61 protein-coding genes and 1 pseudogene (1 of these 62 only partly in view) are annotated in these 54,963 nt (G+C 61.7%); 49 read left to right on the forward strand and 13 right to left on the reverse strand.

The window, feature by feature from the left end; genetic code table 11:
* The 36 genes from NKI73_RS25475 to NKI73_RS25650 form a co-directional block, all read left to right on the forward strand.
* The coding region (locus tag NKI73_RS25475) for an EF-Tu C-terminal domain-related protein (RefSeq protein ID WP_023785181.1) at nucleotides 1–92 on the forward strand (92 nt) is incomplete at its 5' end.
* A 63-nt stretch (nucleotides 93–155) separates the two neighbouring features.
* Nucleotides 156–464, forward strand: a complete 309-nt coding sequence (gene rpsJ / locus NKI73_RS25480; RefSeq protein WP_010909272.1) for a 30S ribosomal protein S10 — start codon at nucleotides 156–158, stop codon at nucleotides 462–464.
* A gap of 61 nt (nucleotides 465–525) precedes the next feature.
* Nucleotides 526–1,248 carry a 50S ribosomal protein L3 gene (gene rplC, locus NKI73_RS25485; protein ID WP_352633691.1) on the forward strand — a complete coding sequence of 241 codons (723 nt, stop codon included), beginning with the start codon at nucleotides 526–528 and terminating at the stop codon, nucleotides 1,246–1,248.
* Nucleotides 1,248–1,868 (forward strand): 50S ribosomal protein L4, encoded by a 621-nt coding sequence (rplD, locus tag NKI73_RS25490; protein WP_352633693.1) that lies wholly within the window; start codon nucleotides 1,248–1,250, stop codon nucleotides 1,866–1,868. Before rplC ends, rplD begins: the two co-directional genes overlap by 1 nt.
* Complete coding sequence (locus NKI73_RS25495) at nucleotides 1,865–2,158, forward strand: 50S ribosomal protein L23 (protein WP_027028839.1); 294 nt, start codon at nucleotides 1,865–1,867, stop codon at nucleotides 2,156–2,158. Before rplD ends, NKI73_RS25495 begins: the two co-directional genes overlap by 4 nt.
* A 22-nt stretch (nucleotides 2,159–2,180) precedes the next feature.
* Nucleotides 2,181–3,014: a 50S ribosomal protein L2 gene (rplB, locus tag NKI73_RS25500; RefSeq protein ID WP_027026960.1), complete on the forward strand. Its 834-nt coding sequence runs from the start codon at nucleotides 2,181–2,183 to the stop codon at nucleotides 3,012–3,014.
* Nucleotides 3,015–3,030: 16 nt separating this feature from the next.
* On the forward strand, nucleotides 3,031–3,309 hold the full coding sequence (rpsS, locus tag NKI73_RS25505) for a 30S ribosomal protein S19 (protein WP_006205463.1): 279 nt from the start codon (nucleotides 3,031–3,033) through the stop codon (nucleotides 3,307–3,309).
* A gap of 2 nt (nucleotides 3,310–3,311) precedes the next feature.
* Nucleotides 3,312–3,701 (forward strand): 50S ribosomal protein L22, encoded by a 390-nt coding sequence (gene rplV / locus NKI73_RS25510; protein ID WP_352633695.1) that lies wholly within the window; start codon nucleotides 3,312–3,314, stop codon nucleotides 3,699–3,701.
* Complete coding sequence (gene rpsC, locus NKI73_RS25515) at nucleotides 3,701–4,426, forward strand: 30S ribosomal protein S3 (protein ID WP_013531426.1); 726 nt, start codon at nucleotides 3,701–3,703, stop codon at nucleotides 4,424–4,426. The genes rplV and rpsC overlap by 1 nt, the downstream gene beginning before the upstream one ends.
* Nucleotides 4,427–4,453: 27 nt before the next feature.
* The gene (gene rplP, locus NKI73_RS25520) at nucleotides 4,454–4,867 is read left to right on the forward strand and encodes a 50S ribosomal protein L16 (protein WP_013531427.1); all 414 of its coding nucleotides are present in this window, start codon (nucleotides 4,454–4,456) and stop codon (nucleotides 4,865–4,867) included.
* A 13-nt stretch (nucleotides 4,868–4,880) separates the two neighbouring features.
* Nucleotides 4,881–5,081: a 50S ribosomal protein L29 gene (gene rpmC / locus NKI73_RS25525; protein WP_006205459.1), complete on the forward strand. Its 201-nt coding sequence runs from the start codon at nucleotides 4,881–4,883 to the stop codon at nucleotides 5,079–5,081.
* A gap of 11 nt (nucleotides 5,082–5,092) precedes the next feature.
* Entirely contained in the window at nucleotides 5,093–5,332 is a 240-nt protein-coding gene (gene rpsQ / locus NKI73_RS25530; RefSeq protein ID WP_010909280.1) for a 30S ribosomal protein S17, read from the forward strand.
* Nucleotides 5,333–5,415: 83 nt separating this feature from the next.
* Complete coding sequence (gene rplN / locus NKI73_RS25535) at nucleotides 5,416–5,784, forward strand: 50S ribosomal protein L14 (protein WP_006205457.1); 369 nt, start codon at nucleotides 5,416–5,418, stop codon at nucleotides 5,782–5,784.
* A gap of 12 nt (nucleotides 5,785–5,796) precedes the next feature.
* Complete coding sequence (gene rplX, locus NKI73_RS25540; RefSeq protein WP_013531428.1) at nucleotides 5,797–6,111, forward strand: 50S ribosomal protein L24; 315 nt, start codon at nucleotides 5,797–5,799, stop codon at nucleotides 6,109–6,111.
* Nucleotides 6,104–6,703, forward strand: a complete 600-nt coding sequence (gene rplE, locus NKI73_RS25545; protein WP_013531429.1) for a 50S ribosomal protein L5 — start codon at nucleotides 6,104–6,106, stop codon at nucleotides 6,701–6,703. Before rplX ends, rplE begins: the two co-directional genes overlap by 8 nt.
* 27 nt (nucleotides 6,704–6,730) lie before the next feature.
* Nucleotides 6,731–7,036: a 30S ribosomal protein S14 gene (rpsN, locus tag NKI73_RS25550; RefSeq protein ID WP_010909282.1), complete on the forward strand. Its 306-nt coding sequence runs from the start codon at nucleotides 6,731–6,733 to the stop codon at nucleotides 7,034–7,036.
* A 12-nt stretch (nucleotides 7,037–7,048) separates the two neighbouring features.
* Nucleotides 7,049–7,447 carry a 30S ribosomal protein S8 gene (rpsH, locus tag NKI73_RS25555; RefSeq protein WP_013531431.1) on the forward strand — a complete coding sequence of 133 codons (399 nt, stop codon included), beginning with the start codon at nucleotides 7,049–7,051 and terminating at the stop codon, nucleotides 7,445–7,447.
* Nucleotides 7,448–7,539: 92 nt separating this feature from the next.
* A complete protein-coding gene (gene rplF / locus NKI73_RS25560) occupies nucleotides 7,540–8,073 on the forward strand; it encodes a 50S ribosomal protein L6 (protein ID WP_352633698.1) in 534 nt (177 codons plus the stop codon).
* A 193-nt stretch (nucleotides 8,074–8,266) separates the two neighbouring features.
* Nucleotides 8,267–8,626 carry a 50S ribosomal protein L18 gene (gene rplR / locus NKI73_RS25565; protein WP_352633700.1) on the forward strand — a complete coding sequence of 120 codons (360 nt, stop codon included), beginning with the start codon at nucleotides 8,267–8,269 and terminating at the stop codon, nucleotides 8,624–8,626.
* 131 nt (nucleotides 8,627–8,757) lie between these two features.
* Entirely contained in the window at nucleotides 8,758–9,321 is a 564-nt protein-coding gene (gene rpsE / locus NKI73_RS25570; protein ID WP_006333394.1) for a 30S ribosomal protein S5, read from the forward strand.
* Nucleotides 9,322–9,345: 24 nt separating this feature from the next.
* Nucleotides 9,346–9,543 (forward strand): 50S ribosomal protein L30, encoded by a 198-nt coding sequence (gene rpmD / locus NKI73_RS25575; protein ID WP_006205449.1) that lies wholly within the window; start codon nucleotides 9,346–9,348, stop codon nucleotides 9,541–9,543.
* Between the two features lie 22 nt (nucleotides 9,544–9,565).
* Nucleotides 9,566–10,039, forward strand: coding sequence for a 50S ribosomal protein L15 (rplO, locus tag NKI73_RS25580; protein ID WP_352633702.1), 474 nt, complete (start codon nucleotides 9,566–9,568; stop codon nucleotides 10,037–10,039).
* A 194-nt stretch (nucleotides 10,040–10,233) separates the two neighbouring features.
* Complete coding sequence (secY, locus tag NKI73_RS25585) at nucleotides 10,234–11,574, forward strand: preprotein translocase subunit SecY (protein WP_056588610.1); 1,341 nt, start codon at nucleotides 10,234–10,236, stop codon at nucleotides 11,572–11,574.
* Nucleotides 11,571–12,167, forward strand: a complete 597-nt coding sequence (locus NKI73_RS25590; RefSeq protein ID WP_352633703.1) for an adenylate kinase — start codon at nucleotides 11,571–11,573, stop codon at nucleotides 12,165–12,167. Before secY ends, NKI73_RS25590 begins: the two co-directional genes overlap by 4 nt.
* Nucleotides 12,168–12,370: 203 nt before the next feature.
* Entirely contained in the window at nucleotides 12,371–12,739 is a 369-nt protein-coding gene (gene rpsM / locus NKI73_RS25595; RefSeq protein ID WP_023757968.1) for a 30S ribosomal protein S13, read from the forward strand.
* Between the two features lie 161 nt (nucleotides 12,740–12,900).
* Entirely contained in the window at nucleotides 12,901–13,290 is a 390-nt protein-coding gene (gene rpsK / locus NKI73_RS25600; protein WP_006205444.1) for a 30S ribosomal protein S11, read from the forward strand.
* 104 nt (nucleotides 13,291–13,394) lie between these two features.
* Nucleotides 13,395–14,405 carry a DNA-directed RNA polymerase subunit alpha gene (locus NKI73_RS25605; protein ID WP_352487615.1) on the forward strand — a complete coding sequence of 337 codons (1,011 nt, stop codon included), beginning with the start codon at nucleotides 13,395–13,397 and terminating at the stop codon, nucleotides 14,403–14,405.
* A 104-nt stretch (nucleotides 14,406–14,509) separates the two neighbouring features.
* Nucleotides 14,510–14,941, forward strand: a complete 432-nt coding sequence (rplQ, locus tag NKI73_RS25610; RefSeq protein ID WP_352633706.1) for a 50S ribosomal protein L17 — start codon at nucleotides 14,510–14,512, stop codon at nucleotides 14,939–14,941.
* Nucleotides 14,942–15,142: 201 nt separating this feature from the next.
* A complete protein-coding gene (locus NKI73_RS25615; protein WP_352633707.1) occupies nucleotides 15,143–16,630 on the forward strand; it encodes a Do family serine endopeptidase in 1,488 nt (495 codons plus the stop codon).
* Between the two features lie 42 nt (nucleotides 16,631–16,672).
* On the forward strand, nucleotides 16,673–17,980 hold the full coding sequence (locus NKI73_RS25620) for a replication-associated recombination protein A (protein WP_352633709.1): 1,308 nt from the start codon (nucleotides 16,673–16,675) through the stop codon (nucleotides 17,978–17,980).
* 275 nt (nucleotides 17,981–18,255) lie between these two features.
* Entirely contained in the window at nucleotides 18,256–19,086 is an 831-nt protein-coding gene (locus NKI73_RS25625) for an aspartyl/asparaginyl beta-hydroxylase domain-containing protein (RefSeq protein ID WP_352633710.1), read from the forward strand.
* A 68-nt stretch (nucleotides 19,087–19,154) separates the two neighbouring features.
* Nucleotides 19,155–19,529 carry a fluoride efflux transporter CrcB gene (gene crcB / locus NKI73_RS25630; protein WP_352633712.1) on the forward strand — a complete coding sequence of 125 codons (375 nt, stop codon included), beginning with the start codon at nucleotides 19,155–19,157 and terminating at the stop codon, nucleotides 19,527–19,529.
* A gap of 60 nt (nucleotides 19,530–19,589) precedes the next feature.
* Nucleotides 19,590–20,570 (forward strand): RluA family pseudouridine synthase, encoded by a 981-nt coding sequence (locus NKI73_RS25635; RefSeq protein ID WP_352633714.1) that lies wholly within the window; start codon nucleotides 19,590–19,592, stop codon nucleotides 20,568–20,570.
* Between the two features lie 47 nt (nucleotides 20,571–20,617).
* On the forward strand, nucleotides 20,618–21,490 hold the full coding sequence (locus NKI73_RS25640) for a DMT family transporter (protein ID WP_352633775.1): 873 nt from the start codon (nucleotides 20,618–20,620) through the stop codon (nucleotides 21,488–21,490).
* Nucleotides 21,491–21,502: 12 nt separating this feature from the next.
* Nucleotides 21,503–22,294: an ATP12 family chaperone protein gene (locus NKI73_RS25645; RefSeq protein ID WP_352633716.1), complete on the forward strand. Its 792-nt coding sequence runs from the start codon at nucleotides 21,503–21,505 to the stop codon at nucleotides 22,292–22,294.
* Between the two features lie 194 nt (nucleotides 22,295–22,488).
* Nucleotides 22,489–24,378: an MFS transporter gene (locus NKI73_RS25650; RefSeq protein ID WP_352633717.1), complete on the forward strand. Its 1,890-nt coding sequence runs from the start codon at nucleotides 22,489–22,491 to the stop codon at nucleotides 24,376–24,378.
* 76 nt (nucleotides 24,379–24,454) lie between these two features.
* Here NKI73_RS25650 and NKI73_RS25655 read toward each other — a convergent pair whose 3' ends face one another.
* Nucleotides 24,455–24,652, reverse strand: coding sequence for a DUF2735 domain-containing protein (locus NKI73_RS25655; RefSeq protein ID WP_352633719.1), 198 nt, complete (start codon nucleotides 24,650–24,652; stop codon nucleotides 24,455–24,457).
* A 315-nt stretch (nucleotides 24,653–24,967) separates the two neighbouring features.
* Here NKI73_RS25655 and NKI73_RS25660 point away from each other — a divergent pair, with 315 nt between their 5' ends.
* Nucleotides 24,968–26,008: a glutamine synthetase beta-grasp domain-containing protein gene (locus NKI73_RS25660; RefSeq protein ID WP_352633721.1), complete on the forward strand. Its 1,041-nt coding sequence runs from the start codon at nucleotides 24,968–24,970 to the stop codon at nucleotides 26,006–26,008.
* Between the two features lie 159 nt (nucleotides 26,009–26,167).
* Here the strand turns inward: NKI73_RS25660 and NKI73_RS25665 are convergent, their stop codons facing one another.
* From NKI73_RS25665 to NKI73_RS25675, 3 genes are all read right to left on the reverse strand, one after another.
* Complete coding sequence (locus NKI73_RS25665) at nucleotides 26,168–26,503, reverse strand: TfoX/Sxy family protein (protein ID WP_352633723.1); 336 nt, start codon at nucleotides 26,501–26,503, stop codon at nucleotides 26,168–26,170.
* 174 nt (nucleotides 26,504–26,677) lie between these two features.
* Entirely contained in the window at nucleotides 26,678–27,646 is a 969-nt protein-coding gene (locus NKI73_RS25670) for an NADP-dependent oxidoreductase (protein ID WP_352633725.1), read from the reverse strand.
* Nucleotides 27,647–27,763: 117 nt separating this feature from the next.
* Nucleotides 27,764–28,825 (reverse strand): alkene reductase, encoded by a 1,062-nt coding sequence (locus NKI73_RS25675; protein WP_352633727.1) that lies wholly within the window; start codon nucleotides 28,823–28,825, stop codon nucleotides 27,764–27,766.
* A gap of 97 nt (nucleotides 28,826–28,922) precedes the next feature.
* On the opposite strand from NKI73_RS25675, the gene NKI73_RS25680 reads away from it, so the two are divergent.
* A complete protein-coding gene (locus NKI73_RS25680; RefSeq protein ID WP_352633777.1) occupies nucleotides 28,923–29,792 on the forward strand; it encodes a LysR family transcriptional regulator in 870 nt (289 codons plus the stop codon).
* 738 nt (nucleotides 29,793–30,530) lie between these two features.
* Here the strand turns inward: NKI73_RS25680 and glnA are convergent.
* Complete coding sequence (gene glnA / locus NKI73_RS25685; RefSeq protein ID WP_352633728.1) at nucleotides 30,531–31,940, reverse strand: type I glutamate--ammonia ligase; 1,410 nt, start codon at nucleotides 31,938–31,940, stop codon at nucleotides 30,531–30,533.
* 64 nt (nucleotides 31,941–32,004) lie between these two features.
* The gene (locus tag NKI73_RS25690) at nucleotides 32,005–32,343 is read right to left on the reverse strand and encodes a P-II family nitrogen regulator (protein WP_006205430.1); all 339 of its coding nucleotides are present in this window, start codon (nucleotides 32,341–32,343) and stop codon (nucleotides 32,005–32,007) included.
* Between the two features lie 359 nt (nucleotides 32,344–32,702).
* Between NKI73_RS25690 and NKI73_RS25695 the strand changes: the two genes are divergently transcribed.
* Together NKI73_RS25695 and NKI73_RS25700 are read left to right on the forward strand one after the other, a co-directional pair.
* Nucleotides 32,703–34,247 carry an NAD(P)H-hydrate dehydratase gene (locus NKI73_RS25695; RefSeq protein WP_352633730.1) on the forward strand — a complete coding sequence of 515 codons (1,545 nt, stop codon included), beginning with the start codon at nucleotides 32,703–32,705 and terminating at the stop codon, nucleotides 34,245–34,247.
* Nucleotides 34,244–36,247: a hypothetical protein gene (locus NKI73_RS25700; protein WP_352633732.1), complete on the forward strand. Its 2,004-nt coding sequence runs from the start codon at nucleotides 34,244–34,246 to the stop codon at nucleotides 36,245–36,247. Before NKI73_RS25695 ends, NKI73_RS25700 begins: the two co-directional genes overlap by 4 nt.
* Nucleotides 36,248–36,259: 12 nt before the next feature.
* On the opposite strand, the gene NKI73_RS25705 is transcribed toward NKI73_RS25700, so the two are convergent.
* Nucleotides 36,260–37,792, reverse strand: coding sequence for an acyl-CoA carboxylase subunit beta (locus tag NKI73_RS25705; RefSeq protein ID WP_013531455.1), 1,533 nt, complete (start codon nucleotides 37,790–37,792; stop codon nucleotides 36,260–36,262).
* A gap of 409 nt (nucleotides 37,793–38,201) precedes the next feature.
* Between NKI73_RS25705 and NKI73_RS25710 the strand changes: the two genes are divergently transcribed.
* Nucleotides 38,202–39,626 (forward strand): DEAD/DEAH box helicase, encoded by a 1,425-nt coding sequence (locus NKI73_RS25710; protein WP_352633733.1) that lies wholly within the window; start codon nucleotides 38,202–38,204, stop codon nucleotides 39,624–39,626.
* Nucleotides 39,627–39,730: 104 nt separating this feature from the next.
* On the opposite strand, the gene NKI73_RS25715 is transcribed toward NKI73_RS25710, so the two are convergent.
* Both NKI73_RS25715 and NKI73_RS25720 read right to left on the reverse strand, forming a co-directional pair.
* Nucleotides 39,731–40,705 carry an alpha/beta hydrolase gene (locus NKI73_RS25715; RefSeq protein ID WP_352633735.1) on the reverse strand — a complete coding sequence of 325 codons (975 nt, stop codon included), beginning with the start codon at nucleotides 40,703–40,705 and terminating at the stop codon, nucleotides 39,731–39,733.
* 426 nt (nucleotides 40,706–41,131) lie between these two features.
* Nucleotides 41,132–41,968: an SDR family oxidoreductase gene (locus NKI73_RS25720; protein WP_352633737.1), complete on the reverse strand. Its 837-nt coding sequence runs from the start codon at nucleotides 41,966–41,968 to the stop codon at nucleotides 41,132–41,134.
* Between the two features lie 353 nt (nucleotides 41,969–42,321).
* Here NKI73_RS25720 and NKI73_RS25725 point away from each other — a divergent pair, with 353 nt between their 5' ends.
* From NKI73_RS25725 to NKI73_RS25745, 5 genes are all read left to right on the forward strand, one after another.
* Complete coding sequence (locus NKI73_RS25725) at nucleotides 42,322–43,356, forward strand: cysteine synthase A (protein WP_352633739.1); 1,035 nt, start codon at nucleotides 42,322–42,324, stop codon at nucleotides 43,354–43,356.
* Nucleotides 43,356–44,099, forward strand: coding sequence for an alanyl-tRNA editing protein (locus NKI73_RS25730; RefSeq protein ID WP_352633740.1), 744 nt, complete (start codon nucleotides 43,356–43,358; stop codon nucleotides 44,097–44,099). The genes NKI73_RS25725 and NKI73_RS25730 overlap by 1 nt, the downstream gene beginning before the upstream one ends.
* Nucleotides 44,100–44,138: 39 nt before the next feature.
* The gene (sseA, locus tag NKI73_RS25735) at nucleotides 44,139–44,990 is read left to right on the forward strand and encodes a 3-mercaptopyruvate sulfurtransferase (RefSeq protein ID WP_352633742.1); all 852 of its coding nucleotides are present in this window, start codon (nucleotides 44,139–44,141) and stop codon (nucleotides 44,988–44,990) included.
* Nucleotides 44,991–44,995: 5 nt separating this feature from the next.
* Nucleotides 44,996–45,559, forward strand: a complete 564-nt coding sequence (locus NKI73_RS25740; RefSeq protein WP_109672357.1) for a GNAT family N-acetyltransferase — start codon at nucleotides 44,996–44,998, stop codon at nucleotides 45,557–45,559.
* Between the two features lie 177 nt (nucleotides 45,560–45,736).
* Nucleotides 45,737–46,204, forward strand: coding sequence for a DUF1203 domain-containing protein (locus tag NKI73_RS25745; RefSeq protein WP_352633744.1), 468 nt, complete (start codon nucleotides 45,737–45,739; stop codon nucleotides 46,202–46,204).
* 229 nt (nucleotides 46,205–46,433) lie between these two features.
* Here the strand turns inward: NKI73_RS25745 and ald are convergent, their stop codons facing one another.
* Nucleotides 46,434–47,549: an alanine dehydrogenase gene (gene ald, locus NKI73_RS25750; RefSeq protein WP_352633746.1), complete on the reverse strand. Its 1,116-nt coding sequence runs from the start codon at nucleotides 47,547–47,549 to the stop codon at nucleotides 46,434–46,436.
* Between the two features lie 157 nt (nucleotides 47,550–47,706).
* Between ald and NKI73_RS25755 the strand changes: the two genes are divergently transcribed.
* Nucleotides 47,707–48,180, forward strand: a complete 474-nt coding sequence (locus NKI73_RS25755) for an Lrp/AsnC family transcriptional regulator (RefSeq protein ID WP_010909317.1) — start codon at nucleotides 47,707–47,709, stop codon at nucleotides 48,178–48,180.
* Nucleotides 48,181–48,339: 159 nt separating this feature from the next.
* Here NKI73_RS25755 and NKI73_RS25760 read toward each other — a convergent pair whose 3' ends face one another.
* Nucleotides 48,340–49,002, reverse strand: a complete 663-nt coding sequence (locus NKI73_RS25760; protein WP_352633749.1) for a 5-formyltetrahydrofolate cyclo-ligase — start codon at nucleotides 49,000–49,002, stop codon at nucleotides 48,340–48,342.
* 166 nt (nucleotides 49,003–49,168) lie between these two features.
* Here NKI73_RS25760 and NKI73_RS25765 point away from each other — a divergent pair, with 166 nt between their 5' ends.
* Both NKI73_RS25765 and NKI73_RS25770 read left to right on the forward strand, forming a co-directional pair.
* Nucleotides 49,169–50,434, forward strand: a complete 1,266-nt coding sequence (locus tag NKI73_RS25765; RefSeq protein ID WP_352633750.1) for an NAD(P)/FAD-dependent oxidoreductase — start codon at nucleotides 49,169–49,171, stop codon at nucleotides 50,432–50,434.
* 210 nt (nucleotides 50,435–50,644) lie between these two features.
* Nucleotides 50,645–52,578 (forward strand): annotated as a pseudogene (locus NKI73_RS25770) (bifunctional 2',3'-cyclic-nucleotide 2'-phosphodiesterase/3'-nucleotidase).
* 34 nt (nucleotides 52,579–52,612) lie between these two features.
* On the opposite strand, the gene NKI73_RS25775 reads toward NKI73_RS25770, so the two are convergent.
* Both NKI73_RS25775 and NKI73_RS25780 read right to left on the reverse strand, forming a co-directional pair.
* A complete protein-coding gene (locus NKI73_RS25775) occupies nucleotides 52,613–53,614 on the reverse strand; it encodes a glycerophosphodiester phosphodiesterase family protein (protein WP_352633752.1) in 1,002 nt (333 codons plus the stop codon).
* Between the two features lie 137 nt (nucleotides 53,615–53,751).
* Nucleotides 53,752–54,963, reverse strand: the 3' portion of a protein-coding gene (locus NKI73_RS25780; RefSeq protein WP_352633754.1) for a class I SAM-dependent methyltransferase. Its footprint extends 45 nt past the window's final position; only the last 1,212 of its 1,257 coding nucleotides appear in the window; its start codon lies off the right edge, out of view — the gene reads right to left on this strand; it ends in the stop codon at nucleotides 53,752–53,754.

A 54,963-nucleotide genomic window follows, 5' to 3' on the forward strand; every position in this document is an offset into this window, starting at 1 on the left:
TGCCGATCGCCATGGAAGAGAAGCTGCGCTTCGCTATCCGTGAAGGCGGCCGCACCGTCGGTGCCGGCATCGTCGTCACCATCAAAGAGTAATTTGGACTTAAACCGATCTGTCGCGGGCGCTGCCCGCGCCGCGCCAGAACAAGGAAGTGACGCATGAACGGACAGAATATCCGCATCCGCCTGAAGGCGTTTGACCACCGCGTGCTCGACGCCTCGACGAAGGAAATCGTGTCGACGGCCAAGCGCACCGGTGCCAACGTCCGCGGCCCCATTCCGCTGCCGACGCGGATCGAAAAGTTCACGGTCAACCGGTCGCCTCACGTCGACAAGAAGAGCCGCGAGCAGTTCGAGATGCGCACGCACAAGCGTCTGCTCGACATCGTCGATCCGACCCCGCAGACGGTCGATGCTTTGATGAAGCTCGATCTGGCCGCCGGCGTCGACGTCGAGATCAAGCTCTAAGGGAATGAGAGCGCGGTAAGGGGCGGTGCCCCTGGCCCGGAACTCTAAAGGAATTGAACCGATGCGTTCAGGTGTGATTGCAAAGAAGGTGGGAATGACCCGCATCTACAACGATGCCGGGGAACATGTTCCCGTCACCGTTCTCCTGATGGAGAACTGCCAGGTCGTGGCCCAACGTACGCAAGAGAAGAATGGCTACACCGCCGTTCAGCTCGGCGTTGGCCTGGCCAAGGTGAAGAACACGTCGAAGGCGTTGCGCGGTCATTTCGCGACCGCTTCCGTCGAGCCGAAGGCGAAGGTCGCCGAGTTTCGCGTCTCCGCCGACAACATGATCGATGTCGGCGCCGAGATCACCGTCGAGCATTTCGTCCCCGGCCAGAAGGTCGATGTGACGGGCACGACGATCGGCAAGGGTTTTCAGGGCGTCATCAAGCGTCACCACATGGGCGGTGGCCGCGCCACGCACGGTAACTCGGTTTCGCACCGTTCGCACGGTTCGACCGGCCAGCGCCAGGACCCGGGTAAGGTGTTCAAGGGCAAGAATATGGCTGGCCACATGGGCGACACCCGCGTCACCACGCAGAATGTCGAGATCGTCTCTACCGACGCCGACCGTGGCCTGATCCTGATCCGCGGTGCGGTTCCCGGATCGAAGGGCGCCTGGATCCTGGTCCGCGATGCGGCCAAGGTGGCACTGCCGGCCAATGCGCCGAAGCCCGCCGCGATCCGCGCCGTTGCGGCAGCTGCTAAGAACGAGGCTCCGGCCACAGAGGGAGCGGAATAATGGATCTCAAGATCACAACGCTTGGCGGCAAGGACGCCGGCAAGGTGAAACTCTCCGAGGAGATTTTCGGCCTTGATCCGCGCGAAGACATCCTGCAGCGCGTCGTGCGCTGGCAGCTTGCCAAGAAGCAGCAGGGCACGCACAAGACCAAGGGCCGCGCCGAGATCGCGCGCACCGGCGCCAAGATGTACAAGCAGAAGGGTACGGGCCGCGCCCGTCACCATTCGGCACGCGCTCCGCAGTTCCGCGGCGGCGGCAAGGCTCACGGCCCGGTCGTTCGCAGCCACGAGCACGAATTGCCGAAGAAGGTTCGTGCGCTTGGCCTCAAGCATGCTCTCTCGGCCAAAGCCAAGAGCGCGTCGATCATCATCATCGACGAGCTGAAGCTGACCGAGGCCAAGACGAAGGCGCTGATCGCGAATTTCGCGACGCTGGGCCTGACCAATGCCCTGTTGATCGGCGGTGCCGAGCTTGACAAGAATTTCAAGCTCGCGGCGACGAACATCCCGAACATCGACGTACTGCCCATCCAGGGCATCAACGTCTACGACATTCTACGCCGCGGCACGCTGGTCCTTTCGAAGGCCGCCGTCGAGGCTCTCGAGGAGCGCTTTAAATGACCGACCTTCGTCACTACGACGTGATCGTCTCGCCGGCGATCACCGAAAAGTCGACCATGGCCTCCGAGAACAACCAGGTCGTCTTCAACGTCGCCAAGAAGGCGTCGAAGCCGGAAATCAAGGCCGCCGTCGAAGCGCTGTTCGGCGTCAAGGTGATGGCCGTGAACACGCTTGTCCGCAAGGGCAAGATCAAGCGCTTCCGTGGCACGGTTGGCCGCCAGAGCGACGTCAAGAAGGCGATTGTGACGCTGGCCGATGGCCAGTCGATCGACGTCGCGACGGGTCTCTGAGCAAGGCCGCGAGGACAGAAACATGGCACTGAAAAAATTCAACCCGGTAACGCCCAGCACCCGTCAGCTGGTCATCGTCGACCGCTCGGGCCTCTACAAGGGCAAGCCCGTCAAGGGTCTGACCGAAGGCCTGACCAAGTCGGGCGGTCGCAACAACCATGGCCGCATCACCGCCCGCTTCATCGGCGGTGGTCATAAGCGTTCGTACCGCATCATCGACTTCAAGCGCCGCAAGTTCGACGTCGTTGGCACGGTCGAGCGCATTGAATACGATCCGAACCGCACCGCCTTCATCGCGCTGATCAAGTATGACGATGGCGAGCTGTCCTACATCATCGCTCCGCAGCGTCTGGCTCCCGGCGACAAGATCGTGTCCGGCGAAGCGGTCGACGTGAAGCCGGGCAATGCGATGCCGCTGGCTTCGATGCCGGTCGGCACCATCGTCCACAACATCGAGCTGAAGCCGGGCAAGGGCGCTCAGGTCGCCCGTTCGGCAGGTGGCTATGGCCAGCTGGTCGGTCGTGACCAGGGCATGGCGATCCTGCGCCTCAACTCGGGCGAGCAGCGTGTCGTTCACGGCTCCTGCATGGCCACTGTCGGCGCCGTGTCCAATCCGGACCACGGCAACATCAATGACGGCAAGGCCGGTCGCACGGTCTGGCGTGGCAAGCGTCCGCACAATCGCGGCGTGACCATGAACCCGGTCGACCATCCGCACGGCGGCGGCGAAGGCCGCACCTCGGGTGGCCGCCATCCGGTTTCGCCTTGGGGCAAGCCGACCAAGGGCAAGAAGACGCGGTCCAACAAGGCGACCGACAAGTTCATCCTGCGCTCGCGCCATCAGCGCAAGAGCTAAGAAGAGGTAACGCCAAGTGACTCGTTCGATTTGGAAAGGCCCCTTCATTGACGGCTACCTTCTCAAGAAGGTGGACAAGGTTCGTGAAGGTGGTCGCAATGAGGTGATCAAGATGTGGAGCCGTCGCTCCACCATCCTGCCGCAGTTTGTCGGCTTCACCTTCGGTGTCTACAACGGCCAGAAGCATGTTCCCGTCTCGGTGAACGAGGACATGGTCGGTCACAAGTTCGGTGAATTCGCTCCGACCCGGACCTATTACGGTCACGGCGCGGATAAGAAGGCGAAGAGGAAATAATCATGGGCAAGGCCAAAGCTCCGCGCAGGCTTGCTGATAACGAAGCGCGCGCCGTGTTGCGCACGATCCGTATCAGCCCGCAGAAGCTGAACCTGGTTGCCGCGCTGATCCGCGGCAAGAAGGTCGCGACAGCGCTTTCCGATCTCGAATTCTCGGCCAAGCGGATTTCCGGCACGGTCAAGAAGACGCTGGAATCGGCAATCGCCAACGCGGAAAACAACCACGACCTGGACGTCGATGCACTGATCGTGGCGGAAGCCTATGTCGGCAAGTCGGTCGTCATGAAGCGGTTCCATGCCCGTGGCCGTGGTCGCGCCAGCCGTATCGAGAAGCCGTTCTCGCACCTCACGATCGTCGTTCGTGAAGTCGAAGAAAAAGGGGAGGCCGCATAATGGGCCAGAAAGTCAATCCGATCGGTCTTCGCCTCGGCATCAACCGCACCTGGGATTCGCGCTGGTTCGCGAACACCGGCGAGTACGGCAAGCTGCTGCATGAGGACATCAAGATCCGCAAGTATCTTGAGAAGGAGCTCAAGCAGGCTGCCATCTCGAAGGTCGTCATCGAGCGTCCGCACAAGAAGTGCCGCGTCACCATCCATGCCGCGCGCCCGGGTCTGATTATCGGCAAGAAGGGCGCCGACATCGAGAAGCTTCGCAAGAAGCTGATGGAGATGACGAAGTCCGAGACGCACCTCAACATCGTTGAAGTGCGCAAGCCGGAAATCGACGCGACCCTGGTCGCCCAGTCGATCGCCCAGCAGCTCGAGCGTCGTATCGCCTTCCGCCGCGCCATGAAGCGTGCCGTTCAGTCGGCGATGCGCCTCGGTGCCGAAGGCATCCGCATCAACTGCGCCGGCCGTCTCGGCGGTGCCGAGATCGCGCGTATGGAATGGTATCGCGAAGGTCGCGTGCCGCTGCATACGCTGCGTGCGGACGTCGACTACGGCACGGCCGAAGCGCACACCGCTTATGGCATCTGCGGCGTCAAGGTCTGGGTGTTCAAGGGCGAGATCCTTGAGCATGACCCGATGGCTTCGGAGCGTCGGGCCAGCGAAAGCGATGCAGCGCATGGCGGTGGTGGTGATCGCGAACGCGGTCGTCGTCGCGAAAACGCCTGAGACATTTAGGAATTTGGAGTTAGAACGATGCTGCAGCCAAAGCGCACAAAGTTCCGCAAGCAGTTCAAGGGCCGTATCCATGGTACCGCAAAGGGCGGCACCAATCTGGATTTCGGTGGTTTCGGGCTGAAGGCGCTTGAGCCGAACCGCGTCACCGCGCGTGAGATCGAGGCGGCCCGCCGCGCGATCACACGTGAAATGAAGCGCGCCGGTCGCGTCTGGATCCGTATTTTCCCGGACGTGCCGGTCACTTCGAAGCCGACCGAAGTCCGCATGGGTAAGGGCAAGGGTGCGGTCGATTACTGGGCGGCGCGCGTCAAGCCGGGCCGCATCATGTTCGAGATCGACGGCGTCAACGAAGAAACCGCCCGTGAGGCACTGCGTCTCGGCGCGGCCAAGCTCTCGGTCAAGACGCGCTTCGTGCAGCGCATCGCAGAATAAGGACGGGCTGATCATGAAAGCCGAAGACATCCGGACCAAGACCCAGGACCAGCTGACCGACGACCTGGCCAGCCTGAAGAAGGAGCAGTTCAACCTGCGCTTCCAGAAGGCCACCGGCCAGCTCGAGAAGACCGCGCGCGTGAGACAGGTCCGTAAGGATATTGCGCGTATCAAGACCATCGCTGCGGAAAAGTCCGCGGCTAAGAAGGCTTAAGGACGAAAACCATGCCAAAGCGCATTCTGCAGGGCACCGTCGTCAGCGACAAGAACGAGAAGACGGTTGTCGTCAAGGTCGAACGGCGCTTCACGCATCCCGTGATGAAGAAGACCGTGCGCATGACCAAGAAGTACAAGGCGCACGACGAGAACAACGCCCACAAGGTAGGCGATCAGGTGTTCATCCAGGAATCGAAGCCGATTTCCAAGGATAAGCGCTGGATCGTCGTGTCTTCGGACCAAGCCTGACCTCGGGCGTAAACAACGAATTTTGGACAGACCGGGGAGGGGCTTTGAGCCTGTCCCGTTAGAAAAGAAGAAGGCGGCCAGTCATGATTCAGATGCAAACAAACCTCGACGTCGCGGATAATTCCGGCGCCCGTCGTGTCATGTGCATCAAGGTGCTGGGCGGCTCGAAGCGGAAATACGCTTCCGTGGGCGACATCATCGTGGTGTCGATCAAGGAAGCCATCCCGCGCGGCCGCGTGAAGAAGGGCGATGTGATGAAGGCGGTCGTGGTTCGCACGGCCAAGGACATCCGCCGCCCGGACGGCAGCGTGATCCGTTTCGACAAGAACGCGGCCGTTCTCGTCGACAACAAGAAAGAGCCGATCGGCACGCGTATCTTCGGACCGGTTCCGCGCGAACTCCGCGCCAAGAACCACATGAAGATCATCTCGCTCGCGCCTGAAGTGCTGTAAGGAGCCGGACCAATGCAAAAGATTAGAAAAGGCGACAAGGTCGTCGTGCTGGCCGGCAAGGACAAGGGCCGTTCGGGCGAAGTCCTCTCGGTACAGCCGAAGGAAGACACCGCGCTGGTGCGCGGCGTCAACATGATCCGTCGTCACCAGAAGCAGTCCCAGTCCCAAGAGGGCGGGATCATCACCAAGGAAGCGCCGATCCAGCTGTCGAACATCGCGCTGGCCGACCCCAAGGATGGCAAGCCGACCCGCGTCGGTTTCATCTTCCAGAAGGACGGCAAGAAGGTGCGCGTCGCCAAGCGCTCGGGAGAAGTCATCAATGGCTAAGGCTCAAACCACGAAGCCCAAGGCTGAAAGCAAACAGTCCAAGGCCCAGAACACGCCGCGCCTCAAGCAGGTCTACAACGAGACCATCCGCAAGGCGCTGCAGGAACAGTTCGGCTACGACAACGAGATGCAGGTTCCGCGCATCGACAAGATCGTGCTGAACATGGGCGTTGGCGAAGCGACCGCCGATTCGAAGAAGCCTTCGATCGCGGCCGAAGACCTGGCGATGATCGCCGGCCAGAAGGCCGTCGTCACCCGCGCCCGCAACTCGATCGCCGGCTTCAAGGTCCGCGAGAAGATGCCGATCGGCGCCAAGGTCACGCTGCGCAAGGAACGCATGTACGAGTTCCTCGACCGCCTCGTGAACATCGCACTGCCGCGCGTCCGCGACTTCCGCGGACTGAATCCGAAGAGCTTCGATGGCCGTGGCAACTACGCCATGGGCATCAAGGAACACATCGTGTTCCCGGAGATCAACTACGACAAGGTTGATCAGATCTGGGGCATGGACGTCATCGTTTGTACGACTGCGAAGACGGACGACGAAGCCAGGGCATTGCTCAAGGCCTTCAACTTCCCCTTCCGCCAGTAACGGCAGCGAGAAAAGGAAAAATCTGAAATGGCAAAGACCAGCTCAGTCGAGAAGAACAACAGGCGCCGCAAGCTTGCCGACCAGTACGGTCCCAAGCGGGCTGCCCTCAAGGCGATCATCATGGATCAGTCCAAGCCGATGGAAGAGCGCTTCCGCGCTCAGCTGAAGCTTGCTGCCCTGCCGCGCAACTCGGCCAAGATCCGCATCCGCAACCGCTGCGAAGTCACCGGCCGTCCGCGCGCCTACTATCGCAAGCTCAAAGTATCGCGCATCGCGCTTCGTGATCTCGGCAACAACGGCCAGATCCCGGGCCTGGTCAAGTCGAGCTGGTAAGGAGGACATAACATGTCATTGAGCGATCCTCTCGGCGATATGCTGACCCGCATCCGCAACGCGTATGGCCGCAAGAAGTCGAGCGTTTCGACGCCGGCCTCGCGTCTGCGCACCCGCGTCCTCGACGTGCTGAAGGCTGAAGGCTATATCCGCGATTACAGCCAGACCGACTTCGACAACGGCAAGTCCGAAATCGAGATCGAGCTGAAGTATTTCGACGGCGCGCCGGTCGTGCGCGAAATCGCCCGCGTCTCGAAGCCAGGCCGTCGCGTCTATGTTTCGGCCAAGTCGATTCCGCAGGTCGCCAACGGCCTCGGCATCGCCATCCTTTCGACACCGAAGGGCGTGATGGCCGACCATGAAGCACGTGAACAGAACGTCGGCGGTGAAATCCTCTGCCAGATCTTCTGATCTGGCGTGTGACCGGGAAAATCGGAATCCGGTCTTCGGGATCATGCCCGAAGACAGAGACCTGAAACAAGAGAAGTGACGAGGACAACAAAATGTCTCGTATTGGAAAGAAACCCGTTTCGCTGCCGCAGGGCGTGACCGCGACCGTCAACGGCCAGACCGTGACGGCGAAGGGCCCCAAGGGTGAGCTGAAGTTCGTGGTGAACGACGAAGTGCTGGTCAAGATGGAAGGCAGCGAGATCGCTGTCCAGCCGCGCGACCAGACCAAGGCCGCCCGCTCCAAGTGGGGCATGTCGCGCACGCAGATCGTCAACATCCTGCAGGGCGTCAAGGACGGTTTCGAGAAGAAGCTCGAGATCACCGGCGTCGGCTATCGCGCGGCACTTCAGGGCAAGAACCTTCAGCTGGCACTTGGCTTCAGCCATGACGTCGTCTACGAGACGCCGCAGGGCATCACCATCACGGTGCCGAAGCCGACTGAAATCACCGTGGCCGGCATCGACAAGCAGCAGGTCGGCCAGGTTGCGGCCGAGATCCGCGAATATCGCGGCCCCGAGCCTTACAAGGGCAAGGGCGTCCGTTACGCTGGCGAGAAGATCGTCCGCAAGGAAGGCAAGAAGAAGTAGTCGTGAATGGTGAATGGTGAATGATGAAATGGCAGTAGGATAGAGCAGGGGCCGGGTGGCACTCCGCTTCTACCGTTCACCATTTTTCCATTCACCATTCACTGCAAATCAACGCCGCGGGGAGCGGTCGCGGGAGGCGCTTTCGCCTACCGCATATGGCGGCCCCCGTTTTTTGAAGGCAAGGAAGACCATCATGGGTACCAAGGAATCCACGCAGCGCCGCGCGCAGCGCGTCCGCCGTCAGATCAAGAAGGTCGCCGGCGAGCGTCCGCGTCTGTCGGTCCACCGCACGTCGAAGAATATCTACGTGCAGGTCATCGACGACGCCAAGGGCCATACCATCGCTGCGGCTTCGACGCTTGAGAAGGACTTCAAGGGTTCGCTCAAGACCGGCGCCGATACCGCAGCCGCCGCTGCGATCGGCAAGCTGATCGCCGAACGCGCCACCAAGGCTGGTGTCAAGGAAGTCGTCTTCGACCGCGGCGCCTACATCTATCACGGCCGCGTCAAGGCGCTCGCCGAGGCTGCCCGTGAAGGTGGCTTGAGCTTCTAAGCATGATCCCGAAAAGTTGCAGACTTTTCGGATAAAGATTATGCGAAGGGAATGACTTTCGCCCCGGTGACCCACAGAGGCACCGGATCTTATCAGCAACCGTGCTTCCGGAAAAAAACAAGGAACAGGATATGGCACAGGAACGTAGGGATGGCGGCCGCGGCCGCGATCGTGAAGAACGCGATGACGGCATGGTGGACAAGCTCGTCCACATCAACCGCGTCGCCAAGGTCGTCAAGGGCGGCCGTCGCTTCGGTTTTGCAGCACTCGTCGTCGTCGGCGACCAGAAGGGCCGCGTCGGCTTTGGTCACGGCAAGGCGCGCGAAGTTCCGGAAGCCATCCGCAAGGCAACTGAATCGGCCAAGCGCGACATGATCTTCGTGCCGCTGCGCTCGGGCCGTACGCTGCATCACGACGTCGAAGGACGCTGGGGCGCCGGACGCGTGCTGCTGCGCGCTGCCAAGCAAGGTACCGGCATCATCGCCGGTGGCCCGATGCGCGCTGTCTTCGAGACGCTCGGCATGCATGACGTGGTCGCCAAGTCGATGGGTTCGTCGAACCCCTACAACATGGTTCGCGCCACCTTCGACGCGCTGAAGAGCCAGATGCATCCCAAGGATGTGGCTGCTGCTCGCGGCATCAAGTATTCGACCCTTCAGGCCCGCCGCGGCACCGCCGTTGCGGCTGAAGAATAGTCGATCTGACCAGGGATTTTGACCATGGCCAAGAAAGCAACCAAGACCATCACCGTTGAGCAGATCGGTTCGCCGATCCGCCGTCCGAAGGAACAGCGCGCGACGCTGGTCGGCCTCGGCCTCAACAAGATGCACAAGCAGCGCACGCTGGAAGATACGCCCTCCGTGCGCGGCATGATCGCTGCCGTCCAGCATCTCGTCCGCGTCGTGGACGAGGGCTGAGCCAGAGCGCAGGAGAACTCAGATGAAACTCAACGATCTGCGTGACAATGACGGCGCGACGCACTCCAAGAAGCGTCTCGGCCGTGGTATCGGCTCAGGCTCCGGCAAGACCGGCGGTCGCGGCGTCAAGGGCCAGAAGGCGCGCTCCGGCGTTGCCATCAACGGCTTCGAGGGTGGCCAGATGCCGCTCTACCGGCGCCTGCCGAAGCGTGGCTTCAACAACATCTTCGCCAAGAGCTTCACCGTCGTGTCGCTGGCCCGCATCCAGGTGGCCATCGACGCCAAGAAGCTCGACGCCAAGGCAACCGTGACGGCTGAATCGCTGGTTGCCGCCGGCGTTATCCGCCGCGTCAAGGACGGCGTGCGCATCCTCTCGGACGGCGAGATCAAGGCGAAGCTCGCCTTTGACGTTGCCGGTGCCTCCAAGGCCGCGATCGAGAAGATCGAAAAGGCCGGCGGCTCGGTCAAACTGCCGGAAAAGGCAGCTGCCGAGTAACGGCGATTTGAAGCGCGATCGGCAAGAGTGGGATCCATTTTTTGCTCACGATTGCGCTTTGATCTGCGCAATTTAGGCGGCCGCGTCGACGCGGCCGCTTGCATGTTTAGAGCCCGGAGCTTATCTCGTGAGCTTCGGTGAAACGCACCGCCTGACCTCAGGGCCATCAAGCGTTACCAAGCGGAGAATCAGGCATGGCTTCGGCTGCTGAACAATTAGCCTCGAATCTGAATTTCTCGGCCTTCGCCAAAGCGGAGGATCTGAAGAAACGCATCTGGTTCACGATCGGCGCGCTGCTCGTCTATCGCCTCGGCACCTATATTCCGCTTCCCGGCATCAATCCCGACGCCTTCGCCCAGGCCTTCTCCTCGCAGAGCAAGGGCGTGCTGGGCATGTTCAACATGTTCGCCGGTGGCGCCGTACAGCGCATGGCGATCTTTGCGCTCGGCATCATGCCTTACATCTCCGCCTCCATCATCATGCAGCTGATGACTTCGGTCATCCCGTCGCTGGAAGCGCTGAAGAAGGAAGGCGAACAGGGCCGCAAGGTCATCAACCAATACACGCGCTACGGCACCGTGCTGCTTGCGCTGGTTCAGGCCTATGGCATTTCGGTCGGTCTGGAAGGCGGCAACGGCATCGTCAGCGATCCCGGCATGTTCTTCCGTATCTCGACCGTCGTGACGCTGGTCGGCGGCACGATGTTCCTGATGTGGCTCGGCGAGCAGATCACCGCCCGCGGCATCGGCAACGGCATTTCGCTGATCATCTTCTCCGGCATCGTCGCCGGCCTGCCGCACGCCATCTCCGGCACGCTGGAGCTTGGCCGCACCGGCGCGCTGTCGACCGGCCTGATCCTGGCGATCATCGTGCTCGCCATCGTCGTCATCGCCTTGATCGTGTTCTTCGAGCGCGCCCAGCGCCGCTTGCTGATCCAGTATCCGAAGCGCCAGGTCGGCAACCGCATGTTCCAGGGCGATACCTCGCATCTGCCGCTGAAGCTCAACACGTCGGGCGTCATTCCGCCGATCTTCGCCTCGTCGCTGCTGCTGCTGCCGGCCACCGTCGCCGGCTTCTCGCAGACGACCAACATGCCGGCCTGGGCTAGCACCGTGCTCGCCTCGCTCGGCCATGGCCAGCCGCTCTACATGCTGTTCTATGCGGCGATGATCGTGTTCTTCGCCTTCTTCTACACTGCGATTGTCTTCAACCCGAAGGACACAGCCGACCAGCTCAAGAAGCATTCGGGCTTCATCCCGGGCTATCGTCCGGGCGAGCGCACAGCCGATTATATCGATTACGTTCTCACCCGCATCACCGTCGTCGGCGCCATCTATCTGGTGCTGGTGTGCCTGCTGCCGGAGTTCCTGATCTCGGCGACTGGCGTGCCATTCTACCTTGGTGGCACATCGCTTCTGATCGTGGTCAGTGTCACGCTCGATACGGTTGCGCAGATTCAGGGTCACCTGATTGCGCACCAGTATGAAGGCCTGATCAAGAAGTCGAAGCTGCGCGGGGGGAAGAAAGCCAGATGAGGTTGATATTGCTTGGGCCGCCAGGAGCGGGCAAGGGGACACAAGCACAAAGACTGGTAGAAAAACACGGCATACCCCAGCTTTCGACGGGCGACATGTTGCGTGCTGCCGTCCAGGCTGGCACCGAAGTCGGCAAGCGGGCCAAGGCGGTGATGGATGCCGGTGAGCTGGTGTCCGACGCCATCGTCAACGCGATCGTCGCCGAGCGTATCGATCAGGCCGACTGTGCCAACGGGTTCATCCTCGACGGATATCCGCGGACCCTGGTGCAGGCGGACGCGGTTGAGCAGATGCTTTCGGATCGCTCCCAGGGCCTCGACGCCGTCGTCGAACTTGTCGTCGACGACAAGGCGCTTGTCGGCCGGATAGTCAAGCGCGCTGACGAGGCGCAGGCCGCCGGTCTGCCCGTTCGCAAGGACGACAATCCGGCCGTGTTCGAGGAGCGTCTGCGAGAGTACTACAAGAAGACGTCGCCGCTGATTGGCTACTACTACGCCAAGGGCAAGCTCCGGAGTGTCGACGGCATGGCCGATATCGATGCCGTGACGGAGCAGATCGAAGCGGTGCTCAAGGACGCAGCGCGGGGAAATTAACGATTGCACTTGACGGAAGCGGTTCGCTGCGGTATGGCGGCCCGTCTTCCTATCAGGTATTGGCTTTGCTTGTCCGCAAGGGCAAGGCAGCCGCTTTGAACTGGAAACTCCCGCATGGGCCGGCCTCCACCGGACGCGGGGCAACTTAGCGCCGGGCCTGCCTTTTTAGAAGGTTGGCCGGCCCACATGGAGAAGAGAAGAATATGGCTCGTATAGCCGGCGTCAACATTCCGACCAACAAGCGCGTCGTCATTGCGCTTCAGTACATTCACGGCATTGGCAAGAAGTTCGCCCAGGAGATCGTCGACAAGGTCGGCATCCCGGCCGAGCGTCGCGTCAACCAGCTCACCGACGCGGAAGTGCTGCAGATCCGCGAGGCGATCGATCGCGATTATCAGGTCGAGGGTGACCTGCGCCGCGAAGTCTCGATGAACATCAAGCGGCTCATGGACCTCGGCTGCTACCGCGGCCTGCGTCACCGCCGCTCGCTGCCGGTCCGCGGCCAGCGCACGCATACCAATGCGCGCACCCGCAAGGGCCCGGCCAAGTCGATCGCCGGCAAAAAGAAGTAATTTTTTAGGGGAATAGGGGAGTAGGGGAGTAAGGCAGTAGGGAATGCCCGCAATCGGGTCGCACTTTTCCCCTACTCCCTTACTGCCCTATTTCCCTACTCCCTTACGAAGGTGGAGCCGCTGGCATTACGGCGGTGTAGAGATCAACTGAAAGGACTATCATGGCCAAGGAAGCCGCTCGTGTTCGCCGTCGCGAACGCAAGAACATCTCGTCGGGCGTTGCCCACGTCAATTCGACCTTCAACAACACGATGATCACCATCACCGACGCGCAGGGCAATTCGATTGCCTGGTCGTCGGCCGGTGCCCAGGGCTTCAAGGGTTCGCGCAAGTCGACCCCGTTCGCTGCCCAGATGGCTGCCGAAGACGTTGCCAAGAAGGCCCAGGAACACGGCATGCGCATGCTCGAAGTCGAGGTCTGCGGACCCGGCTCCGGTCGTGAATCGGCACTGCGCGCCCTGCAGGCGGCCGGCTTCACCATCACCTCGATCCGTGATGTGACGCCGATCCCGCACAATGGCTGCCGCCCGCGCAAGAAGCGTCGCGTCTAAGCAATTTACCGAACGTCGCGCGAGCGCCCTTGGGGCGCTCCTCCACGGCATTCCAGGTCGCCCGCCACGATTGGATGGTGGCGGGTCAACGGAAGGAAAGCATCATGATCCAGAAAAATTGGCAGGAACTGATCAAGCCGAACAAGATCGAGTTCTCGTCGAAGAAGAAGACGCTGACCACGCTGGTCGCCGAGCCGCTCGAGCGTGGCTTTGGCCTGACGCTGGGCAACGCGCTGCGTCGCGTGCTTTTGTCTTCGCTGCGCGGTGCGGCTGTTACCGCCGTGCAGATCGACGGTGTTCTGCATGAATTCTCGTCCATCGCCGGTGTGCGCGAGGACGTGACCGACATCGTCTTGAACATCAAGGAAATCGCCATCCGCATGGAAGGCGACGGCCCCAAGCGCATGGTCGTTCGCAAGCAGGGACCTGGTGCGGTTCTCGCCGGCGACATCCAGACGGTTGGCGACGTCGAGATCCTCAACCCCGACCACGTCATCTGCACGCTGGACGAGGGCGCTGAAATCCGCATGGAATTCACCGTCGACACCGGCAAGGGTTACGTGCCGGCCGACCGCAACCGCGCCGAAGACGCGCCGATCGGCCTCATCCCGGTCGACAGCCTCTATTCGCCGGTCAAGAAGGTTTCGTACAAGGTCGAGAACACCCGCGAGGGCCAGGTTCTCGACTATGACAAGCTGACCATGACCATCGAGACCGACGGTTCGATCACCGGCGAGGACGCGGTGGCTTTCGCCGCCCGCATCCTGCAGGACCAGCTTGGCCTGTTCGTCAACTTCGACGAGCCGCAGAAGGAAGTCGCCACCGAGGCCGTCACCGAGCTCGCCTTCAACCCGGCGCTGCTCAAGAAGGTCGACGAGCTCGAGCTTTCGGTGCGTTCGGCCAACTGCCTGAAGAACGACAACATCGTCTATATCGGCGACCTGATCCAGAAGACGGAAGCCGAGATGCTGCGCACTCCGAACTTCGGCCGCAAGTCGCTGAACGAGATCAAGGAAGTCCTGGCGGCGATGGGCCTGCACCTCGGCATGGAAGTGCCGGATTGGCCGCCGGAAAACATCGAAGACCTCGCCAAGCGTTACGAAGATCAATATTGAGCATGAATTCCAAGGATCGGCGGCGTGGGCCGCTCGATCCGACGGTCATGCGGAAAACCATCAGGGGCCTCGGCCTCCTGAACAACTGAAGAAGGAAAAGAGCCATGCGCCACGGTTTCAAAGGCCGTCGCTTCGCCCGAAGCATTAGCCATCGCAAGTCGATGTTCGCCAACCTCGCCGTGTCGCTGCTCGAGCATGAGCAGATCGTCACCACCCTGCCGAAGGCGAAGGATTTGCGTCCGATCGTCGAGAAGCTGGTGACGCTCGGCAAGCGCGGCGACCTGCACGCCCGCCGCCAGGTGATCGCGCAGATCGGCAATGAGGGCGTCGTCAAGCGCCTGTTCGACACCATCGCCCCGCGCTACGCCACCCGCAATGGCGGCTATCTGCGCATCATGAAGGCGGGCTTCCGCCACGGTGACAATGCCGCCATGGCCGTCATCGAGTTCGTCGATCGCGACATTTCGGCCAAGGGCGCCGGCGACCGCGCCCGCATCGAAGCCGAAGGCACCGAAGCGGACGCCGCAGCCGCATAAGGCTCGGTTTTTCCAAATGATTTCAAAGGGGCCTTCGGGCCCCTTTTTGGTTTTCTGGGAAGCAATAGCGGGCGCTCAAAGCCGATCTCGCGGCCGAAACCGGGGGTCTCTGCCCAAAATAATCGGATTTCGGCGGCTTAGCCTTTCATTTTGCACAATCGTCGGGACAATGCCCCCGAACTCGCCTTGGAGGATTCGTGAATGCGCGCCAACCGACTGTCCCTTGTTCTGCTCTTCGCCATGATGGCGTTTGCGGCCGCACCGGTGGTCAGGCAGGCATTGGCCGAGGAGACCAAGACCGATCCCGGCCTGTCCGACGTGCTGACCGACCTGTTGCACGGGGTCGAAGGCGAGAACGCCACCTCCGGTCCCGACAAGCGCGTGCCGTTCGGCCGCGAGGAAGTACAACTGTCGTTTGCGCCGCTGGTCAAGCAGACGGCGCCGGCCGTGGTCAATGTCTATGCCTCGCAGACCGCCAAGGTGACGTCGCCTTTCGACGGCGATCCGTTCTTCGAGGAATTCTTCGGCCGCTCGCAGCCACGTGCGCAGTCGTCGCTCGGCTCCGGCGTGCTGGTCGATCCGACCGGCGTCGTGGTCACCAATTACCACGTCATCAAGGATGCCGATCAGGTCAAGGTGGCGACCGCGGACGGGCGTGAATTCGACAGCAAGGTGCTGCTGAAGGACGAGACGTTCGATCTTGCCGTGCTCAAGATCACCTCGGACAAGCCGTTTCCGGTGATTGCCATTGGCGATTCCGACGCGCTCGAGGTCGGCGATCTGCTGCTGGCCATCGGCAATCCCTTCGGCGTCGGCCAGACTACCACCAGCGGCATCGTCTCGGCGCTTGCCCGCAGCCATATCGGCGTGTCGGATTCCAGTTTCTTCATCCAGACCGACGCTGCCATCAACCCCGGCAATTCCGGCGGCGCGCTGATCAACATGGGCGGCCAGCTGGTCGGCATCAACACGGCCATCTACAGCCGCGGTGGTGGTTCGATCGGCATTGGCTTCGCCATTCCCTCGAACATGGTTCGCGCCTTTGCCGACGCCGCCAAGGCCGGGCTCGACTTCTTCGAGCGGCCCTATGTCGGCGCCGAGTTCGAAGCGGTGACGCCGCAGATTGCCGAATCGCTCGGCATGGAGAAGCCGACCGGTGCACTGGTCTCGTCCGTCGAGGCGACCGGACCGGCCGCCAAGGCGGGGCTCAAGCCCGGCGACGTCGTGCTGCAGCTCAACGGTAAACCGGTCGAGAGCATCGAGGCGCTGGACTACCGGATGGCGACGCTGTCGATCGGCACCACCGCCAATTTCGCGGTTCTGACCAAGGGTCAGCAGGCGGCGATGGACATCGCGCTGGAGCGCGCTCCGGAAGGCATGAAGGCTGCCGAAGTGACCCTGCATGGCCGCAGCCCGTTCTCAGGCGCCAAGGTCGCGGAACTGTCGCCCCGGCTCGCCCAGCGGCTTGGCCTGCGCACAGATATGAAGGGCGTCACCGTGGTCGACATCAACCGCGATTCGCCGGCCGCCGATTTCGGTTTCCAGCCGGGCGACATCGTGCGCGAAGTGAACGGCACCACCATCGATACCGCGGCTACCTTGGAGCTGGCGGCCAAGACGGATACGCGCTGGTGGCGCTTTACCGTCGAGCGCGGCGGGCAGATACTGCGTCAGGTGTTGCGTTATTAGAGCAGGTCCCTTCGGGCTCATGCTCCAGCGAAAAAGAAGTGCATGGCCGATCTGTTCAGCGTCGATGAACCGGAAAAGGCGTCGCCCGGGCGGCCGCTGGCCGACAGGCTGCGGCCGAGAAACCTTGGCGAAGTCGTCGGCCAGGAACATCTGACCGGCCCCGACGGCGCGCTGACCCGGCTGATCGGGTCCGGCTCGCTCGGCTCGATGATCTTCTGGGGGCCGCCGGGCACCGGCAAGACCACGGTGGCGCGATTGCTGGCCGGCGAGACCAGCTTGGCCTTCGAGCAGATATCGGCGGTCTTTTCCGGCGTCGCCGATCTGAAAAAGGTGTTCGAAGCAGCCAAGCTGCGCCGTGCCAACGGCCGCCAGACCTTGCTGTTCGTCGACGAGATCCATCGCTTCAACCGCGCCCAGCAGGACAGTTTCCTCCCTGTCATGGAGGACGGCACGGTCGTGCTCGTCGGAGCCACAACCGAAAACCCGTCCTTCGAGCTGAATGCCGCTCTGCTGTCGCGCGCGCGCGTTCTGGTCTTCCATTCATTGGGCGAGGAGAGCATCGCCAAGCTGATGGCGCGGGCCGAGGAAACCGAGGGCAGGGCGCTGCCGCTCGACGACGAAGCACGAACGATGCTCATCCGCATGAGCGATGGCGACGGCCGCGCGTCGCTGACGCTCGCCGAAGAGGTCTGGCGGGCGGCAAAGCCCGGCGAGGTCTTCGATCCCGAGGGCTTGCAACGCATCGTCCAGCGCCGTGCGCCGATTTACGACAAGGGCCAGGACGGCCATTACAATCTGATCTCGGCGCTGCACAAATCGGTGCGTGGCTCGGACCCCGATGCAGCTCTCTATTATCTTGCGCGCATGTTCGATGCCGGCGAGGATCCGCTCTATCTCGGCCGGCGGCTAGTGCGCATGGCCATGGAAGACATCGGCCTTGCCGATCCGCAGGCGCTGGTCGTCGCCAATGCCGCCAAGGACGCTTACGACTATCTGGGCTCGCCCGAGGGCGAGCTCGCCTTTGCCGAGGCCACGGTCTATCTCGCCACCGCGCCCAAATCCAACGCCGTCTACACCGCATTCAAGGCTGCCACGCGGGCCGCGAAAGAACACGGCTCGCTGCTGCCGCCCAAGCACATCCTCAATGCGCCGACCAAGCTGATGAAAGAGGAGGACTACGGCGCCGGCTATCGTTACGACCATGACGAGCCGGATGCCTTTTCGGGGCAGGACTATTTTCCGGAGAAGATGGGCCGCCAGACCTTCTATGATCCGCCCGAGCGCGGCTTCGAGCGCGATATCAGGAAGCGGCTCGATTATTGGGCGAAGCTGCGCAAAGAGCGGGAATAGCAGGCTTGCGTGACCCGGTCGTCGTCACGCTCCGAAACGAGGCTTTGCCCTGGGGCATTTCCGCCTGGTTCCCAGGGAAAAATGGGACGAGCTTGGCCTGCCGGCAGTGCATTGACCTGATACCGGCAGGCTTCATCAGGCAGCCAGCCGGCCGCGATACCACGGCCGTTGTGTGGTGACCCAAAAAACCTTATCAAGGCGCACGACCGGGCGGTGGTCGTTGCCGTGATTTGGGCACCTCATTCGCAACAGGATTGCGCTTCGCGCGTGGAAAAATGACAAAAACCCTTCGCAAATCCCTTCGCAAATTCGCTATTGCCATCCCGCTTCTCGCCCTTGGCTTTTATTTCATTCCCATCCTGACAACGATCTTCATCGTTTGCGGCCTCATCGACGTGCTGCGCAACGACCGCAAGGATTTATCGCTGTTCAGCGGTTACTTCCTCGGCAACGGCCTGTTCACCTGGCTGCTTTCGCCGTTCAATCTGCTGGTCGACCTGCTGTGCTACAGAAATCCGGGCGTCTGGAAGCTGGAGCAGTTTCCCGCCGACTATCAGCGCGAGGTCAATGAGGTCCTGGACATCTTCAAGGCGCGCAAGGACGAGATCATCGCCGACATCGACGCCAATTTCGGCGCCGGCCGGCGCGGCATGTATGTCTACCAGTGGTACGGCAAGCACAAAATCGACAACGTCGCCGAGTTCAACAAGGATTTCAAATACATCAAGACCATCGCCGTTTCCGTCTTCAGCAAGCGCGAATCGACCTCCTGGCACTTCGGCCCACTGCGGCTCAGCCTGCGCATTCTCTACAATCTGATCCCGGTGAAATCGGAGATTTTCGTCGAGTGCGGCAACGTCAAGAATTACTGGTACGACAATCCACTGTTCATCTTCGACGACACGCTGCTGCATCGCTCGGTCAACGAGTATGACGGCCGCCGCTACTGCGTGTTCATGGACATCATCCGTCCGTCCCCTGTTCCCGGCCTGATCGCGGCCATGCTCGCCATCGTCTCGGTGAGCGTCGAGCGCATCAATTCCATGTTCTACAAGAACTGGAAGATGATCGGTTCGACCAAGGCGAAGAAGACCGAGACGACCTGAGCAGGGCAACTGCTCAATGCAGCTGGCGGCACCGGCTGCATTTAAATAGCCCGGGGACAGTACCGATCATGTTGAATCTGCTTCTCGTTATGGTCGGTGGCGGCATCGGCGCCGGTATTCGTCACCTCACCAACACAGGCGCGCTGCGCCTTGTCGGCCCCAACTATCCCTGGGGCACAATGGCCATCAACATCGTCGGCTCCTTCGCCATGGGGCTGTTCATCGCCATCCTGGCGCGCCGCGGCGGATCGAACGAACTTAGGCTGTTCGTCGCCACCGGTATTCTGGGCGGCTTCACCACTTTCTCCGCGTTCTCGCTCGATTTCGCGACGCTGTGGGAGCGAGGAGCCACGCTGCCGGCGTTTGGTTACGCGCTTGCCAGCGTCATTGGCGCCATTATCGCCCTGTTTCTGGGACTTTGGCTCGCAAGAACCGTTTCATAATGCTATTGCCGCGCCGAGAGCAGGGCCGAGCCCTGCCGGGAAACGGATAAGCGAAAAGATATGGCAGGCGTTGAACAGATCACGGTGGAGGCCGGCGAGGCGGGCATGCGGCTCGATCGCTGGTTCAAGACCCATTTCCCGGGCCTTGGTTTCGGCCATCTGCAGAAGCTGCTGCGCTCCGGCCAGATCCGCGTCGATGGCGGCCGGGTCAAGGCCGATACGCGTGTCGAGCCCGGCCAGATGGTGCGCGTCCCGCCGCTCGAGGTGGACAGGAAGGGCGAGAGCGCGCTGACCGGTCACTCGATCCGCAACCAGGGCGATGCCGATGTCCTGGCGAAAATGCTGATCCATGAGGACCCCAAGGTCTTCGTCTTCAACAAGCCGGCAGGCCTTGCCGTGCAGGGTGGCTCCGGCGTCACCCGCAATGTCGACGACATGCTGGAAGCCTGGCGCAACCAGAAGGGCGAGAAGCCGCGCCTGGTGCATCGGCTCGACCGCGACACCTCGGGTGTCCTAGTGGTCGCCCGCACCCGGCTTGCCGCCATGAAACTCGCGGAAGCGTTTCGCGCCCGTGAGACCAAGAAGACGTACTGGGCGCTGGTCAAGGGCGTGCCGCCCAAGCGCGAGGACAAGATCTCGACCTGGCTGATCAAGGAGCCGACGCCTGACGGTGACCGCGTCCGCGTCGCCGCGCATGGTGAGAAGGGGGCCGACCACGCCGTTTCCTATTACCGCATCATCGAACAGGCAGCGCAGACGATGACCTGGCTGGAAATGGAGCCCTATACCGGCCGTACCCACCAGCTTCGCGTCCATGCCGCTTACATCGGCTGCCCGATCCTGGGCGATCCGAAATATTTCGAGGCCGATACCAACTGGGATTTTCCAGGCGGCATTCAAAACCGCCTGCATCTGCATGCGCGCCGCATCATCATTCCGCATCCCGACAAGGGCGTCATCGATGTCACCGCGCCAATGCCGCCGCATATGCGCCAGAGCTGGAACCTGATCGGCTTCGACGACGCCAGCGCGGAGGATTGACTTTGAGCGGCGCAACCGACGCGCTCGATCGCCGCGACACGGTCGACATGGCCGCCGCCGCCATCATGGTGGGCCTGACCTTTTCCTGGGGGTTGAACTATGTCGCCGCCAAGATCTCCTACGCCGGCTACGACCCGGTCTTCCTGTCGATCGCGCGCTCGATCATCGGCGGGTTGTGTGTCTTCGCCTGGTGTCGGTGGCGCGGCATCGCGCTTTTCACGCGCGACGGGACATTGCGCGCGGGCATAGCCGTGGGCGCGCTTTTCGGCATCGAGTTCCTCTGCCTCTATGTCGGCCTGGAGCATACGACCGTCGCCCGCAACACGCTGCTGGTCAACACGATGCCGTTCTGGATGCTGCTCGGCGGCCATTTCCTGCTCGGCGAACAGATCACCCTGCGCAAGTTCCTCGGCCTGCTACTGGCTTTTGCCGGCCTTGCCGCGGTGTTTTCCGATAAGCTTGGCGGTGGCGGGGATATGCTGTTCGGCGATCTCCTGAGCCTCGGCTCCGGATTTTTCTGGGCTTTGACCAACATCCTCATTAAGCGGTCGAAGCTGGTCGAGGCGAGTGCTGAAAAGCTCTTGCTCTATCAGCTCGCCGGTGCTGCAATCGTTGGCATATTGGTGCTGCCTCTCGCCGGGCCGCCCGTTCGCGACCCGACCGTGCTGCCGACTTTGGCTCTGCTGTTCCAGGCGTTCTACATCGTCGCCTTCACCTATGTGCTGTGGTTCTGGCTGCTGCGGCGCTATCCGGCGTCAGGCCTGTCCAGTTTTACCTTCCTGTCGCCGGTTTTCGGCGTTTTGTGCGGCGCCATGTTCTTGAATGAGCCGCTGACCATGCGCATTTTCCTGGCACTTGGCTTGATTGCCGCCGGCCTGATCATCGTCAACCGGCCGGCGCGCAAGATCGTGCCGGTGTGAGAGAGACCTTCTATGCGTGATATCCTCAACGACCTCGAAGCGGGCAAGCATCTTTCCGACCCGGATCCGATGCGCCGCGCCCAGATCCAGATGAAGACACCTCTGCCGAAGCGCTTCTACAAGACCGTCTCGGTCGCGCCGGTGGAAGGCGGCTTTGCAGTGCATCTCGACGGCAAGCCGGTGCGCACGCCGGGCAAGGCGCTGCTGGCGCTGCCGACCGAGGCCGCGGCTGCGCTCGTCGCCGACGAGTTCGCCGCCCAGGGCGAGACCATCGATCCGGTGACGATGCCGGTGATGCGCCTCGTCAACACCGCCATCGACGGCGTCGCCAGCGATCCGCAGGCGGTGCTGGAAGACATCCTGCGCTTTGCCTCGTCCGATCTGCTCTGCTACCGCGCCGAGGCGCCGCAAGGGCTGGTGGAACGGCAGAACGAGCATTGGGACCCGGTCCTCGATTGGGCGCGCGGCAGCCTCGGCGCAAGGTTCAATCTCGCCGAAGGCATCATCCACGTCGAGCAGCCGCGCGAAACTATCGCCGTGCTGGGCATCCATCTTGCCCAGCGCGCCGAACCGCTGCGGCTCGCCGCCATCCATGTGATGACCTCGCTGACCGGCTCCGCGCTGCTGGCGCTGGCTGTCGATTTCGGCGAGCTCGACGCCGAGGGCGCCTGGGCTGCCGGCCATGTCGACGAGGACTGGCAGATCGAGCATTGGGGGCAGGATGCGGAGGCAGTCGCGCGCCGCGCGGCCCGCAAGCGCGACATGATGGCTGCCGCCAGCCTGCTCGAAGCGCTCAAGGGCTGACGGTTCCACCGCTCGTTCGGCTTCATCCCGCAGCGCACCTAATACCAAAGTCATAATCCCAAAGACGCGCTGCCTTTGGCGAGCGCTTTCTGTCATTTTTTCCATGATTGCGGTGCTTGAGTCCGCGTTCGGAGGAGAACGCGGACATTGACGCGCAGCATCGAGGACAAGGGTTCACACGGGAGGATAACTCAATGGCAATGGCATCGACCGCCGGCGGAACGAGCCGCGGCATGACGCGGGAAGAGAAGAAGGTCATCTTCGCTTCCTCGCTCGGCACCGTTTTCGAATGGTACGATTTCTATCTCTACGGCTCGCTCGCGGTGTTCATCGGCTCGACGTTTTTCAGTCCGACCATTCCGGAAGCGACGCGCAATATCTTCGCGCTGCTGGCTTTCGCCGCCGGCTTCCTGGTTCGCCCGTTCGGCGCACTGCTGTTCGGCCGCATCGGCGACCTTGTCGGCCGTAAATATACGTTCCTTGTCACCATGACGATCATGGGCCTGTCGACCTTCCTCGTCGGCTTGCTGCCTGGATATGCGACTTTGGGCATCGCAGCCCCCGTGATCCTGATCATCCTGCGCATGCTGCAGGGCCTGGCGCTGGGCGGCGAATATGGCGGCGCGGCCACTTATGTCGCCGAGCACGCGCCGGATAACCGGCGCGGTTATTATACGTCGTGGATCCAGACGACGGCGACGCTCGGCCTGTTCCTGTCGCTGATTGTGATCCTGATCGTACAGGCTTCATTGAGCAAGGAAACCTATGCTGCCTGGGGCTGGCGTATTCCGTTCATCGTCTCCTTCCTGCTGCTCGGCATCTCGATCTGGATCCGGCTCTCGCTCTCCGAATCGCCGACTTTCCAGCGCATGAAGGATGAGGGGAAGGGCTCCAAGGCGCCGCTCACGGAAGCCTTCGGCCAATGGAAGAATGCCAAGATTGCCCTGCTGGCGCTGCTCGGCCTCACCGCCGGCCAGGCCGTGGTCTGGTACAACGGCCAGTTCTATGCGCTGTTCTTTCTTACCAACGTGCTCAAGGTCGACGCGCAGTCGGTAAACATCATGATCGCCATCGCACTGGCGGTCGGTTCAATCTTCTTCGTCGTCTTCGGCTGGCTCTCCGACAAGATCGGCCGCAAGCCGATCATCATGGCGGGTCTTGCTCTGGCGATTGTCTGCACCTTCCCGCTGTTCAAGGCACTGACCTGGGCTGCGAATCCGGCGCTTGCCACGGCGCAGCAGAACACCCGCGCCACGGTGACGGCTGCACCCGGCGACTGCAGGTTCCAGTTCAATCCGGTCGGCACGGCGAAGTTCACGACCTCGTGTGACATCGCAACGTCGTTCCTGACCAAGAACTCGGTTCCGTTTGACGTGGTGTCGACGGCTGCGGCCGGAACAGCCGCATCGGTCAAGATCGGCAACGAGACGGTGGAATCCTATGACGCCGTCGCTGCTGGCGATCAGGCCAAGGCCAAGGACGCGGCCTTCGTGAAAGCAGTCAACATGTCTCTGAAAGACGGAGGCTATCCGCTGAAGCGTGCGGCGATCAAGGTTGCGGACCAGAAGCTCGACGCGTTTGTCGCCGCCAACCCGGAACTGAAGCTGGACGCTGCCGCAATCCGCGCCGGTGAAAAGGCTACTGTGCCGATCGACCAGGCCGTGAAGGACAAGTTGCTGACCACCGATGAAGCAGCGGGTGCGCCTGAAGTCACCGTCTACAATATTCCAGGTGGCGGCGCGTTCGCTATGTTCGCCGACCCGGCGGCAGTGAACTGGCCAATGACCATCGGTATCCTGTTCATCCTGGTCGTGTTCGTGACCATGGTCTACGGGCCGATCGCAGCGATCCTGGTCGAGATGTTCCCGACCCGCATTCGCTACACCGGTATGTCGCTGCCCTACCACATCGGCAATGGCTGGTTCGGAGGCCTGCTGCCGGCAACGGTGTTCGCGCTGAGTGCCTACAAGGGCGACATATATTATGGCCTCTGGTATCCGGTGGTAATCGCGGCGATGTCGCTGGTCATTGGCATGATCTTCGTCAAGGATACGCTCGGCACCGACCTGCACGCCAAGGAGTAGGCGAGCTCAACTGGTCAACGGAAAACCCGGCGCGAGCAATCGCGCCGGGTTTTTCTGTTGTATGGCCTGGAGACGTCTAGCTCTTGCGAGGCGATTCGGCTTCCGCGATGGCAGCCTCATGGTACCAGGCCTCGCCATGGTCGAGCGGATGATCGCGCAAAGAGGCAAGCTCTGCCGCGAACTTAGCCTTCACGCCTAAATTTGAGGCAGTCATGCGCGCTGCCACCGGGAACATCAGGATTTTTGCCGACGGACGGGCTGACGTGATTTCCATTGTCGGTCGCCTTTCTTCTGCGGACCTTGGTCGATTCATCTTTCCATCAAAGTAGGTCCTGCAAACCGCTTAGGCAAGATGCCTAAAGAAAGATCAGCGTTTGCCTGTTATTTAAGCAGATTCTGCCTTTGGTCGATCCTGGCGCAATGCTTAGATGGCTCGGCTGCATCGCTGGGATGAACGGGCATTTTTGACGCACCCGGCGCAGTGGAAATGGCACACGAATTGCATTTTATCGACTTGGCAGCTGGGCTGCTGGATGGCTCGGCGCGCCGGCGTCATCCAGGTTCGGTGATCAAGCAACGAGAGGCTAGAATGACGAAATACAAGCTCGAGTATATTTGGCTCGATGGATACACCCCGGTCCCCAACCTTCGCGGCAAGACGCAGATCAAGGAATTCGCCGAATTCCCGACGCTCGAGCAGCTGCCGCTCTGGGGCTTCGACGGTTCCTCGACCCAGCAGGCCGAGGGGCACAGCTCCGACTGCGTGCTGAAGCCGGTTGCGGTCTATCCGGATCCCGCCCGCACCAACGGCGTGCTGGTCATGTGCGAAGTCATGATGCCTGATGGCGTCACGCCGCACGCCTCCAACAAGCGCGCTACCATCCTCGATGACGAGGGTGCCTGGTTCGGCTTCGAGCAGGAATATTTCTTCTACAAGGACGGCCGCCCGCTCGGCTTCCCCGAAAGCGGCTATCCCGCACCGCAGGGCCCGTACTACACCGGCGTCGGCTATTCCAATGTCGGCTCCGTCGCGCGCCAGATCGTTGAGGAACATCTCGACCTCTGCCTCGCGGCCGGCATCAACCATGAAGGCATCAACGCCGAAGTGGCCAAGGGCCAGTGGGAATTCCAGATCTTCGGCAAGGGCTCCAAGAAGGCCGCCGACCAGATGTGGATGGCGCGATATCTGATGCAGCGCCTGACCGAGAAATACGGCATCGACATCGAATACCACTGCAAGCCGCTCGGCGACACCGACTGGAACGGCTCGGGCATGCACGCCAACTTCTCGACCGCCTATATGCGCGAAGTCGGCGGCAAGGCCTATTTCGAAGCGCTGATGGCAGCCTTCGACAAGAACCTGATGGACCACATCGCCGTCTACGGACCGGACAACGACAAGCGCTTGACCGGTAAGCATGAGACCGCGCCGTGGAACAGGTTCAGCTACGGCATCGCCGACCGGGGCGCCTCGATCCGCGTCCCGCATTCCTTCGTCAACAACGACTACAAGGGCTATCTGGAAGACCGCCGCCCGAACTCCCAGGGCGACCCCTACCAGATCGCCTCGCAGATCCTGAAAACGATTGCTTCGGTCTCGGAAAGCGCTGAGGTTTCGGCCGCCGCGTAAGCGTTTCGGCTCGAATGAAAAAGGCCCCGGCATTCGCGCCGGGGCCTTTTTGCTTATGAGTTGATGGAAATGGCCCGGTGTCCGCTTTAGGCCGTGAACTCATAAATGCGGAATGACCGAGATGGGGTGGAAAAGGGGTGCGAACGGTAGAGATCGCCGTCAGCGATGACTTTTTATCGCGGCGCGATACGCCTTTTCGGCCCATTGAACCAATGTCTCGTCATCTTCCAAAACATCGGCCGGCGCTTCCATATAGGGCTTGAGAGCTTGGGGTTTGCCTTGGCTTTGATATTCCAAGGCGTGCGACCCCGCCGCGTCAAAATCTTTTCGGGTGTTTTCGTCTACTTTGAAATAGACCGCTCCCTTCCACACCATCGCGAAGACATGGTCTCCACGATACAGAGCGATGGCACCGAACAGCGGTCTTGTCTTGACGTTTGCCCAAGTTGACAACCGTTCGGCGACTTCTTTGGCCTGTTCAATTTTATTCGCCATCTGTCCTCGCGTTCGCATTTGAACCCGCTAAAGCTAATCTGCCGATCGTACACGCCTCAGCGTTTCGCGCATGGGAATGTTGGCGACGGCAGCCTAAAAGTGGCTGCCGCATTCGATAACGCGGCAGCCAACGTGTTTGCCTCGGTGCAGAAAGTGCAGGCAGCAGGCCAAAAATCAGCGGGTGAAGTCTGCAACCGTCTTTCCGGGCGCGTGACCGGTACGGTTGCGCTCGATGGCCTCGGCCAGATCCTCGAAGGCAACCACGTCAGCGATCACCGATCGCAGGGAGCCATCGGCGATTTGTTGGGCGATGGTGGCTAACCGAGCCGTGTCGGGCTTGACCGAGAACCAAACGCCCCGGCGGCCTTCCGGTGCCCGGGCAACCACGTCGGTTGCAGCGATGCTCACCAAGATACCATTTTGCGACAGGATGGCCCACGACTTGTCCACGACCGGACCGCCGACGAGATCGACAACGAGATCGATGTTGCTCGCAACAAGCTCGAACTTCTGCTTTTGGTAATCGATCACTTCGTCAGCACCGAGGACTTGGACATGGGCCACGCTCTTTGTCGAGGCTGTGGCATAAACGGCCGCACCTGCCGCCTTGGCGAATTGAACAGCGAAGCTGCCTACCCCACCAGCCGCGCCGTGGATGAGCACCCGTTTCCCCCGAAGGTCGAATCCGGCGACCTGGAGGACTTGCCATGCCGTCATCGCCGCCACCGGCACCGCTGCCGCGTCGATGTCCGACAAGGTTGCAGGTGTCTTGACGAGCTTTTCGGCGTTTATCACCAAATGGTCGGCATAGGCGCCGAGGCCACCGAGCGCAGCCATGACTCTGTCTCCCACGTTCACGTCTTTGACGTTCGAGCCGACCTTGAGCACGACGCCCGACATTTCGATGCCAAGGGTGGCGGGCAACGCTAAATTGAACCTTTCACGCAGATAGCCTTCACGGACTTTCCAATCCATTCCGTTGATGCCAGCGGCTTTGACCTGGACCAGGACCTGATCCGGACCCGGCTCGGGGGTATGAACCGTATCGACTTTCAAGCTGTCAGTGCCGCCATACGCTTGCAGACGCAGTGCCCGGCTAGAGCCAAGCGCTTGAGGTGAGGCGGCGTCGCGTTCGAGGTTCATGGAGTTTGTCCTTGCTATGGGGCGACAGGTCTTGGAAGTCCACCACGGGAGGACTTCCAATTGGGCAATCCATGTCAGGTCGGAGACATTGATCGGACCGCTGGCGTCGGATTTGGATTAGGCGTTCAGCCCGGGATAGTCGGTATAGCCAAGCGCGGTGCCGCCGTAGAACGTGGCTTGGACCGCCGAATTCATCGCGGCGTTGGACTTCAAACGTTCGACGAAGTCTGGATTGGCGAGAACCATCTGACCGTAGGCCTCAAGATCGGCCAGTCCCGAGGCAACGTCAGCGCCAATCTGTTCCCGCACCCGACCCGGGCGATTGAGGATCAAAGCGCCCGACCAAAGTTTGCGGATGTCGGCCAGCAACGGCTGGTTGCCCTGATCCATGATGTGCAAATAGGCCAGCCCCAGCTTCTCCAGTTCTGCCACAAGGAAACGGTAGACATCGGGCCCGTCCGCCCCCTCATCGATCCCCCACATGCTCGTGCCGGGAGACAGGCGGATTGAAGTGCGGTCCGCGCCAATTTCTTCGGCGATCGCGGTTGCGACCTCGATGGCAAAGCGGGCGCGATTGTTGATGGAGCCGCCATATGCGTCCGTGCGTGTATTGGCGCTTGGCGCGAAAAACTGCTGGATGAGGTACGCGTTCGCGCCATGAATTTCGACGCCATCGGCTCCAGCCTCGATCGCCAGGCGTGCCGCGTTGCGGAAATCGGCTACGGTCTGCTGCACCTCGGCGATAGTTAGCGCCCGAGGCGTGGGAATGTCCTGCATACCGGTCGGCGTGAACATGCCGGTTCCTGGTTTAATTGCGGAGGGCGCAACGCTCTGGCGACGATGCGGCGTATTGTCAGGATGCGACATACGACCGGTGTGCATGAGCTGGATGAAGATGAGACCGCCCTTGTTGTGCACGGCGGCGGTGATCTTCTGCCAGCCCGCGACATGGGCTGGCGTGTGAATGCCGGGGGTGCTGAGATAGCCTTGGCCATCATCCGAGGGCTGAGTGCCTTCGGTGATGATCAGACCGACACCCGCGCGTTGAGCATAATATTCGGCTGCCAGTTCGCCGGGCGTGCCATCGAAAGCCGCGCGGCTGCGGGTCATGGGCGCCATGACCAGGCGGTTGGGGAGCGTGTAGCGTCCGACAGGCGCCGAACTGAAAAGTTGATTCATGAGAGGTCTCCATTCGTTGAAGACCCTTATCCACCATTCCAAATACAGGATAAATCTGGCAAAATCGAAATCACATTTCCATAAATGGAGCAATCTTGTGAGCCATCTCAACGATATGGCGCTGTTCGTGGAGGTAGCCAGAGCCAAGAGCTTCCGAAAAGCGGCAGCGGTTCTGGATATGCCGAACTCGACGCTTTCGCGGCGCATCAGTGAGTTGGAGAAGGCAATCGGTCTGCGATTGCTGCATCGCACGACGCGAAAGATTGAACTCACCGAGGCTGGCCAGCTCTACTATGAGCGCAGCAAGCGCATCGTTGACGAAGCTCGGCTCGCCCACGAGCAGCTCGGAGCAATGCTCAAGCAGCCGACGGGGGTGCTGCGGGTTTCACTTCCGGTCGATTTCGCTACGCTCTACCTCACGCCAATTATCGTTGATTTCGCCCAGCAGTATCCTGGCATCACATTCGAATTCGACCTGACGCCACGTCGTGTCGACCTGGTCGCCGAGCCATTCGATGTGGCGATCCGAATGGGCGAACTCGAGGATTCCAGTCTGATCGCTCGCCTGATCGGGCGGCATTCGCGCCACCTTTATGCGTCAGATTCCTATATCGAAGCTCAAGGTGAGCCGACGACGCCAGCGGAGCTAGCGGAGCATGAATGTATTTGCATGCTGCGAATACCGACATGGACATTGCACAGGGGGGAAATGAGAGCGGACGTCAGCGCCCGAGGCCGCTTCACGCTCAACAGCATGGGTATGATCCGCGCCCTGGCGGTCAACCACGCCGGCATAGCCCTGCTTCCCGAAAAGATTGCCGCAGAGGACTTGGCATTTGGGCGCCTTCGTCACATTCTGCCCGAATGGCAAGGCACGCCAGTAAGCATCTACGCGGTGACGGAGACCCGCCTCATTCCAGCCAAAACCCAACGCTTCATTGAATTTCTTTCTTCGAAACTCATGTGACCTCGATCGCTCGTGGCGGCGGTCTACTACCTGCTGATCCTGGCGGCCAGACGACTGGAACCTGCACGGTCCCGACGAGCTTGCAGGGTAGATTCACGTCCCTCCGGCGGTCTGCTCTTTGCGAGAACCCCGGCCCAGGCCGGGGTTCTTTTTTGCCATTATCCGGCAGATCGCATCCCGGACAAAACATACCCAGAAAAAGTCAGGCAATTCAGGCGGGCGCAAATCCCGCAAGAATTCCGGCCACCGCCGTGTGCGTTTCCAGCGGTCGCTTGTCGGAAAGCCCGGAAAACCGCCTTTTCCAGCACTTATTGGTGACGGCGGCCCTTCCATAAGCATCTGTTCATGCAGCGAAATCGGCCATCCACAGCCCGTTTGGCGGCGTTGACAGGTCGCGGTGGAGCATGCGTATTCGCAAGCCTTGGGGTTACGTCACGCAATGCTGTTCGGACGGGCGGGGTTTTCTTGAACGGCGGCATTGGCGGGGGCGCCGGACGAGCGGTCACTGTAGCCTGAGACAGTGCTCCGCTCGCTCCTGGCTTCATTTTTCGAGCCCGATCGGTCTTCCGCCCAATAGACAACCAATTTTTGTGAGCTTGAACCGACGTCACCGACCGACGTGCTTTCGCCTGCCTATGGGTGGCGGACGAGGGCCGGTAGTGACCCCGTTGCATGACAGCAAAAAGCCCTTGAAGGAGAAATCCCTCAAGGGCTTTGAAAGACGATCCGAACGGGATCTTAGACTGAGTAGTACATGTCGTACTCGACCGGATGCGGGGTCATTTCGAAGCGCATCACTTCGGCCATCTTCAACTCGATGTAGCTATCGATCTGGTCGTCGTCGAAGACGCCGCCGGCTTTCAGGAAGCCGCGATCTTTGTCGAGGCTCTGCAGCGCTTCACGCAGCGAGCCGCAGACGGTCGGGATCTTCTTCAGCTCCTTCGGCGGCAGGTCGTAGAGGTCCTTGTCCATCGGCTGGCCGGGGTGGATCTTGTTCTTGATGCCGTCGAGACCAGCCATCAGCAGCGCCGCGAAGCCGAGATAGGGGTTCGCGCCCGGATCGGGGAAGCGGATCTCGACGCGCTTGGCCTTCGGCGACGAGCCGAACGGGATGCGGCAGGACGCCGAGCGGTTGCGCGCCGAATAGGCGAGCAGCACCGGCGCTTCGTAGCCGGGCACCAGACGCTTGTAGGAGTTGGTCAGCGGATTGGTGAAGGCGTTGATCGCCTTGGCGTGCTTGATGATGCCGCCGATGTAGAACAGGCAGCTTTCCGACAGGCCGGCATATTCATTTCCGGCGAAGGTCGGCTTGCCGTTCTTCCAGATCGACATGTGGACGTGCATGCCCGAGCCGTTGTCGCCGAAGATCGGCTTCGGCATGAAGGTCGCCGTCTTGCCGTAGGCGTTGGCGACCTGGTGCACGACGTATTTGTAGATCAGCATCTTGTCGGCGTTGCGCACCAGGGCGTCGAACTTGATGCCAAGTTCGTGCTGGGCAGCCGCCACCTCGTGGTGGTGCTTTTCGACGCGCACACCCATTTCGGCGAGCACGGTCAACATTTCGGAGCGCATGTCCTGCGCGCTGTCGATCGGCGGCACCGGGAAGTAGCCGCCCTTGACGCGCGGACGGTGGCCGAGATTGCCGGTCTCATAGTCGGTGTCGTCGTTCGACGGCAGTTCGGTGGAGTCGAGCTTGAAGCCGGTGTTGTAGGGGTCGGCCTTGTACTTCACATCGTCGAAGACGAAGAACTCGGCTTCCGGGCCGACGAAGACGGTGTCGCCGATGCCTTCCGATTTCATGTAGGCCTCGGCCTTCTTGGCCGTGCCGCGCGGATCGCGGTTGTAGGATTCACCTGAAACCGGGTCGAGGATGTCGCACAGGATGACCATGGTCGACTGAGCGAAGAACGGGTCCATGTGGACGGTGTCCGGATCGGGCATCAGCACCATGTCGGACTCGTTGATGGCCTTCCAGCCGGCAATCGACGAACCGTCGAACATCACGCCATCGGCGAACATGTCTTCCTCGACCTCGATGACATCCATCGTCACGTGCTGCAGCTTGCCCTTCGGGTCTGTGAAGCGCAGGTCGACGAATTTCACGTCGTTGTCCTTGATCTGCTTCATGATGTCTTTGGCTGTCGTCATGTCATGTATCCCTGTGTGATGACGTTTTCTTATGATGACGTTTTAGGAAAATGGTCGGGTCGGGTCAGACCGCGTCCATGCCGGTTTCGCCGGTGCGGATTCGCACAACTTCCTCGATATTGGAAACGAAGATTTTGCCGTCGCCGATACGGCCGGTCTGGGCAGCCTTGCGGATGGCCTCGATCGCACCTTCGACCGCATCATCGCCAAGGACGACCTCGATCTTCACCTTCGGCAGGAAGTCGACGACATATTCGGCGCCGCGGTAGAGTTCGGTATGGCCTTTCTGACGACCGAAGCCCTTTGCCTCGGTGACAGTGATGCCTTGCAGTCCGGCCTCCTGAAGCGCTTCCTTCACTTCGTCCAGCTTGAATGGCTTGATGATCGCTTCGATCTTTTTCATGTAAAAAGTGGCCTCCACTGCCAAAAAAACGGGTTGTGAGCCCCCGCTTGCGCCTCCATCAAGCACGAACTGTGCCAATTGGACGGATTCGAAGCGGTCTCATACGATTTCAAAGTCGCGCCGCGCCGGGATGCAAATTCACGTCATTCGCTGTACCGGAAGCGGCATGGGCTGCTGGAGCCTACACAGCGCCAGCACCTGCGTCCGCACAAAAATTAGGCATATCGCCTACCCCTCAGGCAATTTTGTGCCTGCGATGCCCTCGTGCCAGCGATGTGGCTGTAGATCTCGGCAACTCCCCCTTGTTTGCTTCGGATCGAAAATTGGACAATGCTTGATCGAATGCGGATCGGCAATCCATGAGCAACGAACTTCTTGTCCCCGCCGAGATGAGCGAGGCGGATCGGCAGACGATTGCCGCCGGTGCAGTCGACGGTATCGGACTGATGCGGCGCGCTGGTCAAGCGGTCGCGGCCGAGGTCCTCAAGCGCTATCCCTCGGCGAAGCACGTCCATGTGCTGTGCGGGCCCGGCAACAATGGCGGCGATGGCTACGTCGTTGCCCGTATACTGGCCGACAGCGGCGTCGGCACCACGATCTGGGCATCCGGAGCGCCAAGACCGGAAAGCGATGCGGCGCTCGCCGCCGCGGAGTGCCCGATCAAGCCGCGGCCGCTGTCTGGATTTGACGCCGAGGTCGGCTCGATCGTGGTCGACGCGCTCTATGGGGCAGGGCTGTCCAAGCCGCTGTCCGGCGATGTCGCGAAAGCCGTCGATAGCGTGACAACCCTGCGCCTGCCTGTGGTCGCGGTCGACCTGCCGTCGGGGGTCTCGGGAGCTAGCGGCGACATATTGGGCAGGGCGTTTCGCGCCGAGGTCACCGTCACCTTCGCACGGAAAAAGCCCGGCCATCTGCTGCTGCCGGGACGCGGGCAATGCGGTGAAATCGTACTCGCCGATATCGGTATCGGCGATGGCATCATCGCCCAGCTCGCTGTCTCGACTTTCGAGAATGTGCCGGACCTGTGGTTGCAGGAATTTCCCGTGCCGGCGGTCGACGCGCACAAATACAAGCGCGGCCATGTCGGCGTTTTTTCAGGCGGCCCCAGCACCACGGGCGCGGCGCGACTGTCAGCGCTCGCCGCCGCGAGAAGCGGGGCAGGGGCAGTCACCGTGCTATCGCCTGGCAATGCCATGCAGGTCAACGCGACACACCTGACCTCTATCATGCTGCGAGAAGCGGGTTCGCTCGAGGAGGTGCAGGAATTTCTGACGGCGCGCCATCCCGAAGCGTTGGTGTTCGGACCGGGGCTCGGCCCCAAACCCAAGGTTGGCGATTTCGCCCTGCAGCTGATCAAGGCTTTGGCGGATGGTGCGCGTGCATCGGCGACCGCAAGCCACGCAAATGCGATCGTCCTGGATGCCGACGCCATCACCTCTCTGGCTCACCAGCCCCAGGCACTGTTCGAAGCCGCCCGTCAGCCGAACGCTCCAGCGTTGGTGATAACACCGCATGAGGGTGAATTCGGCCGGTTGTTCCCCGATATCGCCGGCGACAAGACCCTGTCGAAACTGGCTAAGGCGCGAGCGGCCGCAGCGCGGGCCAATGCCGTCATCGTCTACAAGGGCGCCGACACGGTGATCGCTGCTCCCAATGGGAAAGCGGCGATCAATTCCAACGGCGCGCCGTGGCTGGCCACAGCCGGTTCGGGCGACGTGTTGTCGGGCATCATCGCCGCTCTGCTGGCACAAGGCATGCCGCCCTTCGAAGGGACCTGCGCTGCGGTGTGGTTGCATGCAGAAGCCGGCAGCCGGTTCGGACCAGGTCTGATCGCCGAGGATCTGCCGCTGGCGCTGGTGCCGGTATTGCGCGAACTCTTCGACACGCGCACGGCGGCTCAGTGAGGCGCGCCCTGGCCCTGCTGCTCGCCACTCTCTTTGCGGTCTTCGTGGCGTCAACGGCGCGCGCCGAAGGCCCTGTTACTGTCATCGACGATCCGGCGGTGCTCGCCGCGCTCGATGCCAAGGGTTTCGGCTTCGCCGACGTTTTCGGCGTCGACGGCGAGGACGGTCTGAAGGCGCTCTACGACGAGGCGCCGGCCTATCACGCCATCGTCGAAACGGTTGCCTCCGATGTTGCGGCACTGCGTGCCGACATGAAGGCCGGTGGGCGGCCGCTCTACGAGGTCACCGACGGCAATGTCGGCCGCATCATGGACATGCGCTGGCTGAAGACCGATGCCGCACGCTTCCGGCTGGTCGGCGTCGTCAATCGGCTCGACCGTCGCGACTTCGCCGCGCTGCGGGGCGACAAGAGCTGCGGCGAGGTTCGCCTCATCTACCGCCTGGCCTACAGCTTTCGGAAAAACGGCAAGCTGCTGGCCTCGCGCCTGCCGTTCAACTTCAATGCCATCTACAGCGCCGCGCCCGATGCCGATGGCGGTTGCGTCGGCGTTGCCGGACGCTGGACGCCACAGCTTGACGAGACCGCCGATGCCGGCTGGCTGACCGGCGGACCGCTGGACAAAGCCGGGCTGACCTTCAAGCAGCTGGAGCTGAACGCACAGGTGGTGCGCTTTCCCTCCGGCCAGGAAACCGAGTTCGGCGGCCAGGCCGCCTATCTCATGCGGATATTCGGCATCGACGGCGAAACGATCAGCGAGAAGCCGCTGGAGAACACGCCCGACACCGTACGGCTCTCGCAAGACACGGCGCTGAAGGCGCGGCTTGCCGCCTATGTCGGCGCCAATCTGCCGACGGTCGACGAGGGCGTCTACGAAATCCCCGACGAGTTCCTGGCAAGGAAGATCATCTCGTGGTCGACCTTCGGCAGTGCGCGGCAGGCCAATCATCCGTTTACGCAATTATTCCAACCCCGGGAATTCGCATCGCTCGATTATTCCGCGCTGAAACTCGTGCGCACGCCGGAAGCGCTGGTTGAACGATTGGACAATGGCGCCTGCCAAGGGTGTCATCAGGCCGGTTCCACCGCCGGTTTCCATTTCATCGGCCTCGACGACAAGACGACATCGCCGTTGAACCGCATCGAGGTCGGCATTTCGCCGCATCTTCATGCCGAGATTCCGCGCCGCCAGGCATGGCTGCGCGCAACTGCGGAGGGCAGGGAGCCGAACCGCTTCCGTCCGCTCTCCTTCGCGCCGCCGGCGGCCTGGACGGACGCCGGCGCGGTCGATTACGCGCCGGCCGAGATGGCGATGCCGTGCCTGATGCCGGACGATGCCGCCCGCTTCGGCGCGAGCTGGCAGTGCGGCGGCGGCACGGTCTGCACGCCGCTGGCCATCGCTTCGGGCGTGCGCACGAAATTGGCGCAGTGCCTGCTGCCCAAGGACAGCGAAAAGATGTTTTCTGGCCATCCCTGCCTGACCGGCTCGATCGCCAGCAACGCGGCACAGCCTTTCAATGACCGCTACAGCATATCGGGCCAGTTCGCCGCCTTCGCGCCGGATGTCTCCCGCACCGCCTACACCTGTCGTCCGCCGAAGATCGGCGCGCCTGGCGGCATCGCCTATCGCGGCTGTGACGACAAGGACCGTACATTTGCCGCCTTCAAAGCCGGCAAGCCGATGCCGAACGAGATTTGCGGGCTGGTGGGCGGCAAGAAATTCGACATCTGCGTGGCCACCAATAATTTCGACCAATGTCTCGGCGGCGCCGTCAATCGCGGCAACCGGCCGGCCTGTTCGGCCGATCATTTCTGCCGCGAGGACTATATGTGCCAGTCGCTGCCGCCGGACACACCGGGCATCGGCAAGGTCAGAGGCATCGGCTTCTGCTCGCCGACCTATTTCATCTTCCAGATGCGCATCGACAACCACGCGACGCCCTGGGGCAGTCCCGTCCGCGCCACCATGGGGGCGGGGTTTGGTGCAGCGGCAGAGGAGTGAATTGCAGACTCCTCACAACGGTATGTTGTCGTGCTTCTTCCAGGGGTTCTGCATATCCTTGTTGCGCAGCATGCGCAGCGCGCGAGCGATGCGGCGGCGGGTCGAGTGCGGCATGATCACCTCGTCGACATAGCCGCGCTCGGCGGCGACGAAGGGCGACAGGAAGCGATCCTCGTAAGCCTTTGTATGGGCTGCGATCTTTTCCGCGTCACCAATGTCCTTGCGGTAGATGATCTCGACCGCACCCCGGGCGCCCATCACCGCGATCTGCGCCGTCGGCCAGGCATAGTTCATGTCGCCGCGCAGATGTTTTGAGGCCATCACGTCATAGGCGCCGCCATAGGCTTTTCTGGTGATGACGGTGATCTTCGGCACGGTGGCCTCGGCATAGGCGAAGAGAAGCTTGGCGCCATGCTTGATCAGCCCGCCATACTCCTGCGCCGTGCCGGGCAGGAAGCCTGGCACATCGACGAAGGTGACGATCGGGATCGAGAAACAATCGCAGAAGCGCACAAAGCGCGCCGCCTTGCGGCTGGCATCCGAATCGAGCACGCCGGCCAATACCATCGGCTGGTTGGCGACGAAGCCGACTGTGCGGCCCTCGACGCGTCCGAATCCGGTGACGATGTTTTTCGCAAAATTCTGCTGGATCTCGAAGAAGTCGCCTTCGTCGGCGACCTTCAGGATCAGCTCCTTGATGTCGTAGGGCTTGTTGGCGTTGTCGGGGATAAGCCGGTCGAGCGACAAATCATGGTCGGTGACCGACTGGTAGCATTCAATCTCCGGTAGCTCCGATGTGTTGGAGGCCGGCAGTAGGTCGACCAGCCGGCGCATCTGCAGCAGCGCCTCGACGTCATTGTCATAGGCGCCGTCGGCGATCGAGGATTTCGTGGTGTGAACGGAAGCGCCGCCGAGGCTCTCGGCGGTCACGGTCTCGTTGGTGACGGTCTTCACCACATCCGGTCCGGTGACGAACATGTAGGAGGTGTCGCGCACCATGAAGATGAAGTCGGTCATCGCAGGCGAATAGACGTCGCCACCGGCGCATGGGCCCATGATCACGGAGATTTGCGGAATGACGCCGGAAGCCAGCACATTGCGTTGAAAGATCTCGGCGTAGCCGCCGAGTGCCGCCACGCCTTCCTGGATGCGTGCGCCGCCGGCATCATAGAGGCCGATGATCGGTGCGCGGTTGCGCAGCGCCATCTCCTGCACCTTGATGACCTTCTCGGCATGGGCCTCCGACAGTGAGCCGCCGAACACGGTAAAATCCTTGGCGAAGAGGTAAACCGGGCGGCCGTTGACGGTGCCCCAGCCGGTGACCACGCCGTCGCCGGCGATCTTGGTCTTCTCCATGCCGAAATCGGTCGAGCGATGCTCGACATACATGTCGAATTCCTCGAACGAGCCCTCATCGAGAAACACCTCGATGCGTTCGCGCGCGGTGAGCTTGCCCTTCTTGTGCTGGGCATCGATGCGGGCCTGGCCGCCACCCATGCGGGCGATCTCGCGCCGGCGCTCGAGTTCCTTCAGCACGTCTTTCATCGATTACCTCCCAAGCCAGCGGCATTTTCGTGGTAATCGTGCCGGCAAGCGAGCGCAAGCACCGCTTGCGCCACAGGTTTTGCTGCGCTGCAGCATGACGCCCCTTGCATTTGGCGGCGAACTGGGCCATATGCGGCGGCATAGGCGCTTGGGCCGGGATTATCCGGCCTTCTCGACGAATGAGACTGGTTGCGTCTGTTTTCCCTCTTTCCGGTATATCGGCCTCTCTTTCCGGTACATCACAAAGCGGCGAAAAAGCCCCGTGGCATGATGCCTGCGGGCACGACAGCGCAGCCGCGCGGACGGAAACGTCCGCCGCCTTGTCGTTCCATGACAATTTGTTCGACGGCAGGTTGCGCCCTGCCGCCATCGATGTTTGCGGCCAGAAACCGCGTGAAAGAAGATTATTTTGACCAACGAAAACACTTTGCCCGGTAGCAACACCGCGGAACTTACCGGTTTCGCCGCACTGGGTATTACGGGCGCGCTGCTCAAGGCCACCCACAACGCCGGTTTCACCGAACCGAAGCCTATCCAGGCGCAGGCGATCCCGCCGCAGATGGAAGGCCGTGACATTTTCGGCATCGCCCAGACCGGCTCCGGCAAGACCGCGGCCTTCGCGCTGCCGATCCTGTCGAAGATCATCGCGCTCGGCACCAAGCGGCGCGCCAAGACGGCGCGTGCGCTGATTCTCGCGCCGACGCGCGAACTCGCCGTGCAGATCGAAGATACCATCAAGATCCTCGCCAAGGGCGCGCATGTTTCGACCGCGCTCGTGCTCGGCGGAGTCTCGCGCTTCAGCCAGGTGAAGAAGGTTGCGCCCGGCGTCGACATCCTGATCGCAACGCCCGGCCGGTTGACCGACCTGGTGCGTGAAGGCGACCTTATGCTTGCCGACACTAAATGGCTGGTGCTGGACGAAGGCGACCGCATGCTCGACATGGGCTTCATCAACGACGTCAAGCGCATCGCCAAGGCGACCGCGCCCGACCGTCAGACGGTGCTGTTCTCGGCGACCATGCCCAATGAGATCGCCGAACTGGCGAAAGGCCTGCTGAAGAACCCGATCCGTGTCGAAGTCGCGCCGCAGAGCACGGCAGCAGCCGAGATCGTGCAAGGCGTCGTCTTTGCCCGCACCAAGCAGAAACGCCAGGTGCTGTCGACGATGCTCGCCGACGAGGCGATGAAATCCGTCATCATCTTTTCGCGCACCAAGCATGGTGCCGACAGGGTGACCAAGGACCTCGAGCGCGACGGCTTCAAGGCCGCCGTCATCCACGGCAACAAGTCGCAGAACGCACGTCAGAAGGCGCTGAACGATTTCCGCGACGGATCGGTGCGCATTCTGGTGGCGACCGACATTGCTGCGCGCGGCATCGACGTGCCCGGCATCAGCCACGTCGTGAATTTCGACCTGCCCGACGAAGCGGAGAGCTATGTCCACCGCATCGGCCGCACTGGCCGCAACGGCATGGACGGCATCGCTATTACGCTTTGCGATCCTTCCGAGAACAGCAAGCTGCGCCAGGTCGAGCGCATCATCCGTACCAAGCTGCCGATCGTTGCCGACCATCTCGGCAGCCCCGATCCGCTGCGCAATCCGGCTGAAAAGAACGAGCGATTCGAGCCGGCCAATGACCGCAACGACCGCAATGGTCGTCGCGACGGCAGGCGTCCCGGTGGCGAGAACAAAGGCAACGGTTTTGGCAAGAAGCGCTTCGGCGACAAGCCGGCCTTCGCTGGTGAGCGCAAGCCGGAAGGCGCCAAGCCGGCCTTTAAAGGCAACAACAAGCGCCGCTTCGGCGGCAAGCGTCCGGCCGCGCGGGCTGCGTAAGCCAGACTGCGTTGTAGTCAGTCAGGCTCAGGCCTGGCTGATTGCCGAGACCGACCAGGAAAGGGCGGCTGAAGCGATGCTTCGGTCGCCCTTTTTTCGTCTGCTTACTTGATCACTGCCTCGACCCAGACGGCGATCCTTTGCGCCAGAAAGGCCGTCGTCGATGGCGACAGCGCGTCGCCGGCGATGACGTGGTTGTCCGCGTCGCCGGTGTCGTCGACCGGAACCAGTTCATGCGGTGCGCCCCAGCGCCCGGCAATCTCGCGGGTGCGGTCGGGCCGCACCACTTTGTCCGAATCCGAAAAGATGAACAAAGCAGGGATGGTCGCCTTCTCAACCGGCGCGCCATAGGCAAGTTCGGTCAGCGCCTGCATCGGCAAGGTCGCTTCGATCGGGTAGCGGGCGGTCCAGAATTTTTCATGCAGCGCGTTGCGCGGCACGAAGCTGTGTTCCTTGCCGGCGACCAGCCTGGCGATCTGTTTGCCCCACGGCATGGTCAGGATTTCGGCGCCCGAAGCCTTGACGCCGAAATTCGGCGAGATGAACGCGATCGCGGCGACGCCGTCCGATGCGCCCGGCTGCGTTGCCGCCCATGTCGCCAGCGAGCCGCCGGTCGAGGTCGAGATGACGATCACCTTGTCGCCGATCGCCCGACCGATGGCGAGCGCCTCCTCATAGTCGTTGACCCAGGCGTTGATGCTGCCTTGTGTCATCGCCGCGCCGTCCTGCCCGTGACCGGTGAGGCGCGTGTAGAAGAGATTGGCATCGAGCTGGTCGGCCACTTCGTCGGGCAGCGGGCGGACCTCGCCTTTCGATGCGGAAAAGCCGTGGATGTAGACGATCGACAGCGGCGTTCTGGCATGCACCATCGGATTGGCCCAGACGATCTCTTTCTCCAGCCCGTCGCGGATTCCGGGGACCGCGGCTTCCACCTTTGCCACATAGGCCTGCGGATCGTCGCCAATGAGCGAGGGATCGAAACGGATCGTGGTGTCGACGGAAACGCGCGGACCGAGCACGAAGGCCAGCGCAAACAGAGCCACGAATCCCAGCAGAATCGACACGATACGCCGCCCCATTCCAAACTCCCGGACCAGAATGGTCGGCAAACTATGGTGACGGCAAGCGACACGCAATGTGCGTTTGCTGCGACAGCAAACTGATTTCTAAATTGCGGATGGTCGGGGCAATCAGACCTTGGCCAAGCGGCGCTTCTCAGTGCACGAAAAGAAGATAGCCCACGAACGAATGATGACCGCATCCAGGGCCCAAATCACGCGCTCGATGTGCCAGCAGCTTTCACGATAGGAATTTTTTCTTGACTTCGTGCCCTCAGCTATGGTACATATTTGTTCATGGTGCTGATTTGCGCCAGTGGCCCGCCGCACAGGCGGGTTTTTCGTTTGATGCTCCGTCATGCGCAGGCGAGCGCTCCGAAGGAACCCGTTAACCCGAGTTCGTTGCCCTGGGGGCAGGCCGAGCCGGGGCGGTCGTCGCAGGGTGTGTTAGGAGTCCAGGCCCTGATCCTTCGGCGGCTTGCGGTCGTAGTGCAGCGGCCGCGCCTTCCAATTGGTCATCAGGCTGATAAACCCTCTGCAAAGCGGCCTCGGCAACACGCTGAGCAGTTTCAGGGGCCAGCTTGTCCGGCGCGGGAAGGTGACTTCGAAGCCGCCGGACTTGATGCCCCGCGCCATGCGTCGCGACGCGCGGCTGACCGGCATCAGTCCCGGCATCGGCAGCATGTTCTTCTCGGTCAGCGGGGTGTCGATGAAGCCGGGATTGAACACCTGAATGCGCACGTTCATCTTGTCGAAATCATACTTCAGCGACTCGGCCAGGATGTTGATTGCCGCCTTGGTGCCGCCATAGGCGGCCGTTGTCGGCCAGCCGAAATAGGACGTGACGGAGCCGACCAGCACGACATGGCCGCGCGCCCGCACGCGCATGCGTTCGACGACGGGCACCAGGCCATTGATGATGCCGAAATAGTTGACCTCGAAGGACCGGCGAAAGTCGTTGACGACAAGATTCTCGCCCGGCGTCGAAATGTAGTTTCCGGCATTGAAGATGGTGAGCACGATGGGACCGAGTTCCTTCTCGATCGCGGCGACGGTTCGCGCCATGCGCGGCTCGTCGGTGACGTCGCAGGGAAAGGCCCTGACACTGCCCGGCATCTGCGCGGTCTCGACGACAAGCGTGTCGATCGGATCGTCGTCGAGGGCTGTCACCGCCACCGCATAGCCCTGGGACGCAAGATCCCTGGCCAGCGAACGGCCGATACCGCTGCTTCCGCCCGTGATCCAGGCGACGCCGTGCTTCGGGTTGGCCCGATAGAGTGTCATGCTGCGCCCTGTCGACTTGTTGGTGCTTTGCTCTAGAGCGGTTCATCGTTTCACGGAAACGATGAACCACTCTATCTCTTTGTTTTGACGCGATTCCCGAGGGAAAGCGCTATGCGCTTTTCCCGGGAAAACCGTTTCACACTTTTCCTGGAATTGCTCTAGCGATGAAGAAATCGAATGAAAAGCTGCTTTTCAACGTCAGCCGGAAAATGAACAGTGGCGCAAGGGGTCGGTCCCGGGAAGCGTTGACGCAACAACAGTACCGCAAATGCGACTGGACCAGACAAATTCTTGCCTTGAAACCGAAGCTTCGGGTTTCTAGGGTTTCGGCGCACCTACACAAGGAATCCTGAATGCCCCGTTCTGTGATCGACGCGATCGGCAACACGCCTCTGATCCGCCTCAACAAAGCCTCTGAACAAACCGGCTGCGAGATCCTGGGCAAGGCCGAATTCATGAATCCGGGCCAGTCGGTCAAGGATCGCGCGGGCCTGTTCATCATCCGCGACGCCGAGCAGCGCGGGCTGCTGAAGCCCGGCGGCGTCATCGTCGAGGGAACGGCCGGCAACACCGGCATCGGATTGACGCTGGTTGCCAAGGCGTTCGGCTACCGCACGGTCATCGTCATTCCCGACACGCAGAGCCAGGAAAAGAAGGACACCATCAAACTGCTCGGCGCCGAGCTGATCGAGGTGCCCGCGGTGCCTTACAAGAACCCCAACAATTACGTGAAACTTTCGGGGCGGCTGGCCGAGCAGATGGCGCGGACAGAACCGAATGGCGTTATCTGGGCCAACCAGTTCGACAATGTCGCCAACCGGGACGGCCATATCCGCACCACGGCCGAAGAAATCTGGAACCAGACCGGTGGCAAGGTCGACGGCTTTGTCTCGGCGGTCGGTTCGGGCGGAACGTTGGCCGGCGTCGCTTTCGGGCTAAGGGCGAAAAGCAAGGACGTGAAGATCGCGCTCGCCGATCCGCTGGGTGCCGCGCTCTACTCCTTCTACACCAGCGGCGAGCTGAAGTCCGAAGGCAGCTCGATCACCGAAGGCATCGGGCAGGGGCGCATCACGGCCAATCTCGAAGGGTTCACGCCGGATTTTTCATTCCAGATCCCCGACGAGGATGCGCTGCCGATCGTCTTCGACCTGATCCAGGAAGAAGGCCTCTGCGTCGGCGGCTCGACCGGCATCAACATTGCCGGCGCGATCCGTCTGGCCAGGGAATTAGGCCCCGGCCACACCATCGTGACCATTCTTTGCGACTACGGCACGCGCTATCAATCAAAACTGTTCAATCCGGAATTCCTGCGCGAGAAGCAGCTGCCGGTGCCAGGCTGGATGGAGCTGAAGAGCACGATTTCGGTACCGTTCGAAAAGGTCGTGTGATGGCCCACAGGACACAAGCGCTGTTTCGCGACGACGCCTATCTGCGCACGGCGGAGGCGGCGATCGTTGCCGTCAACGACCGCGGTGCCATCATTCTCGATCGGACGATTTTCTACGCCACGTCGGGCGGCCAACCGGGGGATACCGGTCATCTCGAATGCGGCGACGGCAGCCGTATCGCCATTGCCGCCACCATCACGGGCGAGACCAAGGACGAGATCATCCATGTGCCGGCGCCGGAGCAAGCGGCGCTACAAGTCGGCGAGGCAGTGAGGCTGGCGATCGACTGGGAGCGTCGGCATCTTTTGATGCGTATGCATGCGGCCTGCCATCTGCTCACCGTCGTCTGCCCGTTTCCAATTACGGGTGCCGCGGTTTCCGAGGACGACAGCCGTGTCGACTTCGATGCTCCGGATGCCGGCTTCACCAAGGAAGAGGTGACGGCGAGCCTGATGGACCTGGTGCGGGCCGACCACCCGATCTTCACCAGGCTGATCAGTGACGAGGAACTGGCCGCCAACCCCGGCCTGGTCAAATCCAAGAACGTGCGGCCGCCGGTTGGCACCGGCAAGATCCGCCTGGTCTGTATCGGTGACAACGCTTCGGTGGACAGCCAGCCGTGCGGCGGCACCCATGTGAAGAGCACCGGTGAAGTCGGCGAAATCCACATCGGCAAGATCGAGAAGAAGGGCCGCGAAAACCGGCGCTTCCGCATCCGGTTCGGACCGATGCCGGCAAACTGAACAGACAGTGATCGCCCAAAAGGCGAACAGGAGAAAAAAATGGCCGAGGACAGCCCTTTCACCGTCGATGCAGACTGGTTGCAGCAGCGTCTTGGCGAGCCGGGCCTGACGATCATCGATGCGTCCTGGTATCTGCCTGCGCAAAAGCGCGATGCGCGCGGCGAGTATGAGGCGGCGCACATCCCGGGTGCGCGGTTCCTGGATCAGGATGCCGTTTCCGACCCGGATTCGCCACTGCCGCATACGTTGCCGTCACCGCAGCATTTCGCGCAATATGTCGGCGCCATGGGCGTTTCGGCGGATGACACCATCGTCGTCTATGACGGCCCGGGTTTCTTCTCTGCGCCTCGGGCATGGTGGATGTTCCGGGTGATGGGCGTCTTCCAGGCCTATATTCTGGACGGCGGCTTCGATGGGTGGAAGGCGGCCGGCCGACCGATGACGGCCGAACCGACGAAGATCGCGCCGTGCGTGTTCCATGCCGATTTCGACGCCGGTCGCGTCGCCAGCCTCGCCGACATGCGCCGGATCGTCGACACCGGGGAAAGCCAGATCGCCGACGCCCGTGGGGCGGGCCGCTTTACCGGCGCCGAGCCCGAACCGCGTGCGGGCATCCGCTCCGGCCATATGCCTGGCGCGCGCAATCTGCCCTATTCGGCGCTGTCGGAAAATGGCGAGCTGTTGTCGAAGGACCGCCTGCGCAAGGTTATCGAGGACGCAGGCATCGATCTGTCGAAACCCATCGTCACCTCATGTGGTTCCGGTGTCACCGCCGCGGTGGTGACGCTGGCGCTGGAAACACTTGGCCATACGAACAACAGGCTTTACGACGGCTCATGGACGGAATGGGGCGGGCTTTCCGACACGCCTGTCGTGACCGGCAAGGAATGAAGACGATGGAAAACGGGGTGCTCGAAGACATCGAAGTCACGGTGACGTTCCTCGAGATGCACGTGCCGCCGGCCTATTCGCCGCCTGTGCCCTACAACCGCCAGGTCGCGCTGCTGAAAACCAAGGACATTCCTCTGCATTTCTACCGCTATCTGATGGACCGGGTGGGGCGCAAATGGCACTGGGTCAATGTGCTGAGACTGGATGATGACGAACTCTCCGCCGGCATCCACCGCGAGGATCGCGACATCAGGGTGCTCTATCTCGACGGCGCGCCGGCCGGTTTCTTCGATCTCAAGCCGCATCTGCCGGAAGAAGTCGAACTTGCCTATTTCGGCATGATGGAACATGCGACCGGGCAAGGCATTGGCCGCTGGTTCCTCGGCTCCGCGATCGCCGCCGCATGGTCGTACGGACCGAAGCGGGTGACGGTGCAGACCTGTACGCTCGATCATCCGGCGGCTCTGCCGCTTTATCAGAAGCTCGGCTTTGCACCTGTGGCGCAGAAGAAAGAGACCGTGCATCCGCTGCCTTTCGCCGAACGCTCGGCCAGCGTCATGCGGCCGTGATGCCGGCGGCCGCTTCGACGACTTTATCCGCCAAACGCGCGAACACCTAAGCCCGGTATTTCAGCGGCCGTATGGGACCGACAACTGACGGCCGGTCGCTGACACTTGGCAGGAATCGGGTGGGAAGCAGTCGCGCGGGCGCATAGTCTTCGGTCAACACCACCGGAGATTTCACCAATGACCATCCAGTTCAAGGCCTTGCCGACCGAAGACGTCAAGGCGCTGCAGCGCGGCGGCCCCGATGCTTACGGCCAAACGCCGGAGCGAAAGATTTCCGATGGGGACGGCATGCCTTGCCGGCATTGCCTGAAGAACATCGCGGCCGGCGATGCCTACCTCATTCTGGCCTACCGGCCATTCCCCAGCCTTCAGCCCTACGCCGAAACGGGGCCGATCTTCCTGCATGCCGAAGAATGCGAACGCGCCGACGGAAGCGAGGCGCTTCCGGAGGTTCTCGAAAGTCCCGACTACATCGTGCGCGGCTATGGCAGGGATGACCGTATCATCTATGGCAGCGGGGGTGTCGTCCCGACTGCGGCGATTACAGCGCGGGCCGAAACCTTGTTCGAACGCAGCGATATCGCCTACGTCCATGTTCGCTCGGCGCGCAACAATTGCTACCAGTGCCGCATCGAACGCGCATAAGGTGCGGAGATTGCAGACAGGAGACGCGCTGTCGTATTCCCGTCGCATAATCGCGATAAAAAGCGATTGTCGATCGATTTGCCGACCGCGGATGAACCGGCGGCAGATCTCGATATCGAGGAAGCGGGGCTTTGGCTCCGCTTTTTTGTTGCCTGCGTGTATCCTCCAAGAAAAAACCCGCCGGTATGAACCGGCGGGCGAGACTGGAGGAAGCAGTCTTTTCGTGAAATCAGGCGGCCAGAACGGCTTTTGGCTCGACCAGTTCGTAGCCGAGTGCCTCGGCGACCGCCCGGTTGGTGATCTTGCCCTTGTGGACATTGAGGCCGTTGCGCAAATGATGGTCGTCGATCAGCGCCTTCAGGCCCTTGTCGGCAAGCTGCAGGCCATAGTGAAGCGTCGCGTTGTTGAGCGCGTGGGCCGAAGTGACCGGCACGGCGCCGGGCATGTTGGCGACGCAATAGTGGATGACGCCGTCAACCTCGTAGGTCGGCTCGGCATGGGTGGTGGCGTGCGAGGTCTCGAAGCAGCCGCCCTGGTCGATGGCCACGTCGACCAGCACCGAGCCCTTCTTCATGCCTGAGAGCATTTCGCGCGAAACCAGCTTCGGCGCCGCGGCGCCCGGGATCAGCACGGCGCCAACGACGATATCGGCCGAAAAGCACTCTTCTTCGAGCGCTTCGACCGTCGAGTAGCGGGTGTGGACGCGGCCGGCGAAGAGGTCGTCGAGCTGACGCAGGCGCGGGATCGAGCGGTCGATGATGGTGACATCGGCGCCAAGCCCCGCCGCCATCCTGGCAGCGTGCAGGCCGACAACGCCGCCGCCAAGCACAGTGACCTTGCCGGGCAGCACGCCGGGCACGCCGCCGAGCAGCACGCCGCGGCCACCATTGGCTTTCTGCAGCGCCGTGGCGCCGGCCTGGATCGACAGGCGTCCGGCAACTTCAGACATCGGCGCCAGCAGCGGCAGGCCGCCACGATCGTCGGTCACGGTCTCGTAGGCGATTGCCGTCACGCCGGAAGCGAGCAGGCCTTTGGTCTGCTCCGGATCCGGAGCAAGATGAAGATAGGTGTACAGGATCTGGCCTTCGCGCAGCTGCGCCCATTCGCTGGGCTGCGGCTCCTTGACCTTGACGATCATGTCCGACTTGGCGAACACGTCGGCAGCGGTCTTGGCAATCGTGGCGCCGGCGGCGCGATAGGCGTTGTCGTCGGCGCCGATGCCGGCCCCGGCGCCGGTCTCGACCAGCACTTCGTGGCCGTGGGCGACATACTCGCGGACCGAGCCGGGTGTGAGGCCGACGCGATATTCGTGGTTCTTGATTTCCTTGGGGCAGCCGACGCGCATTTTTCTTCTCCTGATCCGGCCCTTTTGGGCTCGTTCCCTGTATTGCTGGAGTGAACCACGAATCGGTGCGCAGGTGTTTGCGAATGCGCTTGCGCCAGCGGGCGTGTTTCGATAATCGTTGCGCGAAACAGCAGGGTATTCGCAGGATTCACGAAAAATGCCGCTCGACAGGATTGATATCGCCATTCTTGAGACCTTGCAGAAGGATGGCCGGATACCCAATGCAGCCCTTGCCGAGAAGGTTGGCCTGTCGCAGTCGGCATGTTCGCGCCGGCTCGACAATCTGGAGAAATCCGGCACGATCCGCGGCTACCATGCCCGGCTTTCCAATGCCGCACTTGGCCACCAGATGACGGCGATCGTGCACATATCCCTGTCGGGACAATTCGAGAAGACGCTGTCGGATTTCGAGGCGGCGATCAAGCGCTGTCCAAACGTGCTGTCCTGCCACCTGATGTCGGGCGAATACGATTATATCCTGAGGATCGCGGCAAAGGATCTCGTCGACTATGAGCGTATCCACAAGGAATGGCTGTCGGCAATGCCGCATGTGACCAAGATCAACTCGTCTTTTGCGCTACGCGAAATCGTCGACCGGACGGCGATGGGCATGAAGCCGGAAATGGCCTGAGCTGTGTCGATATTCAGGTGATGCCGGCCTGCGAACGGCAGTTTCCTGTGCTTCCGGTACTCACGGACCCAAACGTCCGATCCGTTCCGATTCTCGGAACCCGCCATTCTCGACTCGGCCTGACCTGCTCGACTCGGCCCGACCTGAATCTCAACACAGCTAACCGATCTTGAATGCCTCGATCACGATCCGATCCATCGGGATATCGTGCGGCTGCGGGTAGATGGTGGCGATGCGCTGCAGTTCGTAGCCGACGCCGATGACCAGGGGCTTGAACGGCATCGCGGCCAGCGTGCGGTCGAAGAAGCCGCCGCCGTAGCCCAGGCGATAATTTTGGGGATCGATGCCGACGATCGGTGAGATGACGATGTCCGGCAGCACCGGATCGCCCTCGGCTGGGATCGGGATGTTCCAGACGCCTTTCTCCAGCCGATCGCCCGGCGCGTAGGCGCGAAAGATCAGCGGATGCCCTTTCTCGACAACGACGGGCAGGGCGGTGCGGCCGCCGCGTGCATTGATGGACGCCATCCATGGCCGCAGATCCGGCTCGCCGCGAAACGGCCAGTAGAGACTGACCATACGGCCGGCGATCTTGCCGATGATCGCGTCGAGACCTTCGGCGATCCGCTGCGACATTGCCGTTCGCGCGTCGGCCGAGACGGCGAGGCGGGCAGCGATCAGGCGTTCGCGCTCGGCCTTGCGCCAGCGTCTCACATCGGTCCAGTCGCTCGACGGCGCACGAAACTCCGGATCGAGTTCATGCATGAAGCAGGGCGGCGAAGAATACTGCGCCGGAGCGTCGTCGTCTTGATCGTTGGCCATGCCTCACCTCATCGCGTATTTAATGACGCTATACCTCGCGATACGATACAACATGTGCATTCACGACATGGAACGACGAGTCTCGGGCACCGGCTTTCTGTTGCTGCATTGCACAAAAATAACCTACATCCAAGGCAGGCAATTTTGCTCGCCAGGGTGAATTGAGATGAACCAAGCCAGCCATCATGTCGTCGTTGTCGGCGCGGGTTTCGGCGGTCTGGAATTCACACGTGCGCTTGGCGGCGCGCAGGTGCGCATCACCATGATCGACAAGCGCAACCATCACCTCTTCCAGCCGCTGCTTTACCAGGTGGCGACCACGGCGCTGGCGACGTCCGAGATTGCCTGGCCGGTCCGCCATCTCCTGCGCAAGCGCGAGGATGTGACGACGTTGCTCGCCAATGTCGTCGGCATCGATCGCACCGGCAAAAATGTCCTGCTCGATGATGGCAGCGCGGTCGCCTATGACACGCTGCTGCTCGCCACCGGTGCCCGCCACGCCTATTTCGGTCATGACGAATGGGAACCTTTCGCGCCGGGCCTGAAAACGCTGGAGGACGCCACCACGGTTCGGCGGCGCATTCTTCTGGCATTCGAGCAGGCCGAGCGGGAGACCGATCCCGCCAAGCGCCAGGCGCTGCTGACCATCGCGATCGTCGGTGGCGGGCCGACCGGCGTTGAGCTTGCCGGCACCATCGTCGAATTGGCGCATGACACGCTGCACGGCGAGTTCCGCAACATCGACACACGGCAGACGCGCGTGGTGCTGATCGAGGCCGGCGACCGTGTTCTGGCGAATTTCGCGCCGAAGCTTTCCGACTATGCCTCGAAGGCGCTCGAGCGGCTCGGCGTGACGGTCGAACTCGGCCGGGCTGTTACGCGTTGCGACGCCGAGGGCGTCGTCTTCGGCGACAAGCATCTGGCGGCGAAGACAATCCTGTGGGCGGCAGGCGTTGCCGCTTCACCGGCCGCCGAATGGCTCGGAGCGGCGGCCGATCGGGCAGGCAGGGTGCTGGTCGAGCCTGACTTGAGCGTGCCTGGCAGCCCGGAGATTTTCGTCATCGGCGATGCCGCTCATGTCCTGCGGCCGGACGGGCGGCCCGTTCCCGGAGTAGCACCAGCCGCCAAGCAGCAGGGCCGGCATGTTGCCGCCACGCTGAGGGCGCGGCTTGCCGGCGACACCAGTCCGCGGCCGTTCCGCTACCGGCATGACGGCGATCTCGCCACGATCGGCAAGCGCGCTGCGGTGATCGATTTCGGCTGGATCAAGCTGACCGGCTGGGCGGCCTGGTGGCTGTGGGGAGTAGCCCACATCTATTTCCTGATCGGCTTTCGCAACCGGCTTGCGGTTTCGTTGAGTTGGCTATGGATCTACGCGACGGGCCAGCGCAGCGCGCGACTGATCACCCAGGGCGACGACGACAAGGGCTGATTTCTTCACCCGGACCAGTCATCCGCGCGTCATCTGTTACTGTTCGACTGATGTTTGATGCGCGCAACTTCTTGAATGGACTCGGATGAGTTTCAGCGCGAAGTTCGCGTCGGGCAGGGCTGGGCATGATCCCGAAAAGTGGGAACCGGTTTTCGGAAAAGGATCATGCTCCAACAGACAGACTCTTGTCACGTCGTCGAAGGAGAAAACATGTCGCAACTGCTCCATCCCGTATCCCGCCGCGATCTCCTTGCGGGCGTCGCCGCCGCAGGGGCGCTGATCATGCTGCATCCGTTCTCCGCCCGCGCTCAAGGTAACCAGGCCCATCTTCGGATCATGGAAACCACCGACATCCATGTGAACGTGCTGCCTTACGACTACTACGCCGACAAAGCCAATGACACGCTGGGCCTGTCGCGCACGGCTTCTCTCATCGATGCGGTGCGCAAGGAGGCGGTCAATTCGATGCTGATCGACAATGGCGACCTGCTGCAGGGCAATCCGATGGGCGACTACATCGCCTATGAGAAGGGGCTGAAGGACGGCGACCTGCATCCGATCATGAAAGGCATGAACCTGCTCGGCTACGAGTGCTCGACGCTGGGCAACCACGAGTTCAACTACGGCCTGTCGTTCCTGGACAAAGTGCTGGCCGGCGCCAATTTTCCCTTCGTCTGCGCCAATTTGATCCGCGGCACCGAACTTGCCGCGAACCCGCGCGGCGACAAGCTCTATCTGAAGCCCTACGTCATCCTCGACAAGAAGATCATGGACGGCTCGGGCGCCGAGCAGCCGATCAGGATCGGCATCATCGGCTTCGTGCCGCCGCAGATCATGGTTTGGGATCTCAAGAACCTGGAAGGCAACGTCAAGACGCGCGACATCGTCGAGGCGGCCAAGGCCTGGGTGCCACAGATGAAAGAGGAGGGCGCCGACATCGTCATTGCGCTCTCGCATTCCGGCATCGACGTGAAGCAGGGCGACATGATGGAGAACGCCTCGTTCTTCGTCGCCGGTGTCGACGGCATCGATGCGGTGTTCACGGGTCACCAGCATCTGGTGTTCCCCGGCAAGAAGGATTTCCAGTCGCTTGAGGGCGTCGATACGCAAAAAGGCACGCTGCAGGGCAAGCCCGCCGTCATGGGCGGCTTCTGGGGCTCGCATATGGGGCTGGTCGACCTGATGCTGGAACGCGACGGTTCGAAATGGAAGGTCGTTTCAGCCACCTCCGAAGCGCGGCCGATCTTCGAACGCGTCGACAACAAGAACAAGCCGACCGTCCCGGACGACAAGCGCATCATCGCGGCACTCGAACAGGACCACCAGGCGACACTGGCCTATGTGCGTCGTCCGGTCGGCAAGACCTCCGCGCCGCTCTATTCCTATTTCGCGCTGGTCGCCGACGATCCGTCGGTGCAGGTCGTCAGCCAGGCGCAGACCTGGTACCTCAGGGATATTCTCAAGAACACGCAATGGAAGGATGTGCCGCTGCTGTCGGCGGCCGCTCCCTTCAAGGCAGGCGGACGCAACGGTGCCGACTACTATACCGACGTGCCGGCAGGCGACATCGCCATCAAGAACGTTGCCGACCTCTATCTCTACCCCAACACCGTGCGTGCGGTCGAAATCACCGGGGCTGAGGTCAAGGAATGGCTGGAAATGTCGGCCGGTATTTTCAACAGGATCGAGGCAGGGAAGGCCGACCAGGCCCTCATCAACACCGACTTCCCGTCCTACAATTTCGACGTCATCGACGGCATCACCTACAAAATCGACCTGTCGCAGCCGCCGAAATACGATTCCAAGGGCGGGCTGGCTAATGTCGGTGCCAACCGGATCGTCGACCTGATGTTCGACGGAAAACCGATTGATCCCAAACAGAAATTCGTCGTCGCGACCAACAACTATCGTGCCGGCGGCGGTGGCAATTTCCCTGACATCAATGCTTCGAAGACATCGTCAGCGAGGGCACGATCAACCCGTCGGCGGACGACAACTGGTCGTTCGTGCCGCTGCCTGGAACCAGCGCCGTGTTCGAAACCGGCGCCAAGGCGAAGGATTTCATTGCGCAGGTGAAATCGCTGAAGGTCGAACCGGCGGGCGAGGGCGAGGCAGGATTCGCGAAATACCGCATCCTTCTCTAAAGGTTGGTTTGCGGGTCGGCTTGAATCCAGGCCTTTATGGTGTGGATTCAGCCGGCGGCGCGAAACGCTCCTTGATCACCGGCATGACGAGATCCAGCGCATCCGTGGAAATGCCGCCGGAATAGCCGCTCGGCAGTTGCCCGATCAGTTCGGGATCGTCGAGCCCTTGCGAAAAGTCGCCGCCGGAATAAGGGCCGAGCAGGTAAACGCTTGTATCGACACCTTGCATGCGATCGAGAAACCGGCTCGGCCAACCCCACATCCATTTCGCGATGTTGACGGGGACGAGCAAGGTGCCTTTGCGGCAGGCATCTGGAACGTAGCCGCTCCAGCCAAGCGCGGCATAGCGCAGGATGCATTGCGTCAGCGACGCGCGGCTCAGCGTGTGCATGTCCGGCAATGCCGCCTTGACCGCAGCAATCGGCCTGTCCCCACCATAGACCGAGAGATAGAAGCGCTCGGCCGGCGCCAGCCTGGCAAGCCATTCGGCCAGCTTTTCGCCTTCGCCTGGATCGTTGCTCTTGACGTTGATGTTGAAGCGGCGAGCCGGGAAGTGCGCCAGAACCTCATCCAGCGATGGCATCATGCCGATTCCCTTGCCCCGAAATGGAAAGGTTTTGCCGCCATCCGCCGTGTAGCCATAGCCGACATCAAGGGTCTTCAACTCGGCCATGGAGTGGCTGCGCGTTTCTCCCTTGCCTTGCGTGCGGCAATCCAGCGTCCAGTCATGGAAGACAGCGAACTTGCCGTCCGTCGTCGGGTGAACATCCAGTTCGAGTGCGTCCGCTCCCAGTGCAAAGGCGGCCTCCATCGAGGGTAGAGTGTTTTCGAGGAAGGCATGGCGTGGCGGCAACATGCGACTGGCCGTACAAGTCTCTCCTGTCATGCCTGCGCGCGAATAGTCCTGAGCAAGGCCACGATGCGCAAGCACTTCCGGCTTGCCGGCTGGCCGGCTCGACAGCAGTGAGGTGTTGTTGAGCCAGATGCCCGCGGCAGCGACGACAATGACGCCGAAGAAGATCGTTCGTTTGCGCATCAGGTGATTTCCGATTCGTCCGTCCTGTGCGGCATCCTGCTTCGGGATCGGACTTTTTGACGGCGACCGCGCGGCGATGTCGAGATAACGCTCGATACGAACTGGTCACCGGCAATGCAATCGAAGAGCGCGTGGACCTACGCCTTGTAGACCACCTGGCGAACGTCGATGTAGCTGGCGCGGAATCCGGCCTCGCAATAGTGCAGGTAGAACTCCCAGAGCTTCTTGAAGCGGTCGTCGAAACCGAGCGGGACGATCTTTTCCCATGACGCCCAGAACCGGTGGCGCCATTCGGCGAGCGTGCGGGCATAGTCGTCGGGAAACACGCGTTCGCGCAGATGGGCGAGGCCATGATCCTTGCCCAGTGCCTTCAGGATCGACGGCGTCGGCAGCATGCCACCGGGGAACACGTAGCGCTGAATGAAATCCGGCCTTGCGCGATAGGTGTCGTAAGAAGCTTCGTTGATGGTGATGATCTGCAGGCCAGCGGTGCCACCGGGTTTCAGGCAGGCCTTCATTTTGCTGAAGAACACCGGCCAGTATTTCTCGCCGACCGCCTCGAACATCTCGATCGAGGCGATGCGGTCATAGGTGCCGGTTTCGTCGCGATAATCCTGCAACTTGATGTCGACCTTGTCGGCAAGCCCGGCCTTGGCGATGCGCGCCTTGGCGAAATCGTGCTGCTCGCGGCTGATCGTCAGCCCGGTCACCCTACAACCGATCTCGCGCGCCGCGAATTCGGCGAAGCCGCCCCAACCGCAGCCGATTTCCAGCACATGATCCTTCGGGCCGATCCCGATATCCTTTGCCAGCGCGCGATATTTGGCGGCCTGGCCGCTTTCCAGGTCGTTGGCACCGGTCGTGTAGAGCGCCGAGGAATAGGTCATGCTTGGATCGAGCCATTCCTTGTAGAAGGCGTTGCCGAGGTCGTAATGCGCCGAGATGTTGCGCTTCGAGCCGGTGCGTGTGTTCTGGTTGAACCAGTGGCGGATGCGCTGGACGGCGTTGATGAGCCAGCTGGTGCCGCCCGCGATGCGCTCGCCGATGGCCGAATTGATCACGAACAGCTCCAGGAAGCTGGTCACGTCAGGGCTATCCCAATCGCCGTCCATGTAGGATTCGGCAACGCCGATCGTGCCGCCGGAAAAGGCGCGGCCGGGCAGTCGCCAGTTCTTGAGCACCAGTTCGGCGTCCGGGCCGGGTCCCTTGCCGCCGACGAGGACGGCGCGGCCGTCCGGCATCCTGACCTTGAGCGAACCGCGCGGCAGGTTCATCGCCGCCGACAGCACCATGCGCGCCTTGGCCGGCAGACCCTTGACGATCTCGGCGAAATTGAATTCGTCGAGCCT

It is taken from the genome of Mesorhizobium sp. M0496 (assembly GCF_040321205.1).
Taxonomy (GTDB): domain Bacteria; phylum Pseudomonadota; class Alphaproteobacteria; order Rhizobiales; family Rhizobiaceae; genus Mesorhizobium.

Bases quoted from the DNA above. Each gene is read 5' to 3' on its own strand.
- rpsJ (WP_010909272.1), top strand. From the start codon at position 156: ATGAACGGACAGAATATCCGCATCCGCCTGAAGGCGTTTGACCACCGC.
- rplC (WP_352633691.1), top strand. From the start codon at position 526: ATGCGTTCAGGTGTGATTGCAAAGAAGGTGGGAATGACCCGCATCTAC.
- rplD (WP_352633693.1), top strand. From the start codon at position 1,248: ATGGATCTCAAGATCACAACGCTTGGCGGCAAGGACGCCGGCAAGGTG.
- NKI73_RS25495 (WP_027028839.1), top strand. From the start codon at position 1,865: ATGACCGACCTTCGTCACTACGACGTGATCGTCTCGCCGGCGATCACC.
- rplB (WP_027026960.1), top strand. From the start codon at position 2,181: ATGGCACTGAAAAAATTCAACCCGGTAACGCCCAGCACCCGTCAGCTG.
- rplV (WP_352633695.1), top strand. From the start codon at position 3,312: ATGGGCAAGGCCAAAGCTCCGCGCAGGCTTGCTGATAACGAAGCGCGC.
- rpsC (WP_013531426.1), top strand. From the start codon at position 3,701: ATGGGCCAGAAAGTCAATCCGATCGGTCTTCGCCTCGGCATCAACCGC.
- rplP (WP_013531427.1), top strand. From the start codon at position 4,454: ATGCTGCAGCCAAAGCGCACAAAGTTCCGCAAGCAGTTCAAGGGCCGT.
- rpmC (WP_006205459.1), top strand. From the start codon at position 4,881: ATGAAAGCCGAAGACATCCGGACCAAGACCCAGGACCAGCTGACCGAC.
- rpsQ (WP_010909280.1), top strand. From the start codon at position 5,093: ATGCCAAAGCGCATTCTGCAGGGCACCGTCGTCAGCGACAAGAACGAG.
- rplN (WP_006205457.1), top strand. From the start codon at position 5,416: ATGATTCAGATGCAAACAAACCTCGACGTCGCGGATAATTCCGGCGCC.
- rplX (WP_013531428.1), top strand. From the start codon at position 5,797: ATGCAAAAGATTAGAAAAGGCGACAAGGTCGTCGTGCTGGCCGGCAAG.
- rplE (WP_013531429.1), top strand. From the start codon at position 6,104: ATGGCTAAGGCTCAAACCACGAAGCCCAAGGCTGAAAGCAAACAGTCC.
- rpsN (WP_010909282.1), top strand. From the start codon at position 6,731: ATGGCAAAGACCAGCTCAGTCGAGAAGAACAACAGGCGCCGCAAGCTT.
- rpsH (WP_013531431.1), top strand. From the start codon at position 7,049: ATGTCATTGAGCGATCCTCTCGGCGATATGCTGACCCGCATCCGCAAC.
- rplF (WP_352633698.1), top strand. From the start codon at position 7,540: ATGTCTCGTATTGGAAAGAAACCCGTTTCGCTGCCGCAGGGCGTGACC.
- rplR (WP_352633700.1), top strand. From the start codon at position 8,267: ATGGGTACCAAGGAATCCACGCAGCGCCGCGCGCAGCGCGTCCGCCGT.
- rpsE (WP_006333394.1), top strand. From the start codon at position 8,758: ATGGCACAGGAACGTAGGGATGGCGGCCGCGGCCGCGATCGTGAAGAA.
- rpmD (WP_006205449.1), top strand. From the start codon at position 9,346: ATGGCCAAGAAAGCAACCAAGACCATCACCGTTGAGCAGATCGGTTCG.
- rplO (WP_352633702.1), top strand. From the start codon at position 9,566: ATGAAACTCAACGATCTGCGTGACAATGACGGCGCGACGCACTCCAAG.
- secY (WP_056588610.1), top strand. From the start codon at position 10,234: ATGGCTTCGGCTGCTGAACAATTAGCCTCGAATCTGAATTTCTCGGCC.
- NKI73_RS25590 (WP_352633703.1), top strand. From the start codon at position 11,571: ATGAGGTTGATATTGCTTGGGCCGCCAGGAGCGGGCAAGGGGACACAA.
- rpsM (WP_023757968.1), top strand. From the start codon at position 12,371: ATGGCTCGTATAGCCGGCGTCAACATTCCGACCAACAAGCGCGTCGTC.
- rpsK (WP_006205444.1), top strand. From the start codon at position 12,901: ATGGCCAAGGAAGCCGCTCGTGTTCGCCGTCGCGAACGCAAGAACATC.
- NKI73_RS25605 (WP_352487615.1), top strand. From the start codon at position 13,395: ATGATCCAGAAAAATTGGCAGGAACTGATCAAGCCGAACAAGATCGAG.
- rplQ (WP_352633706.1), top strand. From the start codon at position 14,510: ATGCGCCACGGTTTCAAAGGCCGTCGCTTCGCCCGAAGCATTAGCCAT.
- NKI73_RS25615 (WP_352633707.1), top strand. From the start codon at position 15,143: ATGCGCGCCAACCGACTGTCCCTTGTTCTGCTCTTCGCCATGATGGCG.
- NKI73_RS25620 (WP_352633709.1), top strand. From the start codon at position 16,673: ATGGCCGATCTGTTCAGCGTCGATGAACCGGAAAAGGCGTCGCCCGGG.
- NKI73_RS25625 (WP_352633710.1), top strand. From the start codon at position 18,256: ATGACAAAAACCCTTCGCAAATCCCTTCGCAAATTCGCTATTGCCATC.
- crcB (WP_352633712.1), top strand. From the start codon at position 19,155: ATGTTGAATCTGCTTCTCGTTATGGTCGGTGGCGGCATCGGCGCCGGT.
- NKI73_RS25635 (WP_352633714.1), top strand. From the start codon at position 19,590: ATGGCAGGCGTTGAACAGATCACGGTGGAGGCCGGCGAGGCGGGCATG.
- NKI73_RS25640 (WP_352633775.1), top strand. From the start codon at position 20,618: ATGGCCGCCGCCGCCATCATGGTGGGCCTGACCTTTTCCTGGGGGTTG.
- NKI73_RS25645 (WP_352633716.1), top strand. From the start codon at position 21,503: ATGCGTGATATCCTCAACGACCTCGAAGCGGGCAAGCATCTTTCCGAC.
- NKI73_RS25650 (WP_352633717.1), top strand. From the start codon at position 22,489: ATGGCAATGGCATCGACCGCCGGCGGAACGAGCCGCGGCATGACGCGG.
- NKI73_RS25655 (WP_352633719.1), bottom strand. From the start codon at position 24,652: ATGGAAATCACGTCAGCCCGTCCGTCGGCAAAAATCCTGATGTTCCCG.
- NKI73_RS25660 (WP_352633721.1), top strand. From the start codon at position 24,968: ATGACGAAATACAAGCTCGAGTATATTTGGCTCGATGGATACACCCCG.
- NKI73_RS25665 (WP_352633723.1), bottom strand. From the start codon at position 26,503: ATGGCGAATAAAATTGAACAGGCCAAAGAAGTCGCCGAACGGTTGTCA.
- NKI73_RS25670 (WP_352633725.1), bottom strand. From the start codon at position 27,646: ATGAACCTCGAACGCGACGCCGCCTCACCTCAAGCGCTTGGCTCTAGC.
- NKI73_RS25675 (WP_352633727.1), bottom strand. From the start codon at position 28,825: ATGAATCAACTTTTCAGTTCGGCGCCTGTCGGACGCTACACGCTCCCC.
- glnA (WP_352633728.1), bottom strand. From the start codon at position 31,940: ATGACGACAGCCAAAGACATCATGAAGCAGATCAAGGACAACGACGTG.
- NKI73_RS25690 (WP_006205430.1), bottom strand. From the start codon at position 32,343: ATGAAAAAGATCGAAGCGATCATCAAGCCATTCAAGCTGGACGAAGTG.
- NKI73_RS25695 (WP_352633730.1), top strand. From the start codon at position 32,703: ATGAGCAACGAACTTCTTGTCCCCGCCGAGATGAGCGAGGCGGATCGG.
- NKI73_RS25705 (WP_013531455.1), bottom strand. From the start codon at position 37,792: ATGAAAGACGTGCTGAAGGAACTCGAGCGCCGGCGCGAGATCGCCCGC.
- NKI73_RS25715 (WP_352633735.1), bottom strand. From the start codon at position 40,705: ATGGGGCGGCGTATCGTGTCGATTCTGCTGGGATTCGTGGCTCTGTTT.
- NKI73_RS25720 (WP_352633737.1), bottom strand. From the start codon at position 41,968: ATGACACTCTATCGGGCCAACCCGAAGCACGGCGTCGCCTGGATCACG.
- NKI73_RS25725 (WP_352633739.1), top strand. From the start codon at position 42,322: ATGCCCCGTTCTGTGATCGACGCGATCGGCAACACGCCTCTGATCCGC.
- NKI73_RS25730 (WP_352633740.1), top strand. From the start codon at position 43,356: ATGGCCCACAGGACACAAGCGCTGTTTCGCGACGACGCCTATCTGCGC.
- sseA (WP_352633742.1), top strand. From the start codon at position 44,139: ATGGCCGAGGACAGCCCTTTCACCGTCGATGCAGACTGGTTGCAGCAG.
- NKI73_RS25740 (WP_109672357.1), top strand. From the start codon at position 44,996: ATGGAAAACGGGGTGCTCGAAGACATCGAAGTCACGGTGACGTTCCTC.
- NKI73_RS25745 (WP_352633744.1), top strand. From the start codon at position 45,737: ATGACCATCCAGTTCAAGGCCTTGCCGACCGAAGACGTCAAGGCGCTG.
- ald (WP_352633746.1), bottom strand. From the start codon at position 47,549: ATGCGCGTCGGCTGCCCCAAGGAAATCAAGAACCACGAATATCGCGTC.
- NKI73_RS25755 (WP_010909317.1), top strand. From the start codon at position 47,707: ATGCCGCTCGACAGGATTGATATCGCCATTCTTGAGACCTTGCAGAAG.
- NKI73_RS25760 (WP_352633749.1), bottom strand. From the start codon at position 49,002: ATGGCCAACGATCAAGACGACGACGCTCCGGCGCAGTATTCTTCGCCG.
- NKI73_RS25765 (WP_352633750.1), top strand. From the start codon at position 49,169: ATGAACCAAGCCAGCCATCATGTCGTCGTTGTCGGCGCGGGTTTCGGC.
- NKI73_RS25775 (WP_352633752.1), bottom strand. From the start codon at position 53,614: ATGCGCAAACGAACGATCTTCTTCGGCGTCATTGTCGTCGCTGCCGCG.